This is a genomic window from Streptomyces sp. NPDC057287 (assembly GCF_042667905.1).
GTDB lineage: Bacteria > Actinomycetota > Actinomycetes > Streptomycetales > Streptomycetaceae > Streptomyces.
This window is the reverse complement of record NZ_JBHUYV010000003.1, coordinates 168,761-225,460: the sequence shown is the minus strand read 5'-3', so window position 1 is coordinate 225,460 and position 56,700 is coordinate 168,761. Positions and strand designations below refer to the sequence as shown.

The following is a 56,700-nucleotide window of genomic DNA, read 5'->3' as shown; positions in this document are numbered from 1 at the left end:
CTGCACATGGCCGAGGATGACCGGCCGGGCCTCCTTGCCGAGGCGCAGCTCCAGCTCGGCGGCCAGGCGGTTGCCGATGCCCTTGAACCGCTCGTGGCCGAACTGGTCGATCTCGCCCTTGGCGTACGGCATGGAGCCCTCGGCCGGGTGCGCGCCCTCGGCGACGCAGATGACGGCGAACTTCTTGCCGCGTGCGAAACGTTCCTCGACCATCTTGACCAGGTCGTCGACCTGGAAGGGCCGCTCCGGCAGGCAGATGCCGTGGGCACCGCCGGCCATGCCGGACTCCAGCGCGATCCAGCCCGCGTGGCGGCCCATGACCTCGACGACCATGACCCGCTGGTGCGATTCGGCCGTGGTCTTGAGCCGGTCTATGGCCTCGGTCGCGACGCCCACGGCCGTGTCGAAGCCGAAGGTCCGGTCGGTGGCGGAGATGTCGTTGTCGATGGTCTTCGGCACGCCGACGACGGGCATCCCCGCCTCGGCCAGCATGCGGGCCGCGGTGAGCGTGCCCTCGCCGCCGATAGGGATCAGCGCGTCGATGCCGTAACGGAGGGAGAGCTCCGCGCAGTTCTCGGCGGCCTCGCGCAGCCGGTCGCGCTCCAGCCGTGCCGAGCCGAGGATCGTGCCGCCGCGGGCCAGGATGCCGCTGACCGCGTTCAGGTCGAGGGGCCGGAAGTGGCCGTCGAGCAGCCCCTTGAAGCCGTCCTCGAAGCCGATGACCTCATCGCCGTGCCCCACGACGGCGCGGTGCACGACCGACCGGATCACAGCGTTCAGGCCTGGGCAGTCGCCGCCTGCGGTGAGAATTCCGATGCGCATCCTGCTCTGTCTCCTGCTCGCTAGTGCCATGCATTCCGGGGACCCGTCGAGAAACCCCCGTACCGTGAGCCACGACGATTGTCCCACGCCCGGCCGGGCACCCGCGCTTCCGGCTCCGTCGGCGGGGACCGTCCGGGGCCCGGGAGCGCCCTTTCCGGGCAGGGTGCCCGGGGGGCGGGCCACCTGCCCCGGTAGGTATCGTCAAAGGGACAATGCCAGCCAAAGAGGACGGGAGACCACGCGTGGCGCGCAGCGTGTACGTGACCGGGATCGACCGGGGGGACGGCCGTCAGGTCGTCGATCTGGGAGTCATGGAGCTACTGACGCGTCAGGTGGACCGGGTCGGCGTCTTCCGCCCCCTGGTCCATGACGGCCCCGACCGGCTGTTCGAGCTGCTGCGGGCCCGCTACCGGCTCTCACAGAGCGCCGAGACCGTCTTCGGACTGGACTACCACGAGGCCTCGGCGGTCCAGGCGGAAAAGGGCACCGACGAGCTGGTCTCCCTGCTCGTCGAGCGCTTCCACCGGGTCGCCCGCGACTACGAGGTGGTACTGGTCCTCGGCAGCGACTTCGCCGCCACCCAGCTCCCCGACGAACTGGCCCTGAACGCCCGCCTCGCCAACGAGTTCGGTGCCTCGGTGATCGCCGTGGTCGGCGGCAAGGGCCAGGACGCCGGTTCCGTGCGGGCCGAGACGCGCAACGCCTACCGGGCGTACGCGGGCCTCGGCTGCGACGTCCTGGCGATGATCGTGAACCGGGTGGCGTCCGAGGACCGCTCGGACATCGCCGAGCGGCTGAGGGCGCAGCTCCCGGTCCCCTGTTCGGTGCTGCCGGACGACCCCGCGCTCTCCGCGCCCACCGTCGCCCAGATCACCACCGCACTGGACGGAACGGTTCTGCTCGGTGACGACTCGGGCCTGGCCAGGGACGCACTGGACTTCGTGTTCGGCGGTGCCATGCTGCCGAACCTCCTGAAGGCACTGACCCCGGGCTGCATGGTCGTCACCCCCGGCGACCGTGCGGACCTCGTCATCGGTTCGCTCGCGGCGCACAGCGCGGGCACACCGCCCATCGCGGGTGTCCTGCTGACCCTGAACGAGCGCCCCGGCGAGGAGATTCTCCGGCTGGCGACCCGCCTGGCGCCGGGCACCCCGGTCGTCGCGGTGGCCGGCGGCTCATTCCCCACGGCTGGGGAACTCTTCGCCCTCGAAGGCAAGTTGAACGCCGCCACGCCCCGCAAGGCGGAGACCGCCCTCGGTCTGTTCGAACGCCACGTGGACACCGCCGCCCTGCTGGAGCGGATCTCGGTGGCCCGCAGCGGCCGGGTCACCCCGATGATGTTCGAGCACGAACTGCTGGAACAGGCCCGCTCCGACCGCCGCCGGGTCGTCCTGCCGGAGGGCACCGAGGAACGCGTCCTGCGCGCCGCCGACGTGCTGCTGCGCCGCGACGTCTGCGACCTCACCCTCCTCGGAGACGCCGACGTCATCCGCAAGAAGGCCGCCGACCTGGGGATCGACCTCGCCGGGACCCAGATCGTCGACCCTCGGACCTCCGAGCTGCGCCAGGGCTTCGCCGAGCGGTACGCCGAGCTGCGCGCGCACCGCGGGGTGACGGTGGAGCTGGCGTACGACGTCGTCTCGGACGTCAACTACTTCGGCACACTGATGGTCCAGGAGGGCCTGGCCGACGGCATGGTCTCCGGCTCGGTGCACTCCACGGCGGCGACGATCCGGCCGGCCTTCGAGATCATCAAGACGAAGCCCGAGGCCTCGATCGTCTCCTCGGTGTTCTTCATGTGCCTCGCCGACCGGGTCCTGGTCTACGGCGACTGCGCGGTCAACCCGGATCCCGACGCGGAACAGCTCGCGGACATCGCGGTGCAGTCCGCGGTCACGGCGTCCCGCTTCGGCGTGGACCCCAGGATCGCGATGCTCTCGTACTCGACGGGCACCTCGGGCACGGGCGCGGACGTCGACAAGGTGCGGGAGGCCACGGAGCGGGTACGCGCCTCACGGCCGGACCTGAGGATCGAGGGCCCGATCCAGTACGACGCGGCGGTCGAGCCGACCGTCGCCGCGACCAAGCTGCCGGCGTCGGAGGTGGCGGGCCGGGCGACCGTGCTGATCTTCCCGGACCTCAACACCGGCAACAACACCTACAAGGCGGTCCAGCGCTCGGCGGGCGCGGTCGCGGTCGGCCCGGTCCTGCAGGGGCTGCGCAAGCCGGTCAACGACCTGTCCCGCGGCGCACTGGTCCAGGACATCGTCAACACGGTGGCCATCACGGCGATCCAGGCGCAGGGCGAGGAATGACCGCGATGACCACCGTCCCGAGCAGTGAAGGTTCCCGCTCCATGAATGACGCCCACCGCGTACTCGTGCTCAACTCCGGCTCCTCGTCCGTGAAGTACCAGCTGCTGGACATGCGTGACCGCTCGCGGCTGGCCACCGGCCTGGTCGAGCGGATCGGCGAGTCCTCCTCCCGGATGGTGCATACGCCGCTGACCGGCGGCGAGCCCCGCGAGCGCACGGGCGGGATCGCCGACCACGAGGAGGCCCTGAAGGCCGCGGCCGCCGAGCTGGCGGCCGACGGGCTCGGGCTGGACTCCCCCGAGCTGGCGGCGATCGGCCACCGGGTGGTGCACGGCGGGCTGAGGTTCAGCGAGCCCACCGTGATCACCGACGAGGTGCTGGAGGAGATCGAGCGGCTCGTCCCGGTGGCCCCGCTCCACAACCCGGCGAACATCACCGGCATCCGCACCGCGCAGGCGCTGCGCCCGGACCTGCCGCAGGTGGCGGTCTTCGACACGGCCTTCCACACGACGATGCCGGAGTCCGCGGCGCGGTACGCGATCGACGTCGAGACCGCCGACGCCCACCGCATCCGCCGCTACGGCTTCCACGGCACCTCGCACGCCTATGTCTCGCGCAGGACGGCCGAGCTGCTGGGGCGGCCGGTGGCCGACGTGAACGTGATCGTGCTGCACCTGGGCAACGGCGCCTCTGCCTCCGCGGTGGCGGGCGGGAAGTGCGTGGAGACGTCCATGGGACTGACGCCCCTGGAGGGGCTGGTCATGGGCACGCGTTCGGGAGACATCGACCCCGCCGTGACCTTCCACCTGAAGCGGGTGGCGGGGATGTCGGCGGACGAGATCGACGTCCTGCTGAACAAGAGGAGCGGACTGGTCGGCCTCTGCGGCGACAACGACATGCGGGAGATCCGGCGCAGGGTGGACGAGGGCGACGAGCGTGCCACGCTCGCGTTCGACATCTACATCCACCGTCTGAAGAAGTACATCGGCGCCTATTCGGCGGTCCTCGGCCGGGTGGACGCCGTGGTGTTCACGGCGGGGGTCGGGGAGAACTCGGCGCCGGTGCGGGAGGCTGCGCTCGCGGGACTGGAGGGATTCGGCCTGGTCGTGGACGCGGACCGCAACGCCGTACGGTCCGGCGAGCCGCGGCTGATCTCGCCCGACGGCGCACGGGTCGCGGTCGCCGTCGTGCCCACGGACGAGGAGCTGGAGATCGCCGGACAGACCTTCGCGCTGGTCCACAACTGAGCGGCCCCGCGCCCCTTTGTATCTTCCACCAGACGGAATATTCCGCAGTGAAACAAACCGATAGGATCCGCCTCATGCGCCGTTCCAAAATCGTCTGCACCCTCGGTCCCGCCGTCGACTCCCATGAGCAGCTCGTCGCTCTGATCGAGGCCGGCATGAGCGTGGCCCGTTTCAATTTCAGTCACGGTTCCCACGAGGAGCACCAAGGCCGTTACGACCGCGTCCGCAAGGCCGCCGCCGAGACCGGCCGCGCGGTCGGTGTCCTCGCCGACCTGCAGGGCCCCAAGATCCGCCTCGCGAAGTTCGCCGAGGGTCCCGTCGAGCTGGTCCGCGGGGACGAGTTCGTCATCACCTCCGAGGACGTCGCCGGCGACAAGTCGATCTGCGGCACCACCTACAAGGGACTGCCCGGCGACGTCACCAAGGGCGACCCGATCCTGATCAACGACGGCAACGTCGAGCTGAAGGTCGTCTCGGTCGACGGCCCCCGGGTCACCACCATCGTCATCGAGGGCGGTGTCATCTCCGACCACAAGGGGATCAACCTCCCCGGTGCGGCGGTCAACGTCCCCGCCCTGTCCGAGAAGGACGTCGAGGACCTCCGGTTCGCCCTGCGGATGGGCTGCGACATGGTCGCGCTGTCCTTCGTCCGGGACGCCGAGGACGTCAAGGACGTGCACAAGGTGATGGACGAGGAGGGCCGCCGGGTCCCCGTCATCGCCAAGGTCGAGAAGCCGCAGGCCGTCGAGCACATGGAGGGCGTCGTCGCCGCCTTCGACGCCGTGATGGTCGCCCGTGGCGACCTCGCCGTCGAGTATCCGCTCGAGAAGGTCCCGATGGTGCAGAAGCGCCTCATCGAGCTGTGCCGCCGCAACGCCAAGCCGGTGATCGTGGCGACCCAGATGATGGAGTCGATGATCACCAACTCGCGGCCGACCCGCGCCGAGGCGTCCGACGTCGCCAACGCGATCCTGGACGGCGCGGACGCGGTCATGCTGTCGGCGGAGTCCTCCGTCGGCGCGTACCCGATCGAGACGGTCAAGACGATGTCGAAGATCGTCGTCGCCGCCGAGGAGGAGCTCCTGTCCAAGGGCCTCCAGCCGCTGGTGCCGGGCAAGAAGCCCCGTACCCAGGGCGGTTCGGTGGCGCGCGCCGCCTGCGAGATCGCGGACTTCCTGGACGGCAAGGCACTGGTGGCCTTCACCAAGTCCGGTGACACGGCCCGCCGCCTCTCCCGCTACCGCGTGGCACAGCCGATCCTGGCCTTCACCACGGAGGAGGCGACCCGCAACCAGCTCGCGCTGAGCTGGGGCGTCGAGTCCTACGTCGTGCCGCACGTGGACAACACGGACGCCATGGTCGACCTGGTCGACGCCGAGCTGCTGAAGCTGAACCGCTACAGCGACGGCGACACGATGGTCATCACCGCCGGCTCGCCCCCCGGCGTCCCCGGCACCACCAACATGGTCCGGGTGCACCACCTGAGCGGCGACCGCGCCTGACGCGCCCCGCGGAGGACACGACTGTGGCCCGCACCCCCGGCAACGGGGGTGCGGGCCACAGTCGTCGTGCGGCTCCCGGACGGGTCCGGATCACCGGTCAGCCGTTGCCGCCGGTGAAGTAGTTCTGCAGGCCGGGGACCTTGAGCGATCCGCCGAACTGGCCCGCCTGCTTCACCGTCGCGTTGGTGAAGAAGGCGAAGGGCACGTTCAGCGGCGGCGGGGTCTCCGGGCTGAAGGTGACGGGGATGATGCCGAAGAGGTTGCCCTTCAGCTCCTCCGTGTACATCGTCACCGTGCCGTTGCGGATGGTGGAGGTCGAGCCCTCCTCCGCCTTGACGTGGCCGGTGGTGCCGACCGGACCCTTCGTCAGCTGGTGCAGGTCCTTGATGTCGACGGTGTCGGCGGTGAACTTCAGCACCTTCTTGATGCTGCCGTTGTACGTCCTCACCTCGACGATGCCCGCGTAGTCGAGCCCGGTGAGCGTGAGCTTCGAGGTCTCCAGCGTCCACGGGTCGTCCGGGAGCAGCGGGATGCCCTGCTCCAGGTCGGCCGCTGCCAGCGCCTCGGGGTCGGCGGTGGGGCAGGGGAAGCGCTCCTTGGCGCCGTCCGGGATGTCCTCGTCCTTCACCGGGTCGAGGCCCTTGACGTCGTCGTCGAGCTCCTCGACGTCCTCGCCCGCCTTCTCGGCCGCGTCACGGATGGCCTCGGTGGTCTTGTCGACCGTGTCCTTCGCCGTCTCCGTGGCCTTCTCCACCGGCTTGGTGGCGGCCGCGCTCTCCGACGGCTCCGGGCTCTCGGCGGTGGCGTCGGACGACGGCTCGGCCGTCTCCTTGTCCGGTCCGTCGAAGAGGTCCTTGAGCGCGTCACCGACACCCAGCGGGTCGAGGGGGTTCTTCGACTCGGTGGGCGTGGGAGTGGCCGAGGTGGCGGCCTTGTCCCCGGAGGTCTCCGCGGGCTCGTCCTCCTCGGACGCGCTCGCACTGGCGGAGGGCTTCGGTGCCGGGCTCCCGCCGCTCTCGTCGTCCTTGTCCGTGCCGCCCTTGTCCGCGTCGTCCTTGCCGGCGTCGTCGGAGGCCGTCGCGCTCGGGGTCGGCTCCGCCTCGGGCTCCTGCGACTCGGACGGTTCGTCGGACCGGGTCACACAGGGACCGGGCGCGAACGGGATGTCCGAGCTGTCGTCGGCCATGGCCAGCTTGGGGGTGAGCCCCATCCCCACGAAGACGGCCGTCGGCATCGCGGCGAGCGCGAACGCCTTCTTGCCCGCGGGCATGTGCAGCTTCGTCAGGAGCGACTTCCTCGGCGCCGCGTGGCGGGGCCCTCTCCGCTCCGGAAAGTCCTCCGGACCGAAGTCGTTCGTCTGCCCGTCGTCACCCCGCACGATGCCTCCCACCGTCGGCCTCCGCCGCGGCCTTGAACAGCATGGGCTTCCGCGGGGCCTCAGCCGTGCCGTAGGACTCCTGAGCCCGCTCCGGGGCCTCGGGGGCCTCAGGGGCCTCGCCCAGGTACACCTGCTCCTCCGGGCGGCTCTCGGGCGCCGGGGCGCCCTTCGCGTCGGCCGGGGCCCAGGCGATGGAGAGGGCTCCGCCGAGGAGCGAGAACGCGAAGCCGACGATGAAGCCGCCGATGTTGGCGACGGGTATGGAGATCAGCGCGAGCAGGATCGCGGCGACACCGGCGAACACCCGCACGATGCTGTGGAACCACATCGTGAGGCCCAGCGTGATGAGCAGGACCCCGATGATCAGCGACCCCGCACCCGCGGTGGTGGACATCGCGATCGTCATGTTGCCGAGGTGCATGTTGGCGTACGGGAAGTACGCGATGGGTAGACCACCCAAGATGGTGAACAGGCCCGCCCAGAACGGCCGGTTACCCCGCCAGGTGCGGAATCCCCGCCGGTAGACGGTGAGGTAGTGCTCGTTCTGCCCTGTGGACTCGGGGCTCATGGAAAACAGCTCCCTGGAACCGGTACTGCTGTGAGAAGTGAAGGGGTGGGTGGCCGGAGACCCTCACGGGGCTCCGGCCACCCGGGCGAGTGCTAGAAGCACTCCTTGACGCCCTTGTGCAGCTTCAGGCTCAGGTTGCTGAGCTTGAAGGTGCCGGCAGTGGTCGCCCACGCCGTCTGCTCCACGTTGGACAGCGTGGCCTTCTTGGCCCGCTGGGCGAAGCCGTTCGGGTTGACGGCCTTCTCGGTACCGGTCTGGATGCCGGGCTTGCCCATCGAACCGGCCGCGACGCCGATGTCTATCTGCTCGAAGTACGCGTCAGCGTCGAGCTGGGCGACGTCGAGGTAGAGGTTCGTCGCCTCGACCGGCTTCTTCGGGTCGGTGCCCGCGTTCAGCTCGAGGCTGACGCTGCCGAGACCGAAGGGCAGGTCGGGCGTGACCACCGACTGGCACATGTTGGTGATCGTGGCCTTGCTGAAGCCCGACACCGCCACCGGGTGCGCCGCGTCGTTGCCCTTGAGGTCCTTGCCGACAGCGACGCTGCCGTACTGGACGAAGTCCTCACCGACGAGCTTGTCGGTGGAGACCTTGAAGCTCTGGCCGGAGACGCTGAACGACGCTGCGAGCGCGCCCTGCGCCAGACCGACGCCGACAGCGGCGGTCGCGACGACGCTCGGCACCATGACCAGAGCGAAACGCTTCCATCTGGTACCACCGCGAACCTGCGAACTCATAAATTTCCTCCTTCTCGGACGTACATCTCCGGTACGGGCATCGTGCCCGCCCTGGGATGGGAGAAGTGCTACGTCCTCGGGAAGGAGAGCGCCCGGACCGGAGGCGCGTACCGCATCCGAATCACCGGCGATCACCCCCGAGCGACAACCACTGGCCGCGCGTGTGCGCAACCGGTTTCGGACAGGCCCTGCCCAGGGGCAGGAACCCCCCTGTCCGCGATCGGCGCCACTGCCGCCGACCACCCGGTGGGGACCCAACGGACCCACCTGCGCCGACTGGCCGTCGGGCTGGCGGGTATTGGACCGAGCGTGGCCGATCGTGGTGCATTCGCGGCTGTGACACAAGGGGGGTCGTTACTCGCTAGTAACGGCCCGATAACCGGGATACGACAAAGCGGTACCGACCGGCCACACAGGGTGGCCCCGGGGGGACGCGCGAATGGCGGGATTCATGACCGAATACGGACAGATCCCTGGAGGTGATTTACTGCCAGTAACAGTGCGTACTTTTATCAAGTTTTGGTAAAGCGGACGGGTTCCTTGTCGTTCGCCCGCGAAAACGGCCGTGGTGCCCCCGGGGGCTCCACGGCCGTGTTGTCACATCAGAACAAGACGCGCGCGAGGGCGGTCCGTGCGGCGGTGACCCTGGGGTCGTCCGGCCCGATCACCTCGAAGAGCTCCAGGAGCCGCACCCGTACGGCGTCCCGGTCGTCGCCGAAATTGCGGCGGACCGTCTCGACGAGGCGGCCGAAGGCGTCCTCCACGTGACCACCGACGAGGTCCAGGTCGGCAGCGGCCATCTGCGCCGCCGGCGCGGCCGGATTCTCCGCGGCCTCCTTGCGCACCTGCTGCGGGTCCAAGCCCGCGACCCGGCCCAGCAGTTCGGCCTGGGCGAGGCCCAGCTTCGCCTCGGTGTTGACCGGGTCGTCCGCGAGGACACCCTTGTACGCCTGGACCGCGCCGTCGAAGTCGTTGTCGTCCAGCGCCTGCGCGGCGGACTCCAGCTGCGCGTCGTGCGGTCCCGCGGGGACCTCGGCGGGGGCGGCCTCGTCGGCATCCGCCCCGGCGCCCTGGTCGACCACGATCCCGGTGAGGCCGAACCGCTCCTCGCCGACCTGGATCAGCTGGTCCAGGGTCTCGCGGATCTGGCTCTCCGGGGCCGCGCCCTGGAAGAGCGGGAGGGCCTGCCCGGCCACCACCGCGAAGACGGCCGGGATGCCCTGGATCCCGAACTGCTGCATCAGCATCTGGTTGGCGTCGACATCGACCTTGGCCAGCACGAAGCGGCCGTTGTACTCGGCGGCGAGACGCTCGAGGAGCGGGCCGAGCTGCTTGCACGGCTCGCACCACTCGGCCCAGAAGTCGATGACGACGGGCACTTCGGTGGAGCGCTGGAGGACGTCGGTCTCGAATCCCGCCTCATCGACGTCGATCACCAGGGAGGCGGGGGCCACGGCACCGCCGCCACCCTGTCGGGCGGACTCCGCGCGGGCCTGCTCCGCCTTCGCCTTGGCGTCGCCGGCCGCCTTCACAGCGGCGAGGTCGACGACGCCGCTCATGGACATGTTCCTAGGCTGCATACGTACATCCTCCCCCCTGGGCGCACCGTTCCGGAAAGCGATCCGTGAACCGCCTCCGTCCACGGCCACGCCGGTGTGCGCGGCGCGCGGACGGAAACGGTCCCGGGGCCCTGAAAAACCCCGTGTTCGGTGCCGGGTCCCCACCCGGCGCCTGTGGCTGTCGATCAGTCGTGGCGCAACGAAGGACAGACCGTCGCTTCTTACGCTACGACCCGTAGCGTAACTGTCCGCACCCCCTGCTGGGCAAGAGGGCGCGGTGATCTGTCTCACGGGCTCCGGGGCCGGTCAGTGGTACTTACCGGCCGGTATGGTCACCCGCATGCTGAGCCGCAGCCCCACCGAACCCACCCGATCCGGGCGTCCCCGCAGCGCCGAGGCCGACGCCGCGATCCTGGAGGCGACCCGTGCGTCGCTGGTCGACCTCGGCTGGTCGAAGCTGACGATGGGCGATGTGGCGACGCGGGCCGGGGTCGCCAAGACGACTCTCTACCGGCGGTGGGCCGGCAAGAACGAGCTGGTCGTGGACGCGGTCGCGGTCCTCTTCGACGAACTGGAGCTGCCCGACCTCGGCAGCCTCGCGGCCGATGTGGAGGCCGTGGTCCTCCAGTTCGCGGCCCTGCTGGAGCGGCCGGAGACCAAGACGGCGCTGATGGCCGTGGTCGCGGAGTCGACACGCGACGAGGCGCTGCGGGACCGGATAAGGAATTCGATCGTCGCCCGGCAGAAGCGGCTCGTCCTCCAGGGGCGCGAGCGGGCGCAGGACCGCGGGGAGCTCCCGCTGGAGCCGGACCCGGCCGTGGCGGCCCGTACCGTCGACCTGATCTTCGACGTGATCGCCGGCGCGGTGGTGCACCGCGCGCTGGTGAGCGCCGAGCCCGTCGATGCCGACTGGGCCCAGCGCTTCACCCTCCTGCTGCTCTCCGGACTGGGAGCGGCGGCCTCGCAGGGGGACTGACGTCCTCTCAGAACCCCGGCGGCTCCGTGTAGGTGCCCCACTCGTCGCGCAGCACGCCGCAGATCTCGCCGAGGGTCGCCTCGGCCCGCACGGCGTCCAGCATCGGCCCGATCATGTTCGAGCCGTCGCGCGCCGCGGCCAGCATCGCGTCCAGCGCGCCGCGCACCTTCGTCTCCTCGCGGCTCCCCTTGCGCCCGCCGAGCTCGCGGACCTGCTCGCGCTCGACCTCGTGGCTGACCCGCAGGATCTCCAGGTCACCGGTGACGGACCCGTGGTGGACGTTGACCCCGACGACGCGCTTCTCCCCCTTCTCCAGCGACTGCTGGTAGCGGAAGGCCGATTCGGCGGTCTCGCCGGTGAACCAGCCGTCCTCGATGCCGCGCAGGATCCCGGAGGTCATCGGCCCGATCGGGTGCTTGCCGTCCGGATGTGCCCGGGTCCCCCGCTCCCTGATCTGCTCGAAGATCTTCTCCGCGTCCGCCTCGATGCGGTCGGTGAGCTGCTCGACGTACCACGAACCGCCCAGCGGGTCCGCGACGTTGGCGACGCCGGTCTCCTCCATGAGCACCTGCTGGGTGCGCAGCGCGATCTCGGCCGCCTGCTCGGAGGGGAGGGCGAGCGTCTCGTCCAGGGCGTTGGTGTGCAGGGAGTTGGTCCCGCCGAGCACGGCGGAGAGCGCCTCCACCGCGGTGCGCACGACGTTGTTGTACGGCTGCTGGGCGGTGAGCGAGACGCCGGCGGTCTGGGTGTGGAAGCGGAGCCACTGCGCCTTGTCGGTCTTCGCGCCGTAGGTCTCCTTCATCCAGCGGGCCCAGATCCGTCGGGCGGCCCGGAACTTGGCGATCTCCTCGAAGAAGTCGAGGTGCGCGTCGAAGAAGAAGGAGAGCCCGGGGGCGAAGGTGTCGACGTCCAGGCCGCGGGAGAGGCCGAGCTCCACGTACCCGAAGCCGTCGGCGAGGGTGTACGCGAGCTCCTGCGCGGCCGTGGCCCCGGCCTCCCGGATGTGGTACCCGGAGACGGAGAGCGGCTTGTAGGCGGGGATGTCGCGGGTGCAGTGCTCCATCAGGTCGCCGATGAGGCGCAGGTGCGGCTCGGGCTGGAAGAGCCACTCCTTCTGCGCGATGTACTCCTTGAAGATGTCGGTCTGGAGCGTGCCGTTGAGCACCGCCGGGTCGACACCCTGCCGCTCCGCGGCGACCAGGTACATGCAGAAGACCGGGACGGCGGGTCCGCTGATCGTCATGGAGGTGGTGACGTCGCCGAGCGGGATGTCCTGGAACAGGACCTCCATGTCGGCGGCGGAGTCGATGGCGACGCCGCAGTGGCCGACCTCGCCGAGCGCGCGGGGGTCGTCGGAGTCGCGGCCCATCAGGGTCGGCATGTCGAAGGCGACGCTGAGTCCGCCGCCGCCGTTGGCGAGGATGGACTTGTACCGCTCGTTGGTCTGCTGCGCGTTGCCGAAGCCTGCGAACTGCCGGATGGTCCAGGTGCGGCCCCGGTAGCCGGTGGCGTGCAGCCCCCGGGTGAAGGGGTACTCGCCGGGCCAGCCGATCCGCTCGAACCCCTCGTACGTGTCGCCGGGGCGTGGCCCGTACACGGGCTCCACCGGGTCCCCGGAGAGCGTGGTGAAGTCCGCGTCGCGCTTGCGGGCCTTGTCGTAACGGGCCTGCCAGCGGCGGCGGCCTTCCTCGATCGCATGAGCGTCCATGGATCAAATTTACTAGGACGTCCTAGTAAATGTCGACGGCAAACCGCCCGGCGCTTCGCGCGGGGCGGTTCGGGTGGTGCGGATCAGGCCTTGACGGCCTGCGGGGAGGCGTCGGCGACCAGCGGCTCGATCTCCCGGACGACCTTCCGCTCCACGAAGAACGCGGCGGTCGGGATCGTGCCGGAGACCAGCACCCAGAGCAGCTTGCCGACCGGCCACTTCGCCTTGGAACCGAGGTCGAAGGCGAAGACCAGGTAGATGATGAACAGGACACCGTGGAGCTGCGACACCACGAGGGTCAGGCCCTCACCGGTGTCGAATCCGTACTTGAAGACCATGCACACGCAGAGGATCATCAACATGACGGCGGTGACGTAGGCCATCACCCGATAGCGGGTCAGCACACTGCGTTTCATGGAATCGAGCGTAGCCGGGACGCCGGGGCGATCTTCAGGCGCCCCGCCCCTCACTCCCGCTTGTCGTCGAAGTCCTGCGCGGCCACCCGGAGCGGGCGCAGCATCGCGAAGATCTCGGCGCACTCCTCCGCGTCGTACACCCCGAGCCCGAAGTCCATCTCCATCAGGTCCTGGCTGGCGGCCTCGACGACCTCGCGCCCCTTGTCCGTGATGGAGGCCAGGGTTCCGCGCCCGTCGTTGGGGTTGGGGCGCTTGTCCACCAGACCTGAGCGCACCAGCCGGTCGACGGTGTTCGTCACCGAGGTGGGGTGGACCATCAGACGCTCGCCGATCTTGGACATCGGCAGCTCACCGGCCTGCGAGAAGGTGAGCAGGACGAGCGCCTCGTACCGGGCGAAGGTCAGACCGTACGGCTTGACCACCGCGTCCACCTCCGCCAGCAGGATCTGCTGGGCACGCATGATCGACGTGATCGCACCCATGGAGGGCACCGGCCCCCATCGCCGGTGCCAGAGTTCCTCGGCGCGGGCGATGGGATCGAAGGGGAGGCTGAGCGGCTTCGGCACGGCACGACCTTACCCACTGGTCACATGGCGGTCAGCCCTGTCTCGCACTTCGGTACCGGACACGTGTTCTACGCACCTCCACGACGAGCAGGAGCGTGCAGACGGTACCGATCGCGCCCGAGTACGCGACCACCTGGTGCACCGGGAGGAATTCGGCCGCCAGACCAGCGAGCGCCATGCCGAGACCCTGGACCGTCATCAGACCCGCGGTGAGAATCGTCATGGCCCGGCCCCGCAGCTCCTCCGGGACCGCCTCGACGAACCACTGGTCGAGTCCGATGACGTACGCGGCACCGGCTCCGGCGAGCACGAGGGCCGCCAGGGCCAGGGCCGCGCCCGGGCGGAACGCGTACAGCACGAGGGGCAGCAGGCCGAGGGCGGCGACCGGCAGGACGAGCCGGGAGCGGGCGGCCGGGCCCAGGGCCGTGCCCACGTACAGCTCGGCACCGATGTGGCCGACGGCCATCGCGCACATCAGCAGCCCCACTCCGGCGGGACCGACGTCGATCACGTCCGCGTACGGCGCCGCGAGCGCCTCCGGGGCGACCACGAAGAAGGCCGGGACCCAGAAGAGCAGGAGGAGGCCCCGGGTCCCCCGGTCGCCGAGGACGGCCCGCGCCCCGGCGAGGGACTCCTTGAGCAGCGCCCCGCCGGCACCCTCCGCCGTGCGCGCGGGCCGGTCCGCGGTGCCCAGGCGCAGCAGGGCGGCCGAGCAGAGGAACGTGAGCACGGTGACGGTGATCGCCCCGCGCGGCGACAGCGCGGTGAGCAGCACCCCGCCCGCGCCGAAGCCGACGAGCATGGCGCTCTGCGAGACGAGGCGCAGCAGCGAGCGCCCCAGGACGTAGAGGTCGCCCTCGCCCAGGATGTCGGTGAGGGCCGCCGTGCGCGTCCCCGTGAAGACGGGCGCCACCGCGGCCACCACGCAGCGCAGCGCGAGCAGCCCCGCGACGGGGGTGCCGGGCAGGACCATCACGGCGACGCAGCCGGCGCAGATCAGGTCGCAGGTGACGAGGACGCGGCGGGCGGGGTAGCGGTCCGCGACCCCGGCGAAGAGCGTGCCGCCGACGACGTACGGGAGGAAGCCGAGCGCGAAGGTGAGGGCGGAGAGCAGCGGTGAGCCGGTGAGGTCGTAGACGAGCACGGTGAGCGCCAGCTCGCTGACGACCACACCGAGGAGGGAGAGCAGGTGCGCGGCGAAGACCGCCCGGAACTCCCGCACGGCGAACACGGCCCGGTATCCGGCGGCCGGGGCGCCCTCCGGGGGCGGTACCGGGGAGAGCACCTGGGCGGCGGGCTCTTCGCGAGGTGCGCTCGCGGCGGTGGTGGTGTCGTTCGGCATGGACGCAGCCTGGAGGAACGCCCCCGCGTCCCCGTAGACTTTCGGCTCACACCGAATCCTGGGTGCCTCATGCCGTTCCATCTGCACTTCGACGAGAGCGACCTGCTCCGCTGCCGCTTCGCGCTCTCACCGCTCTGGGAGACGCAGGAAGCGGTGCGCACCCTGCACCGCCCCGGCCGGCACGGCTACCACCTGCCCTGGCTGCGGCGGATCGCGCAGGGTGCCGCCGGGCTGGACCTCGGACCGCTGTGGGCGTTGATGCCGGACGGCGGCCACAACCCCGACTTCATCTGTCCGCCGCCGCTCGGACCGCTCGCCGGCTTCGCCGAGGAGATCGCGGCCGTCCGGGCCACGGATCCGGCCACCGCCCGCGCCGACATGGCGCTCGCGCTCGCCGACACCCCCGGCGGCCCGCACTCCCCCGTCGGACAGCGGCTGCTGGCCGACCCCGCACGGGCGGTACAGGAGCTGACGGACCTGCTGGAGCGCGCCTGGCAGGTGATGGTCGAGCCGCACTGGCCGCGCCTGCGCGCCCTGCTGGAGGCGGACATCGCCTTCCACTCGCGCCGCCTCGCCGAGGTCGGTTTCGAGCGGCTGCTCGGCGAGATCAGCCCGCAGCTGCGCTGGGCGGACTCGACCCTGACCGTGGCCGGCACCAGGGGGAACCACAGCCGGGCCCTGGGCGGGCAGGGGCTCGTCCTGATGCCCAGTGTCTTCGTGTGGCCGGATGTGGTCGGCGGCTACGAAGCGCCCTGGCAGCCGGCCGTGATCTACCCCGCGCGCGGCATCGGAGGGCTGTGGACGGAGTCCGCCGACCGTACGCCGGAGACGCTCGCCCGGCTGCTGGGGAGGGCACGCGCCGACGTGCTGTGCGCCCTGGGGGAGCCCGCCGGGACGAGCGCGCTGGCACACCGGCTCTCGCTCGCCCCGTCCTCCGTGTCGGCACACCTGTCGGCGCTGCGCGCGGCGGGCCTGCTCACCTCACGGCGCTACGGCCACCAGGTGCTGTACGAGCGCACCCCGCTGGGCATCGCTCTGGCGGCGCAGGAGTCCTGAGCCCGGGGGCCGCCGCGCACGCGCGGATCAGCTCCCGCCCGCCGGAGTGGCGGCCAGTGCGGGCTCCGCCTCCTGGACGGGACGTTTCGTGCGGGACCGGTCCTCGACGAGGCGGCTGCCCCGCTCACGCAGCACCGTGACGACCAGCACCACGCCCGGCACGAGGGCGGTCACCACGGGAAGCGCCGCCCGGACACCCATCGCCGCATGGGTGCAGGCGAGCAGGAGGCTCAGCGGGCCCAGCAGACACGTGACCACGGCCACGGGACGGTGGAGCAGCATCAGGGTGTAGCTGAGCAGCCGTCCCGGCTCCACGCGGAACAGCGCCTTCCCGTACTCCCGCGGGAGCACCCCGCCCGCCCACGGGGAGCGGTCCGGCCGGCGGGCGGCGGAGACCGTTCCCTCCCCGTCGGCCGGCACGTCCGGGGTCCGGAGGGAGCGCCAGGGGTGTCCGGTCAGCGGGTTGCGCAGGCGGTGGATCCCGAAACCGGTGGTCAGCTCCACCGAGGCCGAGTCGTGGAAGCCTCCGGCCTGACGCAGCGCCGCGACGCGGACGACGGCCCCGGTACCGGCCAGCACGGGCGTGCCGTGCCGGTTGCCCGCGCGCTGGACCAGCCCGTCGAAACCGGACCGCCGGACCCCGGCGAGGGCCCCTGCACCACTTCCGCGGGCCCCCCGGCCCACGACGAAGGCGACGTCGGGGTCGCGGAAGTGGCCCGCCACCCGTTCCAGGAAGTCCGGTCTCGGGACGTGACCGGTGTCCACCGGGAAGAAGATCTCGTAGTCGCCACCGTGCTTGGCCAGCCAGGCGTTGTGGTTGCCGTGGACCGCCCCGGCCCGGTGCGGGCCCTGCTCACGATTCCACTCCGGCACTCCGAGGCGGGTGAAGTGGTGCACGCCCAGCTCGGCGCAGAGCATCCTGGCCTCCGGGTCGTCGCCCTCGTCGAGCAGCCACACGTCGAGCGGTCCGGAGCGGCGCATCCGTACGGCACCCTCCAGGGTCGCCCGCACCGCGGAGAGGGGCTCCCTGCCCGGTACGTACGTGGTGAGGAAGGCGGCCGCGGCGCCGGGACCGGGCGCGACCGGGGGCGGGTCCTCGGCCACCGACACCGCGTACGCGACGGCGACCGCGTTGACCAGCAGGAACAGCTCGATCAGGCCGACGGACACCAGCGTCGCGGAGTCGGCGAGCACCAGCCATCTCCGGCCTTCTCCGCGCGCGGCCCAGTGCGTGGGCCACAGCAGGTGGAGCAGCAGCAGTCCGGTGAGCGCGGGAGCGAGCGCCATCGGCAGCACCGCTCCTATTCGGTGCGCCCCGGTGCCCAGGAGGGCGCGACACCTCACCGGGCGCCCTGTCGCGGGCGGTTCCGCGAGACCGCTGTCGTGGTCGTAACCCTGCGACGGCATCACGCCTCCCATGGTCGAATATGCCGATAGGCCCACAGAAGGGGAGATGAGGCACGGTGTCGACCCGGCAGGTCCGAGTGAGGGGATTTCTTCGCCCGAACGGGAGGAGCCCCCGTCGCCGGGGGCCCCTCATGTCCGCGCGCGGCGGGGAGTACGGACGGTGCGTCAGCCCGCCAGGTGCCGTTCCACCGTCTCCACCTTGGAGGTCAGGCCGTCGGTGACGCCGGGCCGGATGTCGGCCTTCAGCACCAGCGAGACACGGCCCGCACGCGCCTCGACGGCGGCGACGGCGCGCTTGACGACGTCCATGACCTCGTCCCACTCACCCTCGACGGAGGTGAACATCGCGTCCGTGCGGTTGGGCAGGCCCGACTCGCGGACGACGCGGACGGCGTCGGCGACGTACTCACCGACGTCCTCGCCCACGCCCAGCGGGCTGACGGAGAAGGCGACGATCATGCGCTGACCGTCCCCTCGGCGCGGGCGCGCGCGGCGATGACGCCGTCGGCCTCGTACTTCTTGAGCAGCTTCTCGCCGTAGAGGCCCCCGAACGGCACGACCGCGAGGAGGAAGAACAGGCCGACGCGCTTGAGGGGCCACTTGGCCTTGACCCAGACGTCCACCAGGAAGATCACGTAGATCGTGAAGAGGATGCCGTGGAGCGCGCCGAGGGGCGGCATCAGGAAGTCGATGTCCGAGACCCGCATGAGCAGCGAGCCGAAGATGAGCAGCGCCGGGAAGGACAGCGCCTCGGGAAGCGAGATGAGGCGCAGCCGGTGCAGGGCGGAAGCGGTCTTGATGTCCACGAGGGCACCTTCGGTGGGAGGGGCGTGTCGGCTTGTGAACGCAGGCACAAGCACAGCCATTGTGGCATCGGCCGCACCCCTCCACGGCAGGGGGTCCACACCCGGCGCCCGCGGCGCGTATCGGCGCATATCAGGGTAGTGCCGGGGTCGGGAGCGGCGCCCTGGCTCTGTCCGCCGGACTCTCCTGCGGCTACCGTCGCACTGTGGCGATGTTCCGACTCCAAGGCAGCAAGACGCTCGCCGTCGACCTGACAGGCGATGCCGTCAAGGCGAAGAACGGCTCGATGGTCGCGTACGGCGGCCAGATGGCTTTCAAGAAGATGTCCGGGGGCGGTGAGGGGCTCCGCTCCATGGTGACCCGCAGGCTCACCGGCGAGCAGATGGTGATGATGGAGGTGAAGGGGCAGGGCACCTGCTATTTCGCCGACCGGGCGAGCGAGATCAACCTCGTCTCGCTGCACGGCGAGACGCTGTACGTCGAGGCGAGCAATCTGCTGGCCACCGACGCGGCACTGCGCACCGGAACCTCCTTCACGGGCCTGCGCGGCGGGGCGAGCGGGAACGGCCTGTTCACCACGACCGTCGAGGGCACCGGGCAGGCGGCGATCATGTCGGACGGCTCGGCCGTGGTGCTGCGGGTGACGCCCCAGTACCCGCTGAACGTCGACCCCGGCGCCTACATCGCCCACCAGGGCAGGCTCCAGCAGCACTTCCAGTCCGGGGTGAACTTCCGGACCCTCATGGGCGAGGGCTCCGGCGAGTCCTTCCAGATCCGCTTCGAGGGCGAGGGGCTCGTCTACGTCCAGCCCAGCGAGCGGAACACCGTCGGGGGCGATGTCTGATGCCGTTCCGTGAGATCAACTCGAAGATGGTCGAGGCCGCGGTGGGGCCCGGCCAGAAGATGTACAGCCAACGCGGCGCGATGATCGCGTACCGGGGCGACGTCTCGTTCACGCCCAACGTCCAGGGCGGACAGGGCGGCCTGGGGTCGATGATCGGCCGGCGCATGGCGAACGAGGCGACCCCGTTGATGACGGTCGAGGGCAGCGGGACGGTGATGTTCGGCCACGGCGGCCACCACATCCAGGTGATCAGCCTGGCCGGCGACACCCTCTACGTGGAGGCCGACCGGCTGCTCGCCTTCGACGGGACACTCACCCAGGGCACGATGTTCATGGGCTCGCAGGGCGGGGTGATGGGCATGGTGCGCGGCCAGGTGACCGGGCAGGGCCTCTTCACGACCACGCTCAAGGGCCACGGCGCGGTCGCGGTGATGGCGCACGGCGGGGTGATCGAGCTGCCGATCGCACAGGGAAGGCCGGTGCACGTGGACCCCCAGGCGTACGTCGCCCACCACGGGGACGTGACCAACAAGCTGTCCACGGCGCTCGGCTGGCGCGACATGGTGGGGCGCGGTTCCGGTGAGGCGTTCCAGCTGGAGCTCAGCGGCAACGGAGCGGTGTACGTCCAGGCGTCGGAGGAGAAGCTGTGAGCACGCCGGTGATCTTCGACCCGATGACGCTTCCGTCGGACGACAACGTCAACGCCTACACCTTCTGCGTGGAGCTCAAGGGGAGCCAGTGGTTCCTGCAGAAGGGCAAGATGATCGCCTACTACGGGCGGATCGACTTCAACGGCATCGGGCACGGGCGCTTCGAGCGGCTGATCCGCACGAGCTTCCACTCCCCGTTGCACGCGAGCGACTGGGTGGTGGCCGAGGGCAGCGGCAAGATGCTGCTCGCCGACCGGGCCTTCGACGTGAACTCCTTCGACCTGGAGAACGGCAACCTCACGATCCGGTCGGGCAACCTGCTGGCGTACCAGCCGACGCTGGCGCTGAAGCAGTCCATCGTGCCGGGGTTCCTGACCCTGATCGGGACGGGGAAGTTCGTCGCCGCGTCCAACGGTCCGGTGGTCTTCATGGAGCCGCCGCTGCGGGTGGACCCGCAGGCGCTGGTGGGGTGGGCGGACTGCCCCTCGCCATGCCACCACTACGATCACGGCTACATGACCGGCGTCATGGGCGGGCTCCGCTCCCTCACCGGAATCGGCGGCACCTCGGGCGAGGAGCACCAGTTCGAGTTCGTCGGGGCGGGCACGGTACTGCTCCAGTCGACCGAGGTGCTCATGCCCGAACAAGCCACCGGTGCCGTCCCGCACGAGCCGGGGGTGCCGGGGGGCGGCCCGGGAGCCGGTCAACACGGCTCCACACCCCGCATGCCCGGTCAGCTGGGGGACCTCCAGCGTCGCTTCGGGCTGTGAACGGTAGTCTGCGGAGTGTGACGTCCGGCAGTGCGTGCGAGGCGTCACACTCCCAGACTTCGTCCGTCTTTCAACATCTTAGGTAGAATCCATACATGGAGACCGAGACGGCCACCCGCTGGCTGACCGATGCGGAGCAGTGCGCATGGCGCACCCACCTGGACGTCAGCAGGCTGCTGACGCATCAGCTGGAGAAGGACCTCCAGCCGTTCGGCCTGACCATGAACGACTACGAGATCCTGGTCAACCTCTCGGAGTCGGAAGAGCAGCGGATGCGGATGAGCGACCTCGCCGCCGCCACCCTTCAGTCCAAGAGCAGGCTCTCGCACCAGATCACCCGCATGGAGAACGCCGGCATGGTGCGGCGCCAGCACTGCGAGTCGGACCGGCGCGGGCTCTTCGCGGTCCTCACCGACCTCGGCGCGGAGACCATGAAGAAGGTCGCGCCGCACCACGTCGAGTCCGTGCGCAGGCACTTCATGGACCTGCTCTCCCCCGAGGAGCTCGGCGCACTGCACGCGGCCCTGACCCCGATCGCGGACCATCTGCGCGGGCGGCGCGGCAAGCCGTAGCGGCGTCCGCTCTCAGCCGTCGGCCGTACGTTCCCGCTCCGTGCCGGACCGCCCCGGCAGCCGCAGGGTGAACCGTGCCCCGCCGCCCGGTGCCGTCCCCACCGTCAGCGTCCCTCCGTGGCGGGAGGCGACGTCGCGGGCGATGGCCAGACCAAGGCCGGCTCCGCCGTCGTCACGGCTGCGGGCGTCGTCCAGGCGCACGAAGCGCTCGAAGACGCGCTCCCGTTCGGCCTCGGGGACGCCTGCGCCGTCGTCGGTGACCTCCACGAGCACGTCGCCCCGCTCCGCCCGCACCGAGAGGCCGACCGAACGCTCCGCGTGACGCTCGGCGTTGTCCAGCAGATTGCCCACCACCCGGGCCAGCTGCCCGCGGGAACCGGTGACTTCGAGCGGCCCCGCGCCCTCCACCGACACCTCGGGCGGGACGCGGTCCGCCGCGCGCTGCGAGGTCTCCTCCCGGACCAGAGCGCCCAGGTCGACCGCCGTGCGCCCCGGCCGCTCCCCCGCGTCCAGACGGGCGAGCAGCAGCAGATCGGCGGCCAGCACCTGCAGCCGTACGGTGTCGGCGACCGCTCCCGGCACGTCGAGCAGCTCCGGGTGGGCGGCTCCCACCTCCAACTGCGTGCGCAGCGAGGCGATCGGGCTGCGCAGCTCGTGCGAGGCGTCGGCCACGAAGCGCCGCTGCCGGTCGACCGACCCCTCCAGCACGGTCAGGGTCTCGTTGGTGGTGCGGGCCAGCCGCGCGATCTCGTCCCGCGAGTCCGGCTCGGGCACACGGCGGCCGAGGTCCTCGGACGCGGTGATCGCGGCCAGCTCCCGCCGGATGCCCTCGACCGGTCGCAGTGCGCGCCGGGTGACCAGCCAGGTCACCCCGGCGACGACGAGCAGCATGACGGGCAGCCCCGTCAGCATCGCGTTCCGTACGGTGTCGACGGCCTCCTGCTCGGCCGCGAGCGGGGCGCCCGCGTGGACGGTGAGGGTGACGTCCTGCTTCGTGGTCGCCTCGACGGTGGCGAAGCGGTAGTCCGCCTCCTCGCCGTCGACGGTGGCGGTGCCGTTGGTGAAGTGCGGCTGGTCGGAGGAGACCTCACCGCGGGCCGGATCGCCCCCGTCGTCGTCATCGTCATCGTCGTCGTCGTCGCCCGGGGCAGGCCCCGGGGGAGCCGGTGCGACCCGGGACGATCCCGTCCCCGAGATCGCCTCCAGGTCCTTGGACACGGCCACCACGCGCCCAGACCCGTCGGTCACCTGGACCGGATGGGTCTCCTCGTCGCCCAGCTCCAGCTCCGCGTAGGCCACACCCAGGGCCAGCTGTCCGGCCGCCTCGCGCGCGGCCACCTCCGCCTCCAGGCCGGCCCGGTCCGTCAGGTTGCCTCGCAGCACCGCCAGCACGGCGAGCCCGGCGGCGATCAGGGCGACGGCGACGACCAGGGTGGCGCCCAGGGCCGCCCGGGCGCGTACGGACCTCACGGCGTCTCCAGCCGGTAGCCCGCGCCCCGTACCGTACGGATCGACGCGGCGCCGAGTTTGCGGCGCAGGGTGCTGACGTAGACCTCGACGATGTTCGGGTCGCCGTCGTAGGCGAAGTCCCAGACGTGCTCCAGGATGTCCGCCTTGCTGACCACCTCGCCCGCCCGCAGCACGAGCTGCTCCATGACGGCGAACTCCTTCGCGGTCAGGACGACTTCGTCCTCGCCCAGGTGCACCCGCCGGGCAGCGGTGTCCATCCGCAGCGCGCCGGCGGTCAGCACCGGCGAGGCGGAGCCGCCACGACGGCGCAGCAGGGCCCGGATCCGGGCGACGAGCACGACGTAGGAGAACGGCTTGGTCAGGTAGTCGTCGGCGCCCGTGTCGAGGCCCTCCGCCTCGTCGTACTCCCCGTCCTTCGCGGTCAGCATCAGGATCGGCGTCTCGTGCCCCGCGGCACGCAGGGCGGCGCAGATCCGGTAGCCGTTCATCCCGGGCAGCATGATGTCCAGGACCACGAGGTCGTGGACGCCCTGGCCGGCCACGTGCAGGCCCTCCAGGCCGTCGTGCACGACGTCGACGGCGAAGCCCTCGGCGGTGAGTCCCTTCGCGAGGGACGTCGCGAGACGCTTCTCGTCCTCCACGATCAACAGGCGCATGGGGACAGCTTCGCAAACCGAACCTGAAGACGCCTTCAGGTGGCTTCAGGCTGCGTTCAGCATCGCCGGGCCAGTGTGGGTCCCGTCGCTCAGCACAGCCCATCCCCTCGGGAGGAACCCACCATGAAGCGCAACATCGCCGTCGCCGCCTTCACCGCGGCCGTACTGGTCGGCGGCGGACTCGCCACGACCGCGGCCTTCGCCGACTCCGGCAGCAGTGGCCAGGACGACCGGACGGCCACCGCGGACCGGTCGGCCGGGAACACCGGGGCCGCCCGGAACGCCACGACCGGACGCGTCGCCGTCGACGAGGCCGTCGGCGTCGCGCTGAAGGCCGTCCCCGGCACGGTCACCGAGGCCGAGCGGGACGATGACGACGACGACCGCGCCGGTACCGTCTGGGAGCTCGATGTGTACGGCTCCGACAAGGTCTGGCACGACGTGACGGTGGACGCCGCGAGCGGCAAGGTGCTCTCGGACCGCGAGGACGACGACAACGACGACCGCGACCGCCACGCACCCCGGTCCGCGGCGGTCTCCCTGGACGCGGCGGTGAAGGCGGCGCTCGGCGCGCAGCCGGGCACGGTGACGTCGGTGGACCTGGACGACGACGATGACGACCACACGAGCGGTGCGCTGCGCTGGGACGTCGATGTGACGGGCAAGGACGGCAAGCAGCACGAGCTGCACGTGGACGCGAAGAGCGGCAAGGTCACCGTGGACCACGACGACGACAACGACGGTGACGGTGACGACGACTGAACCGTCCCGTCGGGCCGACGATGCCCACTACGGTCCTGGCCGGTTCCGCCTCACGGCGCGAAGCCGGACAGGACCGTGCCGTTGTCCGGCGAGGAGAGGAACAGGGCCTCGTCCACGGCGATCAGGGCGGGCGTGGTCCCGCGAACGGGCAGCGAGAAGATCTTGCCCGGGCCGGGAGGGTTCTCGCCGTCGGCGTCCAGTTCGTAGGAGTCCACCGTGACGTCCGCGTGGACGAACGCACTGGAGCCGACGACCGAGACGTCCCCGGCCGCGTCGTCGATCAGCGTGTCGACGTAGTGCCACCGTTCCTCACCGTCGCTCAGCCGGAAGGCCCGCACCCGGCCGGGCGTCGAGACCACCACCGTGCCGTCCGTCGTCACGGCCGGCTTCATCGCGCCCTCCACGCCCTCGGCCAGGACACGGCGGCGGGCGGGATCGGACAGGTCCGTCACCGTGAGGTCGTCCCCGGCGACACAGATCAGCTCGCCGTGCTTGAGCACAGGGTGACCGCACCCCGCCGTCTCCTCTCCGCCACCCGGCAGGCGCTCACCCGTCCCGGCGTCGAAGACCCGGACGTCAGCGCCCACGGCCACCACCCGGCCGTCACCGGCGAGGAGCGTGAACTCGAACTGGTCGTAGTCCGCGGCCCACTTCTGGGGTTTCTTCGCGCCGGTGATCTGCTGGGCCACCAGGGTGCCGGCCGATCCGCCCTTCACCTGGGCGACGTAGTAGACGACCCCGTTCGCGTACACGGCCCCCGTCCCGAGGCGGCCGTCCGGAAGGGGCCGCCGCCACACCCGCTTGCCGTCGGTGAGGCGCAGCCCGACCAACTCGTCCTGTACGAAGGCGTAGACCGTGCCGTCCTCCACCGCGGCGACGGACCGGCCGGCCGTACCGGCCTCGGACCCCCGCTCGTCCGGGAGGTTCCAGCGCTCACGGCCGGTCGCGGCGTCCAGAGCGGTGACACCGTGCTCACCGGAGCAGACGAGGGTGCCGGCCGACAGCACGCAGCCGTACTCGCCCGTGCCCTCCTCGGACTGCCAGGGCTTCCAGCCGGCCGGCCGTGCGGAGAGCTTCCCACCGCGGGACCCGAAGTCGTCGGTGCGGCCGGCGTCCGCCCCGGGCACGACCGTGGGCCCGGAGGCGGACGTCGGCGCGGACGCCGGGGCCGACGCACCGGGCTGCCCTGCGGCCGGACCGCCGCCGCCACCGCCGTCGAGCAGGCCGGGCAGGTACACAGCCCCCAGAACGGCGCAGACCACAGCGATCGCGGCCAGGGCCACCAGCGGCCCCCGCCGCCGGGTGGACGCGGGTGGCGCGAATGGTGCGGGTGGCTCCTGCGGCGGTGCGGACGGCATCGGTGGGGCCACCCGCACCGACGCCGCGCGGCGCAGGGCCTGTTCGGTGTGGGCGGCGAACTGCTCCTGGAGCGCGTCGTGCCACGGGAAGGGACCGGTCACACCTCCCGGGCGGAGCAGCGCGGCGAGTTCGTCCGGGGTGGGCCGGTCCTCGGGCCGGATGGCGAGGCAGCGCTCGACCACCGGACGCAACCCGGCTGGTACGCGGTCGAGTTCGGGTTCCCCGTGCGCGATCCGGAAGATGACCGCCGCCATGTCCGGGTCGTCGAACGGACCGCGCCCGCAGGCGGCGAAGGCGAGCACCGCCCCCAGGCAGAACACGTCCGATGCCGGGACGAGGGCCCGAGAGCCGTTGACGTGCTCGGGCGAGATGTAGCCGGGGCTGCCGACCACCACCCCGGTCCGGGTCAGCTGGGTCGCCTCGAAGGCCTGGGCGATCCCGAAGTCGATGACCTTCGGCCCGTCGGCACCCAGCAGGACGTTGCCCGGCTTGAGGTCCCGGTGCAGCACCCGCACGGCGTGCATGTCGGCGAGTGCCAGCGCGAGGCGCGAACCGGCCGCACGGACCACGGACTCGGGCAGCGGGCCGGTGCGGGAGACCGCCTCGGCGAGCGACGGGCCGGGGACGTACTCCGTGGCGAGCCAGGGCGTCGCCCCGGTGGCGTCCCCCGCGACGAGGGCCGCCGAGTGCCGGCTGCGCACGGCACCGGCCGCCGCGATCTCCCTGCGGAAGCGGATCCGGAAGCCGTCGTCGAGGTCGAGCCCGGCGAGCACGGTCTTGAGGGCGACCAGTCCGGCGAGCGGGGCGCCGGGAACCACCGGGGCGTCGTCCGCCCGTGCCAGGTACACCTCGCCCATGCCGCCCGCGCCGAGCAGCCCCAGGAGCTGGTAGGAGCCGATGCGGGTGCGGCTTCCGGGGGGCAGGGGCCCGATCACGAGGCGTCCGGGCCGGGCATCGCGACGGAGACGGCGATGCCGTGGCGGTAGACGATGTGCACGACCCGGCCCGTCGGGAAGATCTCGGGGGGCCTGTTCTCCATGCCCAGCGCGATGCCGTAGCTGGGGTTGTACGGGTCCTCGATCTCGGGGACGGGTACGTCCTCGACGGGGGTCCGTCTCAGGGGCCCCGGGCCGCCCCCGTCGCCGAGCGCGACGCTGTACAGCGCGTCGGTGTCCGCCCAGAGGAGCGTGCCGTCGACGAGTGCCGGGGCGGAGGCCGGGTTCTCCTCGCGTGCCTCCGCGTCCTCTCCCAGGCCGTAGCGGCCCAGGACCTTGCCGTCGGCCCGCCCGACCAGGACGATCTCCGGTTCCTCGGTGTCCGCTGCCGCGTCATCGCCCACCGGCACCGGCGCCGACGCGCCCGTCCGGTAGACCGTCACCCGCTCGGTCTCCGCCACCACGGCCGCGTACGCGCCCACTGCGGCGGGCGGGTCCTCCCGGCCGGTGCCGTCCTGGGTCTCCGGGCAGTGGACGGCGAACTCGGACGGAGTCTCCTCGGGGCAGCCGGTGTCCCGCCGGGCACCGTCCTTGGTGCCGAAGGCCTGCAGGCCCTCCTCGTTGCTGGCGTACAGCACGCCGTCCTTGGCGCCCAGCGGCCAGAAATCGCGGCGCTGGGCCTGGGCCAGGTCCTGCCCGACGAGCGGCTTCCGCCACTTCTCCGACCCGTCCCGCACGTCGAAGGCGGCGATCTCGGATCCGTCGGGCAGGTCGCCGATGTCCGCGAAGACCATCCCGTCCGCCACCCGCGGTGAGCTCTCCGCCATGTGGGCTCCACCGGTCCGGGCCTCCCAGAGGGAAGTGCCCGTCTTCGCGTCGACGGCGAGCAGGCGGTTACCGGTCGCGAAATACACCGAGTCCGCGTCCGCCACCGGGACGGTGGAGCCTCCCGGCATGAAGAACTGCCCGGTGGGGCTGATCCGGGCGTCCCCGCCGTCCTGCTCCTCGACGGCGGTATACGTCCAGAGGCTCTTGCCGTCGGACGTGGAGAGCGCCTCGTACGATCCGTCGGCCGTACGGCAGACCACCGCGTCCTGGCCGGCCGTGCAGCCGAGCGGGGTGCCGGAGAAGGTCGCGTGCCATGCCTTCCAGCCGGCGGGACCGGAGGGCGTGGGGCTGCTGCCTTTTTTGGCGTCCCCGCCCCCACCCTCGTCCCCGTCCCGCAGCGCCAGCAGACCGCCCGTGGCCGCCCCCGCCAGAACGACGACGGCCAGCGCCGCGCCGAGGATACGACCACGGCGGCGGGCGGGACGGGCGGGGGCGGCGGGCGGCGGCAGCCCGGGCCCCTGGGTGGGGAGTCGGTCCGCCGGTGTCCGGCTGCCCGTCGCCGCCTGCGTCGGGGTGTACCCCGGCAGCAGCGGCCCGCCCAGCGCCCGTATGGAGGCCAGCTCCCGCTCGTACTCGGCGATGTGGGCCGCGACCGGGGCCGGCCACCGCACGGAGCCCTCCGGCGCGAGCCGTGCGGCGAGCACGGCGGGGGTGGGGCGGGCGGCGGGATCGGCCGCCAGGCAGTCCTGGAGCACCGCGCGCAGGGCGTCGGGCACCCCGTCGAGGTCGGCCTCGACGTACTTGACGCGGTACAGCACCGCGGCCACCGGACCGTCGCCGAACGGGTCGCGGCCGGTGGCCGCGAAGCACAGGACGGACGCGAGGCAGAAGACGTCGGAGGCGGGCACCACGCGTCCGCTGCCCGCGACGTGCTCCGGGGACATGAAGGCAGGGCTGCCGATCATGCGGCTGGTCGTCGTGAGCGGGGTGGCACCCGCGCCGCGGGCGATCCCGAAGTCGATCAGGCGCGGTCCGTCGGCGGCGAGCAGGATGTTGCCGGGCTTCACGTCCCGGTGCACGACGCCGGCCTCGTGGACGGTCTCCAGGGCCCGGGCGAGCTCCGCCCCGAGCATCCGGACCTCTTCCTCGTCCAGCGCACCCGACCTGCGTACCGCGGCCGTCAGGGTCGGGCCCGCGACGTAGCCGGTGGCCAGCCAGGGCACGTCCGCACCGGCGTCGGCGTCCAGGACCGGGGCGAGGGCGGGCCCGGTCACCGACCGGGCGACCTCGGTCTCGCGGTGGAAGCGCTGCCTGAATCCGGGGTCCTGCGCCACCTCGCGGCGGACCGTCTTGACCGCGACGGGAGCCGTGTGCCCGCCGGGACCCCCGGAGTCCTCACGGAGCCCGAGGAAGACCTCTCCCATTCCGCCCGCACCGAGCCTGGCCAGCACCGTGTAGGGCCCGATGTGTCTCGGTGAGTCCTCGCGCAACGGCCCCAGCATGCATCCCCCGATGTGCCCGGCTCCCGGTGCGCACCCCACGCACCCTTCCGCCGCATGTTCTCACGCCCCGTCAGCCGTGGAAGGGGAGACGGCCGCACGGAACGGCGCACCCCTCGCCCTCGGCCCGGAGGGGGCGGGGTACGCCGCGCACGGTTCCCGGACGGCCCGCACGCCGCCCGGGAACCGTCAGTTCCCGCCCGTGAGCCCCGCGACCAGCTCGTCCGCCGCCGCGTACGGGTCGAGGCCTCCGGCCACAATCCGTTCCGCGAGGGAGTCCAGCCGGCGGTCGCCGTGCAGGTCCGCGATCCGTTCGCGGAGCGCGGTGACGGCGATCGTCTCGACCTCGCGGGCCGCACGCGCCGTGCGCCGCCCGTCCAGGACGCCGTGCTCCTCCATCCACGCCCGGTGCTTCTCCAGGGCCTCGACGACCTCGTCGATGCCCTCGCCCCGGGCGGCGACCGTCTTCACGATCGGCGGCCGCCAGTCGCCGGGCCCCCGGGACTCCCCCAGGCCCAGCATGTGGTTGAGCTCGCGGGCGGTGGCGTCCGCACCGTCCCGGTCGGCCTTGTTCACGACGTACACGTCGCCGATCTCCAGGATTCCGGCCTTCGCCGCCTGGATGCCGTCGCCCATGCCGGGGGCGAGGAGGACGACGGAGGTGTCGGCCTGGGAGGCGATCTCCACCTCCGACTGGCCGACCCCCACCGTCTCCACGAGGACCACGTCGCAGCCCGCCGCGTCCAGCACCCGGATCGCCTGCGGTGCCGACCAGGCGAGCCCGCCCAGATGGCCGCGCGTGGCCATCGAGCGGATGTAGACGCCCGGGTCGGAGGCGTGCTCCGACATCCGGACCCGGTCACCGAGGAGCGCGCCCCCGGAGAACGGCGACGACGGGTCGACGGCGAGGACGCCGACCCGCTTGCCGGCCTTCCGGTAGGCGGAGACCAGTGCAGAGGTCGAGGTGGACTTGCCGACGCCCGGCGATCCGGTCAGGCCGACGACGTAGGCGTGGCCCGCCAGCGGGGCCAGGGCGGCCATCACCTCGCGCAGCTGCGGCGAGGCACCCTCCACCAGGGAGATGAGCCGGGCCACCGCACGCGGCCTGCCCTCCCGCGCCTGCTCGACCAGGGTGGGGACGTCCACCTTCACGCTCGGCCTCCTCGCTCGCTCGTACGGTGTACTACTTGCCCGGTACGCGGATGATCAACGCGTCGCCCTGACCGCCTCCGCCGCACAGGGCGGCCGCTCCGGTGCCACCGCCGCGCCGCTTCAGCTCCAGCGCCAGGTGCAGCACCACGCGGGCGCCGGACATGCCGATGGGGTGGCCGAGCGCGATCGCGCCGCCGTTCACGTTCACCTTGTCGGAGGTGACGCCGAGGTCCTTCATCGACTGGACCGCGACGGCGGCGAACGCCTCGTTGATCTCGATGAGGTCGAGGTCCTCGACGCCGATGCCCTCCTTCTTCAGGGCGTGCCGGATGGCGTTGGACGGCTGCGACTGGAGCGAGTTGTCCGGGCCCGCGACGTTGCCGTGGGCGCCGATCTCCGCGATCCACTCCAGGCCCAGCTCCTCGGCCTTGGCCCTGCTCATGACGACGACGGCGGCGGCACCGTCGGAGATCTGCGAGGAGGTGCCCGCCGTGATCGTCCCGTCCTTGGTGAAGGCGGGGCGCAGCCTGCCGAGGGACTCGGCGGTCGTCTCGGGGCGGATGCCCTCGTCCTTGGAGAAGAGGACCGGGTCGCCCTTGCGCTGCGGGATCTCGACCGGGGTGATCTCGGCCTCGAAGATGCCGTTCTTCTGCGCGGCGGCGGCGCGCTGGTGGGACAGGGCGCCGATCTCGTCCTGGTCGGCGCGGGCCAGGCCCAGGCGGGTGTTGTGCTTCTCGGTGGACTCGCCCATCGGGATGTTCTCGTAGGCGTCCGTCAGGCCGTCGTAGGCCATCGAGTCGATCATCTCGACCGCACCGTACTTGTATCCCTCACGGGACTTCGGGAGCAGATGGGGGGCGTTGGTCATGGACTCCTGGCCGCCGGCCACCACGACGTCGAACTCACCTGCGCGGATCAGCTGGTCGGCCAGGGCGATCGCGTCGAGCCCCGAGAGGCACACCTTGTTGACGGTGAGCGCGGGGACGTTCAGCGGGATTCCGGCCTTGACGGCCGCCTGGCGTGCCGGGATCTGTCCTGCGCCGGCCTGGAGCACCTGGCCCATGATCACGTACTCGACCTGGTCGCCGCCGATGCCCGCCCGCTCCAGCGCGGCCTTGATGGCGAAGCCTCCGAGGTCGGCTCCGGAGAAGCTCTTCAGCGAGCCGAGGAGACGGCCCATGGGCGTACGCGCGCCCGCGACGATCACTGAGGTGGTTCCGGTCGTTCCTGACATGAGGCGCAGCCCCTTGGATTGGTTGTGAACGAGGGTTTACCTGAATGTACTGAGCGGTACGGCGCCCGTCATCCGGCTGTCGGTGTGATCGCGCGCACGTTGCGTAACCATCACCGGGGCGCTGCACTGGTTCCATGCTGACGCGAATCGACCACATCGGAATCGCCTGCTTCGACCTCGACAGGACGGTGGAGTTCTACCGCGATACCTACGGCTTCGAGGTGCACCACTCCGAGATCAACGAGGAGCAGGGTGTCCGGGAAGCCATGCTGAAGATCAACGACACCTCTGACGGCGGGGCTTCCTACCTCCAGTTGCTGGAGCCGACCCGTGAGGACTCGGCCGTTGGCAAGTGGCTGGCAAAGAATGGTGAGGGAGTGCACCACATCGCCTTCGGGACCGCCGACGTCGACGGGGACGCCGCGGACATCCGCGGGAAGGGCGTCCGGGTGCTGTACGACGAGCCCAGGACCGGGTCCATGGGCTCCCGGATCACCTTCCTCCACCCCAAGGACTGCCACGGTGTGCTGACCGAACTGGTCACCTCGGCACCGGAGCACTGACCCGACCGATACCCGGCCCGGTAGAGTGGGTGGTTCCGGGTCGGGGCCGGATCGGGGCCGCGCCACGTCCTCGCCGTTGATCTGTCACCATTCCCCGGGGGGCCGCTCGCCGTACGAGTGGTGCTCGTACGGAGAATTGCGACCAGGGTTGGGGTCTCCCCCTGCTCAGTGGGGCATTCCCCGCTCGAACGAAGTTGAGAGCTCGGGGAAGAAGTCGAGAGCTCGGGGAAGGATGGGACCGCGCAGTGCGGGGCTACGAGAGCCAGCAGAGCCACCGAGCTGACGACGACCATCTCTCGAGGTTCGAAGCCGAGATGGACCGGCTGAAGACCGACCGGGAGAAGGCCGTCCAGCACGCCGAGGACCTCGGTTACCAGGTCGAGGTCTTGCGCGCCAAGCTGCACGAGGCGCGGCGCAATCTGGCGACCCGTCCCGCACACGACAGCGCGGACATCGGCTACCAGGCCGAACAGATGCTCCGTAATGCCCAGATCCAGGCCGACCAGTTGCGGACCGACGCCGAGCGCGAGCTGCGCGACGCCAGGGCGCAGACGCAGCGGATCCTGCAGGAGCACGCGGAGCACCAGGCCCGCCTGCAGGCGGAGTTGCACGCCGAGGCCGTGCAGCGGCGTCAGCGGCTCGACCAGGAGCTGGCGGAGCGCCGGCAGACCGTCGAGTCGCACGTCAACGAGAACGTCGCCTGGGCCGAGCAGTTGCGGGCCAGGACCGAGTCCCAGGCCCGCCGCCTCCTGGACGAGTCGCGCACGGAGGCCGAGCAGTCGCTGGCCGCCGCCCGTGCCGAGTCGGCCAGGCTCGCCGACGAGACCCGCCGGCGCCTCAACTCCGAGTCGGAATCGGCGCGTGCCGATGCCGAGTCCACGCTGCTGCGGGCCCGCAGGGACGCCGAGCGGCTGCTCGACGCCGCCTCCACGCAGGCCCAGGAGGCCACCAGCCACGCCGAGCAGCTGCGCTCGACGGCGACCGCCGAGACCGATCAGACCCGGCAGCAGACGGCGGAGCTGAACCGCACCGCCGAGCAGCGCATGCAGGAGGCCGAGACCCGGCTGCGCGAGGCCCGGCTGGAGGCCGAGAAGGTCCTCTCGGAGGCGAAGGAGGCCGCGGTCAAGCGGCTGGCCGGCGCCGAGTCGCAGAACGAGCAGCGCACGCGTACGGCCAGGTCCGAGATCGCCCGTCTGGTCGGCGAGGCCACGAAGCAGGCCGAGACGCTGAAGGAAGAGGCCGAGCAGGCCCTCGTCGACGCCCGGGCCGAGGCCGAGCGCGTCGTCGCCGAGGCCGCCGAGAAGGCCCGCACGCTGGCCGCCGAGGACGCCGCGGCCCAGCTCGCGAAGGCGGCCCGCGGCGCCGAGGAGGTCCTCACGAAGGCCTCCGAGGACGCCAGGTCCACCACCAGGGCCGCCGGCGAGGAGGCCGACAGGATCCGCCGCGAGGCCGAGGCCGAGGCCGACCGGCTGCGCGGCGAGGCCGCCGAGCAGGCCGACCAGCTGAAGGGCGCGGCCAAGGACGACACCAAGGAGTACCGGGCCAAGACCGTCGAGCTGCAGGAGGAGGCACGCCGGCTCCGCGGCGAGGCCGAGCAGCTGCGCTCCGAGGCCGTGGCCGAGGGCGAGCGGATCCGCGGCGAGGCCCGCCGCGAGGCCGTCCAGCAGCTGGAGGAGGGTGCCCGCACCGCCGAGGAGCTGCTCACCAAGGCCAAGTCCGACTCCGAGGAGCTGCGCACCTCCGCCGGCACCGAGAGCGAGCGGGTCAGGAGCGAGGCGGCCGAGCGCGCCGCCACCCTGCGCAAGCAGGCCGAGGAAGCGCTGGAACGCAGCCGCGCCGAGGCGGAGAAGCTGCGCGCCGAGGCCGAGGAGCAGGCCACCGCCCTGACCGCCGCGGCGGAGAAGGCGGCCGAGGAGCTGCGCGAGGGGACCGAGCGCGGGGTCGAGGCCCGCAAGGCCGAGGCGGCCGACGAGCTGACCCGGCTGCACACCGAGGCCGGGTCCCGGGTCACCGCGGCCGAGGAGGCGCTCGCCGAGGCGCGTACGGCGGCGGAGCGGATCCGCCGCGAGACGAACGAGGAGTCCGAGCGCCTGCGCGCGGAGGCGGCCGAACGGATCCGTACGCTCCAGGAGCAGGCCACGACGGAGGCCGAGCGGCTGCGCACCGAGGCCGCGGCGGACTCCGCGCGGTCCCGTGCCGAGGGCGAGTCCGTCGCCGTACGGCTGCGCAGCGAGGCCGCCACGGAGGCCGAGCGCCTGAAGAACGAGGCCCAGGAGAGCGCCGACCGGGTGCGCTCCGAGGCCGCGGCCGCCGCCGAGCGGGTCGGCACGGAGGCCGCCGAGGCCCTGGCCGCCGCGCAGGAGGAGGCCAACCGCCGCCGCCGCGCCGCCGAGGAGGTGCTCGACTCCGCGCGCGCCGAGGCGGAGCAGGAGCGCGAGCGTGCCCGCGAGCAGAGCGAGGAGCTCCTCGCCTCCGCCCGCAAGCGGGTCGAGGAGGCACAGGCCGAGGCCCAGCGACTGGTCGAGGAGGCGGAGAGCCGGGCCACCGAGCTGGTGTCCGCCGCCGAGCAGACCGCCCAGCAGGTGCGGGACTCCGTCGCCGGGCTGCAGGAACAGGCCGAGGAGGAGATCGCCGGTCTGCGTTCCGCCGCCGAGCACTCGGCGGAGCGGACGAGGACCGAGGCGCAGGAGGAGGCGGACCGGCTCAGGTCGGACGCCTACGCCGAGCGCGAGCGGGCCACCGAGGACGCCAACCGCATCCGCCAGGTCGCGCACGAGGAGTCGGAGGCCGCGAAGACCCTGGCCGAGCGGACCGTCTCCGAGGCCATCACCGAGTCGGAGAAGCTGCGCTCGGACACCTCGGAGTACAGCCAGCGGGTCCGTACGGAGGCCTCCGACGCCCTGGCGTCGGCGGAGCAGGACGCCTCGCGCGCCCGCGGCGAGGCACGGGAGGACGCCAACCGGATCCGTTCCGAGGCGGCGGCACAGGCCGACCGGCTCATGGCCGAGGCGACGAGCGAGAGCGAACGGGTCCGCGGCGAGGCCGCCGAACAGTCGGAGCGATTCGTCGGCGAGGCCACCGACGAGGCGGAGCGGCTGCGCGCGGAGGCGGCACAGACCGTCGGTTCGGCCCAGGAGCACGCGGCCCGCACCCGCGAGGAGTCGGAGCGGCTGCGCACCGACGCCGAGGCCGCGGCGGAGCAGGTGCGCGCGGAGGCCCGCCAGGAGGCGGACCGCCTGCTGGACGAGGCGCGCGAGGCAGCGGCGAAGCGCCGCGCCGACGCCGCCGAACAGGCCGACCAGCTCGTCAACAAGGCTCAGGAGGAGGCGCTGCGCGCCGCCACCGAGGCCGAGGAGCAGGCCGACAGGATGGTCGGCGCGGCGCGCAACGAGGCCGTGCGGATCACCTCCGAGGCCACGGTCGAGGGCAACTCCCTGGTGGAGCGGGCCCGTACGGACGCGGACGAGCTGCTCGTCGGTGCCCGCCGGGACGCCACCGCCACCCGGGAGCGGGCGGAGGAGCTCAGGTCCCGGATCGAGAGCGAGATCGAGTCGCTGCACGAGCGCGCGCGACGCGAGACCTCGGAGCAGATGAAGACGGCGGGCGAGCGCGTCGACAAGCTGATGAAGGCGGCGACGGACCAGCGGGCGGAGGCCGAGGCCAAGGCCAAGGAGCTTCTTTCGGACGCGAACTCCGAGGCGAGCAAGGTCCGTATCGCCGCCGTGAAGCGCGCCGAGTCGCTCCTCAAGGAGGCCGAGACCAAGAAGGCCGAACTGACCCGGGTGGCCGAGAAGCTGCGTGCCGACGCGGAGGCCGAGGCCAAGCAGACGGTGGACGAGGGACGCCGGGAGCTGGACCTGCTCGTCCGCAGGCGCGAGGACATCAATACGGAGATCTCCCGTGTCCAGGACGTCCTCGAGGCGTTGGAGTCTTTCGAGGCTCCGGGTGGAACGGGCAAGGCGTCGGGCGGTGGCGCCGGGGGCGTCAAGGCCGGCGCGTCGGCGGGTACCCGGTCGGGTGGCAAGGCGTCGGACGGGTAGCCGCTCGCACACTTCGCCATGAACATTCAAGCCTTCGGGTCGCAAGCGCTCCGGGGGTCAGCCACTCAAAAGGGGTGTCATTCTCCATACCAAAGCGGCATCTTCACGTTGACACGCCGCTCAGGCCCCTAGGATTCCCTCTAACACCTCACCGGTCTCATTCGACAGGAACCCCATGAGCGACCCTTCCTCCCCCTTCGGCTTCGAGCTCGTGCGACGTGGATACGACCGCGGTCAGGTGGACGACCGCATTACCAAACTCGTCGCCGACCGTGACAGTGCTCTCGCCCGTATCACCTCTCTGGAAAAGCGCATCGAGGAACTCCACCTCGAGACGCAGAACGCCCAGGCCCAGGTCAACGACGCCGAGCCGTCGTACGCCGGGCTCGGCGCCCGCGTCGAGAAGATCCTCCGTCTCGCCGAGGAGGAGGCGAAGGACCTGCGTGAGGAGGCCCGCCGCGCGGCCGAGCAGCACCGCGAGCTGGCCGAGTCGGCCGCCCAGCAGGTGCGCAACGACGCGGAGACCTTCGCCGCGGAGCGCAAGGCGAAGGCCGACGACGAGGGCGTTCGCATCGTCGAGAAGGCCAAGGGCGAGGCGAGCACGCTCCGCACGGACGCCCAGAAGGACGCCCAGCAGAAGCGCGAGGAGGCGGACGCCCTCTTCGAGGAGACCCGCGCCAAGGCCGCCCAGGCCGCCGCGGACTTCGAGACGAACCTCGCCAAGCGCCGCGAGCAGTCGGAGCGCGACCTCGCGTCCCGTCAGGCGAAGGCCGAGAAGCGTCTGGCCGAGATCGAGCACCGCGCGGAGCAGCTCCGCCTGGAGGCCGAGAAGCTCCGCACGGACGCCGAGCGCCGGGCCCGTCAGACGGTGGAGACGGCTCAGCGTCAGGCTGAGGACATCGTGGCGGACGCGAACGCCAAGGCCGACCGGATCCGCAGCGAATCGGAGCGCGAGCTGGCGGCGCTCACCAACCGCCGCGACTCGATCAACGCCCAGCTGACCAACGTCCGCGAGATGCTGGCGACGCTGACGGGTGCCGCGGTCGCCGCCGCCGGTTCCCCGGTCGAGGACGACTCGGCCACCCGTGGGGTCCCGGCCCAGCAGACCCGCTGATCCGAACGGGAGCCCCGGGGCACGTACATCAGAAGTACCCCTTTGCGCGCCCGGTTCCGCCTTTGTGGTGGCGCCGGGCGCGCGGCCGTTCTAGCGTGAGCGCATGATCGAGCTCGACGGCCTCACCAAACGCTTCGGCAACAAGGTTGCCGTCGACCATCTGTCATGCCGGGTCAGGCCGGGGATGGTGACGGGTTTCCTCGGCCCGAACGGGGCGGGCAAGTCCACGACGATGCGGATGATGCTGGACCTCGACAACCCGACCAGCGGCTCGGTGCGCATCGACGGCCGGCACTACCGCGAGCTCCAGGAGCCGCTCAAGCACATCGGGGCACTGCTCGACGCCAAGTCGATGCACGGCGGCCGCAGCGCGTACAACAACCTCCTCTGCCTCGCCCAGAGCAACCGCATCCCGGCGAGCCGGGTCTCCCACGTGCTCGACACGGTCGGCCTGAGCGCGGTGGCGAAGAAGAAGTCCAAGGGCTTCTCCCTCGGCATGGGCCAGCGGCTCGGCATCGCGGCCGCGCTGCTCGGCGACCCCGAGATCCTGATGTTCGACGAACCCGTCAACGGTCTGGACCCGGAGGGAATCCACTGGATCCGGAATCTGATGAAGGCCCTCGCCGCGGAAGGCCGGACGATCTTCGTCTCCTCCCACCTGATGAGTGAAATGGCTCTGACAGCAGATCATTTGATCGTCATCGGGCAGGGAAAGCTGCTCGCCGACACGTCGATGGCCGACTTCATCCGCGAGAATTCCCGGAGTTTCGTGCGGATGCGCTCCCCGGAACAGGAGCGCCTGCGGGATGTGCTGCACGCGGAGGGGGTCGCCGCCGTGGAGTCGGGCAACGGCACGCTGGAGATCGACGGCGAGGCCCCGGAGCGGCTCGGTGAGCTCGCCGGGCGGCACGGGATCGTGCTCCACGAGCTCAGCGCCCAGCGGGCCTCCCTGGAGGAGGCATTCATGCAGATGACCGCGGGCTCCGTGGAGTACCACGCCCACTCCGAACGCGACGGCGCCCCGCCACCGCCGGCGGGCCCGCACTGGGGCGACGGGTGGAACCCGCAGCAGGCGGCCGGCGCCCGCACGGCCGACGACGGCGCGAAGGGGGTGTGACGGCGATGGCATCGGTACCCGCGGTCCTGAATTCCGAGTGGACCAAGATCCGTACGGTCTCGTCGACCATCTGGACGCTGGTGTGCGCGTTCGTCGTCACCATCGCCATGGGCGCGGCGCTCAGCGCGCTGCTGAACAGCCAGTTCGACGATCTCTCCGCCGCCGAGCAGGCCACCTTCGACCCGACGTTCGTGAGCTTCTCCGGGATGGTCCTGGGCCAGCTGGCCATGGTCGTCTTCGGTGTGCTGGTGGTGGGTACGGAGTACAGCTCCGGAATGATCCGCACCTCGCTCGCGGCCGTGCCGCAGCGCGGGTCGTTCCTCTTCAGCAAGATCGCGGTGGCGGGCGCCCTGGCCCTGCTGGTCGGTCTCGCCACCAGCTTCGTGACCTTCTTCCTCAGCCAGACGCTGCTCGGCGACCGCGGCACCGACATCGGCGCGCAGAACGTGCTGCGCGCGGTCTTCGGCGGCGGCATCTACATGGGCCTGATCGCGGTCTTCTCCATGGGTGTGGCCACGATGCTGCGCAGCTCCATGCTGTCGCTCGGCATCCTGATGCCGTTCTTCTTCCTCGTCTCGCAGATCCTGTCGGCGGTCCCCGGCGCGAAGAGCGTGGCCCGCTACTTCCCCGACCAGGCCGGTTCCAAGATCATGCAGGTGGTGCCGGACGCCATGAACAGCGACCCGGCGCCCTACGGCCCCTGGGCCGGACTCGGAATCATGGTGCTGTGGGTGGTGGCGGCGCTGATCGGCGGCTACCTCGTACTGAAGAAGCGGGACGCCTGAGCGGCGTCCGGACGACGGCGCACCGGGCCACGGCTTGGCCGGAACCACATGCGGCTGGTTATCCTCCTAACTCTTACGGGGGCGTGCGGCCTGCGGCCTGGGCCCCGACGACAGATAAGTCGATGGGGCTGGAGAATGATCGAGGCAGTCGGCCTGACCAAGCGCTACGGCGCGAAGACGGCCGTGCACAACCTTTCCTTCCAGGTACGGCCCGGTGCCGTCACGGGATTCCTCGGTCCCAACGGGTCGGGGAAGTCCACCACCATGCGCATGATGCTCGGCCTGGACCGGCCGACGTCGGGACACGTGACGATCGGCGGCCACGCCTTCCGCAGCCTCCCCAACGCCCCGCGGCAGGTGGGGGCACTGCTCGACGCCAAGGCCGTGCACGGCGGGCGCAGCGCCCGCAACCACCTCCTGAGCCTGGCCCAGCTGGCCGGCATCCCCGCTCCACGGGTGGACGAGGTCCTCGGCGTCGTGGGGCTCCAGGACGTCGCGAAGAGGCGGTCCAAGGGCTTCTCCCTCGGCATGGGCCAGCGGCTCGGCATCGCGGCGGCGCTGCTCGGCGACCCTCAGGTGCTGCTCTTCGACGAGCCGGTCAACGGGCTCGACCCCGAGGGGATCCTCTGGGTCCGCAACCTGATGAAGCAGCTGGCCTCCGAGGGGCGCACGGTCTTCGTCTCCAGCCACCTGATGAGCGAGATGGCGCTCACCGCCGATCACCTGATCGTGATCGGCCGGGGGCAGCTGCTCTCCGACATGAGCGTCACCGACTTCATCTCGGCCAACTCCGCCGACTTCGCCCGCGTGCGCGTCGCGGCGGACGGCCCGGAGCTGCGGGAGAAGCTGACGTCCTCGCTGGCGGAGGCGGGCGGCCGGGTCATGCCGGAGCCCGACGGCGCCCTGCGCGTCACCGGACTCGCGCTGCCCCGGATCAGCGATCTGGCGCACGGGGCGGACGTCCGGCTGTGGGAGCTCTCGCCGCACCGGGCGTCGCTCGAGGAGGCGTACATGCGGATGACGCAGGGCGCGGTGGACTACCGCTCGACGGCGGACGCGAAGGCGGGGCTCCAGCTGCCTCCGCCCGGCTACGGACACCCCGGCTACGGGCCCTCCGGCCACGAGGCGGCCTACGGGCAGCCCGGTCACGCGCCGCAGCCCCCGGCCGAGGTCCCGCAGCAGAGCTGGTACGCCCCGCCGCCCCCGGGACAGAACCCGTACGCCGACGCACCCGCACCCGCCGTTCCCGCGGACCGGCCCGAGAGCAAGACCAGCGAGGACTCCCGATGACGATGCCTCCGCCGCCCGCGCAGACGCCCCCACAGGCGCACCAGGCCCCGCAGATGCCGTACCAGCAGCCGCAGCAGGGCTGGGGCGGCCAGGCGGGCCCGTACGCCTCACCGATCCCCGTGCGCACTCCGGGGCTCGGTGACGCGATCGCCTCCGAGTGGACGAAGATCCGCTCGGTGCGCTCCACGATGTGGACGCTCGGCGTGATGATCGTGCTGCTGGTCGGCATCGGGCTGCTCACCGCGCTCGTCGTGAACGTGTCGGACGCTCCCCTGGACGACACCCCCGTGCTCAGCCTGGGCTTCTTCGGCGTACTGCTCGGATCGATCTGTGTGATCACGCTCGGCGTGCTGACCATCGCGTCCGAGTACGGCACCGGGATGATCCGTACGACGCTGACCGCGTGCCCGAGCCGCGCCCGGATGCTGATCGCGAAGTCGGTGGTCTTCTTCCTGCTGGCCTTCACGATCACCACGGTGACCACCGGCATCGTCGGCGTCCTGCAGACGGCCGTCCTGGACGGCGCCACGCCCGACACCGGCCTGTGGGTGCGCTCCACGGTCGGGGTCGGCCTCTACGTCGCCGTGCTCGGGCTCCTCGCGCTCGCACTCGGTGCGATCATCCGGCACTCTGCGGGTGCCATCACGATCATGATCGCGGTGGTGCTGCTCCCGCTCGTGCTGGCGATGTTCATGTTCTCGTCGTCGCTGGCCCGTGTGCAGCAGGCGCTCTTCGAGTACTCGATCCCCAACCAGATCGGCACGCTGTACAACACGTCGATGACCTCGTCGGGGCCGAGCGGCTGGGATCCGCTGTGGATCATCGCCGGCGTGACGGCGGTGGCCATGGCCTGTGCCTTCGCGGCGCTGGACCGGCGGGACGTCTGACTCAGTACCGCGGAGCGTTCCTGGACCGCTGCACCCGTGTGGTGCGGCGGTCCTTCGCGTTCCAGCAGGCCTTGTGCCAGTGCCTGCGGTCGTCGATCCCGCCGAACTCGGGCCAGGCGACGAGGTGCGGGACGCCGGACGGGATCTCCTGGTCGCAGCCGGGGCAGCGGTAGCGCTTGCCCAGCGCGCTCGCGCCGCTCACCGGGCGCACCGACCACTCCTCGCCCTGCCAGCTCTCCGTGTCACCGCCCCCGCCGTACCGCTCCCCCGCCTCTCGTGCGTTGCCGGTAGGACTGTCGCCGCCTCGGGGGCGGTTGTGGCGCGGGGACACAGGACACCTCACGGGGTGGCGGTACGGGCAGATCGTCCCGTCCAGCCTAGAGGCATCGGCTGCGGGCAGGTGTCGGGAGTGACGCGTGAGCAGTGACGGGGCGGGTGGGTTACCGGAAAATCGCAACAACTTCGCCGTGGACCGTGCCTTTGGCACGTGTCAGACGTTGTTGCCGGTGGGGGACAGCCGCGTCGGCCGTAAGGAGGCAGAAGGCGATGCGCGTAGGAACGTTCGTACTGGCAGCTCAGTTTCCGGGCCAGGGACAGGGTGAGGCCCTGCACAGGGCCGTCCGCTCCGCAGAGGTGGCGGAGGAGTCCGGACTCGATTCCGTCTGGCTGGCGGAACACCACTTCGTGCCGTACGGGGTGTGCCCGTCCGCCACGACCCTGGCCGCCCTGCTGCTCGGCCGCACCCGCAGGATCCGCGTGGGCACGGCGGTGAGCGTGCTGCCGAGCCAGCATCCGGTCATGCTCGGCGAGCAGGCCGCGCTGCTGCATCTGACCAGCGGCGGCCGCTTCACCCTCGGGGTGGGGCGCGGCGGCCCCTGGGTCGATCTGGAGGTGTTCGGTGCCGGGCTCGAGGCCTACGAGAAGGGCTTCCCGGAGTCGCTGGACCTCCTGCTCGACTGGCTCGGCAAGCCGCGGGTGGCGGGGCGCGGGGAGCGCTTCGGCTTCCGCGAGGTGGCCGTCGTGCCCCGGGCCGACGAGCTCCTCGGGGACGGCCCGCCGGGCCCCGAGGTGATCGTCGCGTGCACCTCGCCGAAAAGCGTGGAACTCGCCGCTGGAAAGGGTTTGCCGATGCTCCTCGGGATGCACTGCGGCGACGAGGAGAAGGCCGACATGGTCGCTCTGTGGCGCTCGGCGGCCCGGGAGGCCGGTCAGCCCGCGGAGGTCGTGGAGCGGGTAGCACATGTGTCCGCGGGGGTGGCCCAGATCGCCGACCGCCCCGCCGACGCCGTGGAGACGCTCGTGAAGGCGATGCCGGGCTGGCTGCGCCAGGGGCTGGACGCCCATGTGACGGTCGACGGCCGGCACCGGGTGATGCGCGACCCCGTGGCGTACACGGAGTTCCTGTGCGGCCTGCACCCGGTGGGGCCGCCCCGGTTCGCCGCCGACCGGCTCGCGGCCACGGCGGAGCGCACGGGCATCACCCGCTTCGCCCTCATGGTCGAGGGGTCGGGCGATCTCGCGGCGACGGAGACGAACGTGCAGCGGCTGGGCACGGAAGTGCTGCCGTTGCTGGAGTGAGCCGTTCACGCTGGTGGTTCCTGATGGTGCGGTGGTACGGGGGCTGCCGCCCCGGAGCCAGTTGCACCTCCCGCGGCCCGGAGCGGCAGCAGAAGCGTTCAGCAGTCCCGTAGTTCGGGCGACTGGTTGAGCAACTGGCCCCTCACCGAGGTGAATCGGGCCAGCCTCTCGTCGACCGAGGCGTCCAGCGGGAACACCGCGACGCGGTGGCAGTTCTGGAATGCCAGGCGCACTCCGAAGTGCCGCTGCAGCGCGCCGCGTATCGCATCACTCGCGAGCGCACGCAGCAGCTGACCACGTGCCTGCTCGTCCGGCGGGGGCGTCTGGTTGTCGGCGAACTGTCCGCCGTCGACCTTCAGCTGGGCCACCAGGGAGCTGATCATCTCCCATGCGTAGGGCAGGGAGGTCCGGACGCAGTCGACGAAGTCGGCTTCGTCGACCTCGCCTCGCTCGGCCTGTTCCAACAGCGCCGGTGAGACGTCGAGCGACATGGGTTCTCCTCTCGCGGCCCCGACGGGTGGCCGGGGCCTTACGGGCAGGGCAGGACGGCGACGCTGCGTACACAGACGGCGACCTCCTGCTTCCACGGTAAGGGCGCAGTCCGGGCCGCACCAGGAGATTGGGAACACAACCGGCCAATAACGAACGGTCGCAAAGAGGGGCAAGCCCGATGGGCACGCGTCAAGGGCTGTGGCGCGTGAGGGGGCCGGGAATCGCGTGGACCACGGGTCGTCGAGTAGCGTTGCCGACCATGCGTCTCGTCATCGCCCGTTGCTCCGTCGACTATGCGGGCCGGCTCACCGCCCACCTGCCCTCCGCCCCCCGTCTGATCCTGGTCAAGGCGGACGGCAGCGTCTCGATCCACGCCGACGACCGGGCGTACAAACCTCTCAACTGGATGTCCCCGCCGTGCACCCTGAAGGAGGGCGCCGACGACAACGAGGGCGTCTGGACCGTGGTGAACAAGGCGGGCGAGAAACTGATCATCACGATGGAGGAGATCCTCCACGACTCGTCCCACGAGCTCGGTGTCGACCCGGGGCTGATCAAGGACGGCGTGGAGGCGCACCTCCAGGAGCTGCTCGCCGACCGCATCGAGACGATCGGCGAGGGCTACACCCTGATCCGCCGTGAGTACCCGACCGCGATCGGCCCGGTCGACATCCTGTGCCGGGACGCGGACGGTGCGACGGTGGCCGTGGAGCTGAAGCGTCGGGGCGACATCGACGGCGTGGAGCAGCTGACCCGTTACCTGGAGCTGCTCAACCGCGACCCGCATCTGGCGCCGGTGCGGGGCGTGTTCGCGGCGCAGGAGATCAAGCCGCAGGCGCGGGTGCTGGCGACGGACCGCGGGATCGGGTGCCTGGTCCTCGACTACAACGCGATGCGCGGCATCGAGGACGACAAGCTGCGCCTGTTCTGACCCTGCCGGGGGCTGCCGCCTCCGTAACGCCGTACGGGCCCGGATTCCGGGCCCGTACGGCGTTCGTGCGTTCAGGCCGTCGTGGGTGAGGCGGGTCCGTCCTGCGACGCCGACGCGGTGGCGGTCTCCGCCGGGCCGCTCGCGGAGTTGGACGTCTCCGGCTCCGTCGGGGTCTCGGTCGAGGGCGTCTCCGTGGGAGTCGGCTCGGTGGTGGGCGTGGTCGGATCGGTGGTCGGGGGCTTCGTCGGCGTGGTGGTCGGCGTCTTCGTGGGCTTCTTCGTCGCCGAAGGGCTGTTGTCCGTGGGCCGGTCGCTCGGGCCGGCGCTCGACGGGGTTCCCGACGGGCTCGTGCCGGGGCCCGAGGTGCCCGGGGACGGCGTGCCGCTCGTGGACGGACCGGTGGTGCCGGACGGACCGGGTGACTCGGCGTCTCCGCCTGCCGTGCCCTCGCCGCCGGCCGGGTCGTCGGTCGGCTCGTCCGCCGAGAGGCCGCTCTCGCCGTCGTCCTCGCTCGCCGACTGCTCGGTCGTGACGTTCTGCCCCTCCGGTTCCTCGCCGCTGCCCGAGGTGGCGCCCAGGGTCACCACCGTGCCGAGCACCGCCGCCAGCAGCGCACCCGCGCCCACGGCGACGAGATTGCGCCGGGCGCCCCGGAGCACCCCCGCACGCCCGCCGGGCGCACCCGCCCGCGGAGGTCCCTGACGGGCGATCAGGGTCGCCGACGTCTCGGTCCGCCGGGGGAAGAGCGGTGCGGCCGCCGGGATGCCGCCGGGGGGCGAGGCCGACTCGTCGTGACGCGGGGCCGGCACCTCCTCGCCCGCAGGAGTGCCGTGCACCGGTTCGCCCGAGCGGTCCGCGACGAGCGCCAGAGCCCGGCGCCCGGCCACTGCGCCGGACTTGTCGGCGAGCGCCCCGCGCATGCCGATGGAGGCCTCCAGCTCGGCCCTGGCCCGGTCCAGGTGGCCGGTGCAGAGCGCGAGGACACCCAGCTCGTGGTGGAAGTAGGCCTCTTCCGCCACCTCGCCGGCGATCCGCGCGGCCTCCTGGCCGGTCCTCAGGCTCTTCTCCCAGGCGCCCCACTGCATGCCCGCGGCGAAGGCCGGAGCGGCGCTGCGGGCCAGCAGGACGGCCACACTGGCCTGTCCGGGGGCCTCGCCGGGGACGAGGCGCGTCATCGAGGCGAGGACGGCGTCCGCCTCCGCGACCGCGCGTTCCGGGGTGACGGAGGGGTGCCCCGCCCACCAGGCGAAGTGCTGGGCTGCGCTGCGGGCGTGGGCGTCCGCGCTCTCGCCGTATCCGCTCGCCTCCAGCTGGGTCAGGACCCCGGCCGCCAGCCGGTAGCGGGGGCCCGCCGGGGAGAGCAGACCGCTGCCGGCCAGCTCGCCCAGTGCGGCATCGGCGTGGGTGTCTCCCACGAGGGCCGGCAGGTGCGCCTGGTGCGGCACCTCGCCGCCGAGCGCCACGGCGAAGCGCAGGGTCTCCCGTGCGGCCTCGCTCAGCCGGGAGGCGAGCAGGGCGGCGGGAGCCGCGCCCTCGCCGAGGGAGGGCAGCGCGAGGTCGGCCGGCTCCGCCCTGCCGAACGGGGCGTCGGCGGGGTCGTCGTCGTATCCGTCGACCGCCTCCTGGCCGGCGCGCCGGTCGTCGCGCTGGCGCAGCAGGGCGCCGGCCTGGACGAAGCGCAGCGGCAGCCCTTCGGACTCGAACCAGAGGTCTCCCGCCCAGTTCGCCTCCTCGTCGGTGAGCGTGCGCTCCACGACGTGTTCCATGAGCTCGATCGAGGCGCTGCGGCCGAGGCCGGCGAGGACGACCTCCTCGAGGTCGGCCTCGGCGGCCGGCACGTCCGGGGTCGTGGCGAGGAGGAACGCGCACTCGGGGGTGGCGTCGAGCAGTTCCTGGAGCGCGGCGCCGCCGAGCTCCAGGTCGTCGACGAGGACCACGGCGCCGATCCCGTGGACGAGGGTGAGCAGCCCTTCGCGGTCCGGGCGGTACAGCGGGGCGCGGTAGACGGCCTCGAACAGCGCGTACAGCAGCTCGGTGGCGGTCCGCTTGTACCCGGAGAGCCGCAGGACCCCGTCCGGGGCCAGGTCCGCGCAGTCGCCGGCGACGGCGTCCAGGAGGGCCGTGCGGCCGGACCCCGCAGGACCGGTGAGGCACACCGAACGCCCTCGCGCCAGCAGCCGTACCAGCCGCTCACGCTCGTCCTGGCGCTCGAGGAGGGGCGTCTGCGGGGCGGGTGGCCCCGCGGGGACGGGCGGTGCGGCGGCGCGCTCGCGCTCCACGCGCTGGGCGGCGGTGTGCCGGACGGGGGCGTCGGGGCGCTCCCCCGGCCTGCAGGGCTCGATCTCACTGCCGTCGACCGGGTTGACGGTGAGCAGGAAGTCGCCCGATATCAGCTGCACGGTGCGCGACTGCTGTGGTGTCTGGTGCCCGAAGTCGGGCGTCAGCGGGTCGCGGGACTGCCGTCGGCGCCCGCTGTCGTCACCGGACCGGTCGGTGCCATGACCGTACTCTTCCGGTCCCTGGTTGGACGGGTCCATCGTCAAAGCCCCCCAGACGCGCAGCGCGCAATTGCCCCCTCCGGCCTCGCACACTCCGCTGTCGCTTCCGGTCCGGTGTCCGCCAGTGGGTCCTCGTCGATCGGCAGACGGCCGAACCCTAAACCTTCGCACAGTATCTACGAACCGGCGGGGGGCCGCGCCGCCCGCGACATCACATTCTCGTGAGGATTGTGCGTGTATGGCCGCCGGCCGCCCTCAGACGCGTGGCAGGGAGTCCGCGGCGATCCCGCCCTCGATGGCCAGGATCCTGTGAAGGCGTGTGGCCACCAGCAGGCGCTGCATCTGCGGCGGCACACCGCGCAGCACCAGCCGCCGGCCGGCCCGGCCGGCTCTGCGGTGCGCGCCCATGATGACGCCCAGGCCGGTGGCGTCCCAGGAGTCCAGCTCGGTCAGGTTCAGCACGAGGTCGCCGGCTCCGTCGTCGACGGCCGAATGCAGAACCGTACGGGCGTCCGCCGCGCTTCGGACGTCGAGGCGGCCCCCGACGACCAGCTCGGCGTGGTCGCCCCTGATGTGCATATGCGCTCCCCTGGAGTACCCCGTAGCAAGGTCGGTCTGTCTGTTTCTCTTTCTTCCTCTGCCACAACTGACTGCCGCGGCGACAGGGAAGTTGCCGTCTGTAAGCGAACCGATACCGAATTCACCCCGAGGGGTGAAGGAGCTCCGGTGCCGCCCGCCGGATCCGTGCGCCTGGCGGCGCCGGATCCCGGTTTCCCCGGTCCGCCCGACGGCAGATCGGGCAGCCCGGGGACCCGGTCGTGATCAGTAGGTGTAGAAGCCCTGCCCGCTCTTGCGGCCGATGTCACCTGCATCGACCATCCGGCGCATCAGCTCCGGGGCGGCGAACTTCTCGTCCTGGGACTCGGTGTAGATGTTGCTCGTGGCGTGCAGGAGGATGTCCACCCCGGTCATGTCGGCCGTGGCGAGCGGGCCCATGGCGTGGCCGAAGCCCAGCTTGCAGGCCGTGTCGATGTCCTCGGCGGAGGCGACGCCCGACTCGTACAGCTTGGCCGCCTCGACGACCAGCGCCGAGATCAGGCGGGTGGTGACAAAGCCCGCGACGTCGCGGTTGACGACGATGCAGGTCTTGCCCACGGACTCGGCGAACTCCCGCGCCGTGGCGAGGGTTTCGTCGCTGGTCTTGTAGCCGCGCACCAGCTCGCAGAGCTGCATCATGGGGACCGGTGAGAAGAAGTGCACGCCGACGACCCGCTCCGGGCGCTCCGTCACGGCCGCGATCTTGGTGATCGGGATGGCGGAGGTGTTGGAGGCGAGGACGGCGTCCTTCCGTACGACCTTGTCGAGCGCACGGAAGATCTCGTGCTTGACCTCGAGCTTCTCGAAGACGGCCTCGACGACGACATCCGCGTCGGCCACGGCGTCCAGGTCAGTGGTCGTGGTGATCCGGGCGAGCGCTGCCTCGGCGTCGGACGCCTCCAGCTTGCCCTTGGAGACGAACTTGCCGTAACTGGCCTCGATACCGCCGCGCCCGCGGGCCAGGGCCTCGTCGGTGACATCGCGCAGCACGACGTCCCAGCCCGCCTGGGCGGAGACCTGCGCGATACCGGACCCCATGAGTCCGGCGCCGATGACGGCGAGCTTCCTGGCCACGATTCGCACCCCTATGCATTCTCGGTAGTTCGCATGCTCTCCGGCGGAGATTAATACCCGTGAGGGGCGCTGAGGCCGCGAAGAGATGCGCGTCACGTCTCACATGACGGACATCACACCGTCCGGTGTCACGCGGCGGCGCGTCGCGCGTAGTTGAGCACCTTCTCGCCGAGGAGGTCCTCCACGCCGTCGAGCAGGGCGAGCGCGTCGCGGGAGACCTCGTCCGGCCTGCGGCCCGCCACCATCTCGCCGCCGATGTACGCCATCAGGGTGCTGTGCACCCAGGAGAGCTGACCGGCCACCAGTTCCGGAGCCGGGTCGCCCGGTTCCGCTCCGGACTGCTCCCGCATGGTCGCCTCCAGGTGGAGCTGGGCCTCCTGCTGGATGTGCCAGAGGCGGGCCTTGAGGCCGTCGGCGCCCTCGATGACCCTCATGAAGGCCGCGTACCCCTCCATGAGGCCGACCGTGGGCGAGACGCCCTCCACCTGGACGCGCAGCTCACGCAGCACGGCGTCGGCTGCGGACTCCCCCGCGTCGCGGCCCCGGACGTAGCGCGAGAGCCGGTCGACGATGCCGCTGCCGCGGTCGAGGAAGAGGTCCTCCTTGGCCGGGAAGTAGTTGTACACCGTGTTCACCGAGACGTCCGCGGCCTGGGCGATCTCGGCGATCGTGACCGCGTCGAAGCCCCGCTCCACGAAGAGCCCGGTGGCCACGTCCGACAGATGCTGCCGGGTCTGACGCTTCTTCCGCTCCCTGAGCCCCTCAGCCATGGGGCCATCGTACGCAAGCGGTGGGGTTCGTGAAATTTTGGAGGCATTGCAATTTTTAAGTGACTCTGTTTTTGTGGTCGCCATGCCAATCATCAGCACCGCCGGGCTCGCCCGGACCTTCACGACCAAGGCGGGGCCCGTCCACGCCGTGCGCTCGGTCGACCTGACCGTCATGCCCGGCGAGATCGTCGGCCTCCTCGGACCCAACGGCGCGGGCAAGACCACCACGCTGCGGATGCTCACCACGCTGCTGGCCCCCACCGGCGGCGCGGCCACCGTGGCCGGCTGCGACCTGACCGGGGACCCGGCGGGCGTCCGCGCGAAGTGCGGTTACGTCGCCCAGTCGGGCGGGGTGGATCCGCACGTCACCGTGCGGGAGGAGCTCGTCACGCAGGGGCGGCTGTACCGGCTGAGCAAGGCGGACGCCGTCGCGCGGGCGGACGGACTCGCCGCGCACCTGGGCCTCGGCGAGCTGCTCGACCGCAGGACGGCCGCGCTCTCCGGCGGCCAGCGGCGGCGCCTCGACATCGCCATGGGCCTCACCCACCGGCCGGCCGTGCTCTTCCTCGACGAGCCGACCACCGGACTCGACCCGGGCAGCCGGGAGGACCTGTGGGACCTGGTCCGCGGGCTGCGGGACGACTTCGGGACGACGGTCGTGCTCACCACCCACTACCTCGACGAGGCCGACGCCCTCGCGGACCGGCTGGTCGTCGTCGACGGCGGCCTGGTCGTCGCCGATGGCGCGCCCGCCGCGCTGAAGACCGAACACGCCGGCTCCCCCGACGCCTCGCTCCACGAGACCTTCCTCGCGATCACCGGGCGCACCCCGGCCGCCGCCGAGGCCGCCCCCGTCGCCGTATAGGACCCCCATGCTGATCCACGACACCTCGCTGATCTTCGCCCGGTACGTCCGGCAGACCCTGCGCTCCCGGTTCCAGATCTTCTTCGGGATCCTGATGCCGCTGCTCCACCTGCTCTTCTTCGGCCCGCTCCTCACGCGTCTCCCGCTCGGCTCCACCGGTGACTCCTGGCAGGTCCTGGTGCCCGGGCTGCTGCTCCAACTGGGCCTCTTCGGAGCTTCGTTCGCGGGCTTCTCGATCATCATCGAGAAGTCGACGGGGGTCGTCGAGCGCATGCGCGTGACCCCCGTCAGCCGCCTGGCCCTCCTGCTGGGGCGGGTCCTGCGGGACGCCCTGCTGTTCATGTTCCAGGCCGTGCTGTTCGTGCTCGCGGCCCTGGTCATGGGATTGCGCGCACCGCTGGCCGGGGTGCTCATCGGCTTCGCGTTCGTAGGCCTGCTGACCGTCTCGCTGGCCTCGCTGTCGTACGCCCTCGCCATGAAGGTGCGTACGCCTCAGGAGTTCGGGCCGGTGATCAACTCGCTCACCATGCCGGCCATGCTGCTCTCCGGCCTGATGCTGCCGATGACGCTCGGCCCCGCCTGGCTGGACGTGCTGTCGCACTTCACGCCGCTCCGCTACCTGGTGGACGCGGTGCGGGACGCGTACGTCGGCTCGTACGCCACGGCGCACATGCTGTACGGGGTCCTGGTGGCCCTCGCGTTCGCCGCCCTCGCTGTGACGGCCGGCACGCGTGTCTTCCGCAGGGCCGGAGCGTAACTACGCTGGCCCCATGGTCAATCTGACGCGCATCTACACCCGTACCGGCGACAAGGGCACCACCGCCCTCGGCGACATGAGCCGGACCGCCAAGACCGATCTGCGGATCTCGGCCTACGCCGACGCCAACGAGGCCAACGCCGTCATCGGCACGGCCGTCGCGCTGGGGAACCTCCCCGAGGACGTCGTGAAGGTCCTCGTCCGTGTCCAGAACGACCTGTTCGACGTGGGCGCGGACCTGTCCACACCAGTGGTGGAGAACCCGGAGTACCCGCCGCTGCGGGTGGAGCAGTCGTACATCGACAAGCTGGAGGCGGACTGCGACACCTTCCTGGAGGAGCTGGAGAAGCTCCGCAGCTTCATCCTTCCGGGCGGAACCCCGGGGGCGGCCCTGCTGCACCAGGCCTGCACGGTCGTCCGCCGTGCCGAACGGTCCACCTGGGCTGCGCTGGAGGTGCACGGCGACGTGATGAACGCCCTCACGGCGACCTACCTCAACCGCCTCTCCGACCTCCTGTTCATCCTCGCCAGGACGGCGAACAAGGAGGTCGGCGACGTGCTGTGGGTGCCGGGCGGCGAGCGCTGATCAGCGGCCCGCCCCGACCCGGCCCCTGGGCTCCTGCTTGGGGAAGAGCGTGTAGCCGCCGGCGATGACCAGGTTGATCCCGATCACCCAGAGCATCTTCTGCTGCCACATCCGCAGGGAGCCGATGTCCCCGTCCCCGCCGACGTACCAGACCGCCGCCTGGAGCAGGGCCATGGCGGTCACGGCCGCCAGGACCCACCGGGCCGCGGTGCGCCACTCGTGGACGGCCCGCGCCATCCCGTACTTCGGGGGTTTCACCGGCGGCGGGCCGCCCGCGAAGCGGTGGGAGACCCTCGCGTCGACCCACCTGATGGTCGAGTGGCCGAGTCCCACGGTGAAGCCGATGTAGACGGCCGCCAGCCCGTGCTTCCAGTCCGGCGCGGCGCCGTTCTTCAGGTCGATGGCCGTCACCACCAGCAGCACGACCTCCAGCAGGGGCTCGCACAGCAGCACGGCCGCGCCCAGCCGGGGCTTCTTCGCGACGTACCGCAGGGCGAGTCCGGCGGCCAGCAGGACCCAGAAGCCGACCTCGCAGAGCACGATCAGTGTGACGATCACGGTCCTTCTCCTTCCGGTCCCCTCCAGACTCCCCTCCGTACGGCGCCGATTCGTCGTCGGCAGTGACGAACCGTGACTGCATCCTTCGATGTAGCCGGGCCTCACCCCGCACGGGGACGCCGGGCGGCACGGCGCCGTGTTGGATGGGAGGGTGTTCTCCCTCGCGCGCCCCCACCGCGACGACGTGATCCTCGCGTCCGTCGGGCTGTCCGGCGGACTGCTCCTCTGGGGCGTCGGCATCCACATCCAGAACGGGCGGCTCCTCGACGCCCCCTGGGCCTCGCTGCTCCCGCTCGCGGTGATGTCGGCGCTGGAGCTGATGCGGCGCAGCGCCCCGCAGACCGCCCTGGTCACCGGCACCCTCGCCCTGATCGCCGACCAGTTCACCGTGGGCAGCCTGGCGACCCTGCTGATGTTCACCGACCTCGTCTACGCCGCCGTGCTGTACGGGACCCCGGCCGCCGCACGCCGCATCCCGGTGACGACCCTGCTCGTCACGGTGGCCGTGACGGCCGGCTTCATCGCCTGGATCCCGTCCTCGGACGCCCTGCTCATCGGCATCGTCACGGGCATGGTCTCCTTCGGGCCCGCGCTCACCGGCGCCAGTGTGCGCAACCACCGCGAGGCCGCCGTGGCCGCCCGGCTGCGCGCCGACCAGACCGTGCTGCTGGCCGAGATGGACCGGGTCCAGGCGGTGACCGCCGAGCGGTCACGCATGGCGCGCGAGCTGCACGACATGGTCGCCAACCACCTCTCCGCGATCGCCATCCACTCCACGGCGGCGCTCTCGATCGACGACCCGGGCACCTCGCGCGACGCCCTCGGGGTGATCCGGCGGAACAGTGTCGACGGGCTGGCCGAGATGCGGCGGCTGATCGGGATCCTGCGGGAGAGCGGAGCGGACGGGCCCCCGAGCGCGGCGCCCACCCTCGCGGCCCTGGACGCCCTCGTCGGACAGGCGGGCGCGAACTCCGCCTCCAGCGGCCTCACCGTCACCCTGGACGACGGCCGTGAGGAGACCGGGCCGCTGCCGGCACCGGTGGAGCTGGCGGCGTACCGCATCGTCCAGGAGTCGCTGACCAACGCGCTGAAGCACGCGGCGCCGGGCGCGGTGAACGTCCGGCTGAGGCGGACGCGCGAGGTGCTCGCCGTCGAGGTGAGCAGTGTGCTGGGTGACCGCCCGGGACCGCGCGCACCTGGTTCGGGCGCCGGCCTGGTGGGGATGCGGGAGCGGGTGGCGCTGCTCGGCGGGACGATCGGGGCGGGTCCTGGGGCCCGGCCGGACGGTGTGAGGATCTGGTTGGTGCGGGCCGAACTGCCCGTCGAGGAAAGGACGTACGGGACATGACGATCCGGGTGCTGGTCGCGGAGGACCAGTCGGCCGTCCGCGCGGGACTGGTGCTGATCCTGGGCAGTGCGCGGGACATCGAGGTCGTGGGCGAGGCCGCCGACGGGGAGGAGGCGGTGCGCCTGGCCCGTGAGCTGCGGCCGGATCTGGTGCTGATGGACGTGCAGATGCCCCGGCTCGACGGTGTCTCCGCGACGCGGCAGGTCGTGGCGGAGCGGCTGGCGGACGTGCTGGTCCTGACGACCTTCGATCTGGACGAGTACGTCTTCGGCGCGCTGCGCGCGGGCGCGTCGGGTTTCCTGCTGAAGAACGCCGACGCCAAGGACCTGATCGAGGGGGTACGGACGGTGGCGCGCGGCGAGGGCCTGATCGCCTCCGCGGTGACACGTCGGCTGATCCAGGAGTTCGCCGCCACCTCCTCCGCGCGCGGGACGGGCGGACGCGGCCCCGAGGCGCTCGACAGCCTGACCCGCCGGGAGCGCGAGGTGCTGGGCTGTCTCGGTCTGGGGCTGTCCAACGCGGAGATCGCGGTACGGCTCTCGATGGCCGAGGCGACGGTGAAGACGCACGTCAGCAGGCTGCTCGGGAAGCTGGAGCTGCGCAGCAGGGTCCAAGCGGCGGTTCTTGCGCAGGAGTTGGGACTCTGAACTCCGGCACAGATCTTTGGTCTGGACCTCTTGACGATTGGTCCAGACCTTCCTAATCTCACCGGACACGCTGCGGTGAGTACGCCATGACAAAGCGGGCTCAGGGCGACGCAGGGTCTGCAGGTTACGGACCATCCCCGTTTGCCGGACCTCACCCGAGGAGCACCGTTGAGCACTGACAATCCCGTACGCCTCACCCGCCTCAGATGGAAGCGCGGCGCCGGCACAGCCACCAGGTCGAAGGCGGTCGCGGGCCTCACCGCACTGCTGCTCCCCCTCGCCGCGATGGTCGGCCTGGCCTCCCCCGCCGAGGCCGCCACCTCCGCGACCGCCACCTACACCAAGAAGTCCGACTGGGGCACCGGCTTCGAGGGCCAGTGGACGGTCAAGAACACCGGCACCACCTCCCTCGCCTCCTGGACCGTCGAGTGGGACTTCCCCTCCGGCACCGCGGTCGGCTCCGCCTGGGACGCCTCCGTCACCAGCTCCGGAACCCACTGGACCGCCAAGAACCTCAGCTGGAACGGGACGGTCGCCCCGGGCGCCAGCATCAGCTTCGGCTTCAACGGCACGGGCACCGGCTCCCCCTCCGGCTGCAAGCTGAACGGCGCCTCCTGTGACGGCGGCCCCACCGTCCCCGGTGACACCGCCCCGTCCAAGCCCGGCACCCCCACCGCGAGCAATGTGACGGACACCTCGGCGAAGCTCAGCTGGAGCGCCGCCACGGACGACAAGGGCATCAAGAACTACGACGTCCTGCGCGACGGCACCAAGGTCGCCACGGTCACCACGACGACGTACACGGACAGCGGCCTCACCAAGGGCACCGACTACTCCTACACGGTGCAGGCCCGCGACACCGCCGACCAGACCGGTCCGGTCAGCGGCTCGGTGGCCGTGCGCACCACCGGGACCACCGACCCGGGCAACCCGGGCACCGGCGACAAGATCAACCTCGGCTACTTCACCGAGTGGGGCGTCTACGGACGCAACTACCACGTCAAGAACCTCGTGACCTCCGGCTCCGCAGCGAAGATCACGCACATCAACTACGCCTTCGGCAACGTCCAGAACGGCAAGTGCACCATCGGTGACTCCTACGCCGACTACGACAAGGCCTACACCGCCGACCAGTCGGTGGACGGCGTCGCCGACACGTGGGACCAGCCGCTGCGCGGCAACTTCAACCAGCTGCGCAAGCTGAAGGCCAAGTACCCCCACATCAAGGTCCTCTGGTCCTTCGGCGGCTGGACCTGGTCCGGCGGCTTCCCGCAGGCGGCCCAGAACCCGGCGGCCTTCGCCCAGTCCTGCTACGACCTGGTCGAGGACCCGCGCTGGGCCGATGTCTTCGACGGCATCGACATCGACTGGGAGTACCCCAACGCCTGCGGTCTCACCTGTGACACCAGCGGCCCGGCGGCACTGAAGAACGTCGCCTCCGCACTGCGGTCGAAGTTCGGCACCGGCAACCTGGTCACCGCGGCGATCACCGCGGACGGCTCGACGGGCGGCAAGATCGACGCGGCCGACTACGCCGGAGCCGCGCAGTCCATGAACTGGTACAACGTGATGACGTACGACTTCTTCGGTGCCTTCGCGCCGAAGGGCCCGACGGCTCCGCACTCGCCGCTGACCTCGTACTCCGGCATCCCGCAGGAGGGCTTCAACTCCGCCGCGGCGATCGCCAAGCTGAAGGCCCAGGGCGTCCCGGCGTCGAAGCTGCTCCTCGGCATCGGCTTCTACGGCCGCGGTTGGACCGGCGTGACCCAGTCCGCCCCCGGCGGCACGGCGACCGGCGCGGCCCCGGGGACGTACGAGGCGGGCAACGAGGACTACAAGGTCCTCAAGAACACCTGCCCGCCCACCGGCACGATCGCCGGCACCGCCTACGCCCACTGCGGCACCAACTGGTGGAGCTACGACACCCCGGCGACGATCACCTCCAAGATGGCCTGGGCGAACAGCCAGGGCCTGGGCGGGGCGTTCTTCTGGGAGTTCAGCGGTGACACCGCGAACGGCGAGCTCGTGACCGCGATGGACAACGGCCTCAACTAGCTCCGGAACCGCCTCGGCGCGCCACCCCCCACGAGGCACCACCAGCTCCGGACAATGCGCCGGGGAGACAGGACCGCCCCCTGTCTCCCCGGTTTTCGCATGCCCGCCCCGGCCGGGCCGCACCGCCGGGGCCGGTACCTCCCTGCGCAGCTGAACGGCCGTACGACGCGCCCCGTCCGCAACCGACGGCCTCCACGACGATGGGCCCCGTCCGGGACCGGAGTCCGGGACGGGGCCCATCGGGCGGTACACCCGCCTCTAGGCCACGTTGACCCTCTGGCCGGGCGGTGCCGCCTCCAGCCAGGCGAGGAAGCCGGTCAGGGCGTCCTCGCTCATCGCCAGCTCCAGGCGGGTCCCCCTGTGGAGACAGCCGAGCACGACGGAGTCGGAGAGCAGCGCCAGCTCCTCCTCGCCCTCGGGCAGCCGGCGTGCGACGACCTCGATGGCGGAGCGCTCCAGGCCGCGGCGCGGGCGGGGCGAGTAGGAGAAGACACGGAACCAGTCGACGCGGTCACCGCTGTAGCGGGCGACCCCGTACACCCAGCCCTTGCCGGAGGGATCCGGCTCCTCGGAGACGTCCCACCGCAGGCTGCAGTCGAAGGTACCGCCGGAACGCTGGATCAGCCGCCTGCGGAGGCCGAAGACGAACAGACCCACCGCGACCAGTACGACGACCAGACCGCCCACCCACAACGCGAGGACCATCTCCACCGACCTCCTCGCATCGTCGAGTAACGGATACCGAACCGTGCCGAACCGGACTGCACCTGCATTGCCTCAGCCGCGACACGGTCTGGATCTCTCCAGCTCGGGCCGCGGCTGAGTTAAAAACTCCTCGTGGGGACGCTCAGTGCGCCGCCACCGCACGCAGTCGCACGTCCGCGCGGCGCTCGGCGCCCGCATCCGTGTCCGACTTCGCACGCTCCAGCGCACGCTCGGCGCGCTGGACGTCGATCTCGTCCGCCAGCTCGGCGATCTCCGCCAGCAGCGAGAGCTTGTTGTCCGCGAACGAGATGA

51 protein-coding genes and 1 pseudogene (2 of these 52 only partly in view) are annotated in these 56,700 nt (G+C 71.5%); 25 read left to right on the top strand and 27 right to left on the bottom strand.

The genetic code is table 11. The features are described 5' to 3' along the window. A protein-coding gene (locus ACFUNE_RS07565) for an ATP-dependent 6-phosphofructokinase (protein ID WP_329232981.1) crosses the window boundary here: on the bottom strand, positions 1–822 show its 5' portion. It extends 204 nt beyond the left edge of the window; the window shows 822 of its 1,026 coding nt (coding positions 1–822); the start codon lies at positions 820–822; its stop codon lies beyond the left edge, outside the window. Positions 823–1,064: 242 nt separating this feature from the next. On the opposite strand from ACFUNE_RS07565, the gene pta reads away from it, so the two are divergent. From pta to pyk, 3 genes are all read left to right on the top strand, one after another. Beyond that, positions 1,065–3,137, top strand: a complete 2,073-nt coding sequence (gene pta / locus ACFUNE_RS07560; protein ID WP_383563614.1) for a phosphate acetyltransferase — start codon at positions 1,065–1,067, stop codon at positions 3,135–3,137. Positions 3,138–3,178: 41 nt separating this feature from the next. After that, positions 3,179–4,384, top strand: coding sequence for an acetate kinase (locus tag ACFUNE_RS07555; RefSeq protein ID WP_383563611.1), 1,206 nt, complete (start codon positions 3,179–3,181; stop codon positions 4,382–4,384). 74 nt (positions 4,385–4,458) lie between these two features. Further along, positions 4,459–5,886, top strand: a complete 1,428-nt coding sequence (pyk, locus tag ACFUNE_RS07550; RefSeq protein WP_383563608.1) for a pyruvate kinase — start codon at positions 4,459–4,461, stop codon at positions 5,884–5,886. A 97-nt stretch (positions 5,887–5,983) separates the two neighbouring features. Here pyk and ACFUNE_RS07545 read toward each other — a convergent pair whose 3' ends face one another. The 4 genes from ACFUNE_RS07545 to ACFUNE_RS07530 form a co-directional block, all read right to left on the bottom strand. Then, positions 5,984–7,264 carry a hypothetical protein gene (locus ACFUNE_RS07545; RefSeq protein ID WP_383564155.1) on the bottom strand — a complete coding sequence of 427 codons (1,281 nt, stop codon included), beginning with the start codon at positions 7,262–7,264 and terminating at the stop codon, positions 5,984–5,986. Next, positions 7,254–7,832: a DUF6114 domain-containing protein gene (locus tag ACFUNE_RS07540; protein WP_383563605.1), complete on the bottom strand. Its 579-nt coding sequence runs from the start codon at positions 7,830–7,832 to the stop codon at positions 7,254–7,256. Before ACFUNE_RS07540 ends, ACFUNE_RS07545 begins: the two co-directional genes overlap by 11 nt. Positions 7,833–7,924: 92 nt before the next feature. Then, a complete protein-coding gene (locus ACFUNE_RS07535) occupies positions 7,925–8,566 on the bottom strand; it encodes a DUF6230 family protein (RefSeq protein ID WP_329232972.1) in 642 nt (213 codons plus the stop codon). 602 nt (positions 8,567–9,168) lie between these two features. Next, on the bottom strand, positions 9,169–10,146 hold the full coding sequence (locus tag ACFUNE_RS07530; RefSeq protein ID WP_383563602.1) for a tetratricopeptide repeat protein: 978 nt from the start codon (positions 10,144–10,146) through the stop codon (positions 9,169–9,171). Between the two features lie 319 nt (positions 10,147–10,465). Here ACFUNE_RS07530 and ACFUNE_RS07525 point away from each other — a divergent pair, with 319 nt between their 5' ends. Continuing rightward, positions 10,466–11,101: a TetR/AcrR family transcriptional regulator gene (locus ACFUNE_RS07525; RefSeq protein WP_383563599.1), complete on the top strand. Its 636-nt coding sequence runs from the start codon at positions 10,466–10,468 to the stop codon at positions 11,099–11,101. A gap of 7 nt (positions 11,102–11,108) precedes the next feature. On the opposite strand, the gene ACFUNE_RS07520 is transcribed toward ACFUNE_RS07525, so the two are convergent. From ACFUNE_RS07520 to ACFUNE_RS07505, 4 genes and pseudogenes are all read right to left on the bottom strand, one after another. Next, a complete protein-coding gene (locus ACFUNE_RS07520) occupies positions 11,109–12,809 on the bottom strand; it encodes a methylmalonyl-CoA mutase (protein ID WP_383563596.1) in 1,701 nt (566 codons plus the stop codon). 83 nt (positions 12,810–12,892) lie between these two features. Beyond that, positions 12,893–13,225: a DUF3817 domain-containing protein gene (locus ACFUNE_RS07515; protein WP_383563593.1), complete on the bottom strand. Its 333-nt coding sequence runs from the start codon at positions 13,223–13,225 to the stop codon at positions 12,893–12,895. A gap of 50 nt (positions 13,226–13,275) precedes the next feature. Continuing rightward, positions 13,276–13,791 carry a MarR family winged helix-turn-helix transcriptional regulator gene (locus ACFUNE_RS07510; protein ID WP_383563590.1) on the bottom strand — a complete coding sequence of 172 codons (516 nt, stop codon included), beginning with the start codon at positions 13,789–13,791 and terminating at the stop codon, positions 13,276–13,278. 9 nt (positions 13,792–13,800) lie between these two features. Next, positions 13,801–15,133 (bottom strand): annotated as a pseudogene (locus ACFUNE_RS07505) (MFS transporter). A 69-nt stretch (positions 15,134–15,202) separates the two neighbouring features. On the opposite strand from ACFUNE_RS07505, the gene ACFUNE_RS07500 reads away from it, so the two are divergent. Next, entirely contained in the window at positions 15,203–16,189 is a 987-nt protein-coding gene (locus tag ACFUNE_RS07500; protein WP_383563587.1) for a DUF5937 family protein, read from the top strand. A 27-nt stretch (positions 16,190–16,216) separates the two neighbouring features. Here the strand turns inward: ACFUNE_RS07500 and ACFUNE_RS07495 are convergent, their stop codons facing one another. From ACFUNE_RS07495 to ACFUNE_RS07485, 3 genes are all read right to left on the bottom strand, one after another. Continuing rightward, entirely contained in the window at positions 16,217–17,596 is a 1,380-nt protein-coding gene (locus tag ACFUNE_RS07495) for a glycosyl transferase (protein ID WP_383564153.1), read from the bottom strand. A 165-nt stretch (positions 17,597–17,761) separates the two neighbouring features. Further along, entirely contained in the window at positions 17,762–18,055 is a 294-nt protein-coding gene (locus ACFUNE_RS07490) for an MTH1187 family thiamine-binding protein (protein ID WP_031091528.1), read from the bottom strand. After that, positions 18,052–18,402, bottom strand: coding sequence for a DUF3817 domain-containing protein (locus ACFUNE_RS07485; protein ID WP_383563585.1), 351 nt, complete (start codon positions 18,400–18,402; stop codon positions 18,052–18,054). The genes ACFUNE_RS07490 and ACFUNE_RS07485 overlap by 4 nt, the downstream gene beginning before the upstream one ends. A gap of 209 nt (positions 18,403–18,611) precedes the next feature. On the opposite strand from ACFUNE_RS07485, the gene ACFUNE_RS07480 reads away from it, so the two are divergent. From ACFUNE_RS07480 to ACFUNE_RS07465, 4 genes are all read left to right on the top strand, one after another. Beyond that, a complete protein-coding gene (locus ACFUNE_RS07480; RefSeq protein ID WP_383564151.1) occupies positions 18,612–19,244 on the top strand; it encodes an AIM24 family protein in 633 nt (210 codons plus the stop codon). Next, complete coding sequence (locus tag ACFUNE_RS07475; protein ID WP_383563583.1) at positions 19,244–19,894, top strand: AIM24 family protein; 651 nt, start codon at positions 19,244–19,246, stop codon at positions 19,892–19,894. Before ACFUNE_RS07480 ends, ACFUNE_RS07475 begins: the two co-directional genes overlap by 1 nt. Then, positions 19,891–20,664, top strand: coding sequence for an AIM24 family protein (locus ACFUNE_RS07470; protein ID WP_383563580.1), 774 nt, complete (start codon positions 19,891–19,893; stop codon positions 20,662–20,664). Before ACFUNE_RS07475 ends, ACFUNE_RS07470 begins: the two co-directional genes overlap by 4 nt. Positions 20,665–20,759: 95 nt before the next feature. Beyond that, positions 20,760–21,236, top strand: coding sequence for a MarR family winged helix-turn-helix transcriptional regulator (locus tag ACFUNE_RS07465; protein WP_383563577.1), 477 nt, complete (start codon positions 20,760–20,762; stop codon positions 21,234–21,236). A gap of 12 nt (positions 21,237–21,248) precedes the next feature. On the opposite strand, the gene ACFUNE_RS07460 is transcribed toward ACFUNE_RS07465, so the two are convergent. Next, positions 21,249–22,706 (bottom strand): ATP-binding protein, encoded by a 1,458-nt coding sequence (locus ACFUNE_RS07460; protein WP_383563574.1) that lies wholly within the window; start codon positions 22,704–22,706, stop codon positions 21,249–21,251. Then, positions 22,703–23,362, bottom strand: a complete 660-nt coding sequence (locus ACFUNE_RS07455; protein ID WP_383563571.1) for a response regulator transcription factor — start codon at positions 23,360–23,362, stop codon at positions 22,703–22,705. The genes ACFUNE_RS07460 and ACFUNE_RS07455 overlap by 4 nt, the downstream gene beginning before the upstream one ends. 123 nt (positions 23,363–23,485) lie before the next feature. Between ACFUNE_RS07455 and ACFUNE_RS07450 the strand changes: the two genes are divergently transcribed. Further along, entirely contained in the window at positions 23,486–24,124 is a 639-nt protein-coding gene (locus tag ACFUNE_RS07450; RefSeq protein WP_383563568.1) for a PepSY domain-containing protein, read from the top strand. Positions 24,125–24,174: 50 nt separating this feature from the next. On the opposite strand, the gene ACFUNE_RS07445 is transcribed toward ACFUNE_RS07450, so the two are convergent. From ACFUNE_RS07445 to ACFUNE_RS07430, 4 genes are all read right to left on the bottom strand, one after another. Further along, on the bottom strand, positions 24,175–26,418 hold the full coding sequence (locus ACFUNE_RS07445; protein WP_383563565.1) for a protein kinase: 2,244 nt from the start codon (positions 26,416–26,418) through the stop codon (positions 24,175–24,177). Beyond that, positions 26,415–28,736, bottom strand: coding sequence for a protein kinase (locus ACFUNE_RS07440; RefSeq protein ID WP_383563562.1), 2,322 nt, complete (start codon positions 28,734–28,736; stop codon positions 26,415–26,417). The genes ACFUNE_RS07445 and ACFUNE_RS07440 overlap by 4 nt, the downstream gene beginning before the upstream one ends. Positions 28,737–28,934: 198 nt before the next feature. Beyond that, positions 28,935–29,897 (bottom strand): methylmalonyl Co-A mutase-associated GTPase MeaB, encoded by a 963-nt coding sequence (gene meaB / locus ACFUNE_RS07435; RefSeq protein WP_383563560.1) that lies wholly within the window; start codon positions 29,895–29,897, stop codon positions 28,935–28,937. A 31-nt stretch (positions 29,898–29,928) separates the two neighbouring features. Further along, the gene (locus tag ACFUNE_RS07430; RefSeq protein ID WP_383563557.1) at positions 29,929–31,131 is read right to left on the bottom strand and encodes an acetyl-CoA C-acetyltransferase; all 1,203 of its coding nucleotides are present in this window, start codon (positions 31,129–31,131) and stop codon (positions 29,929–29,931) included. 134 nt (positions 31,132–31,265) lie between these two features. On the opposite strand from ACFUNE_RS07430, the gene mce reads away from it, so the two are divergent. From mce to ACFUNE_RS07395, 7 genes are all read left to right on the top strand, one after another. Beyond that, entirely contained in the window at positions 31,266–31,694 is a 429-nt protein-coding gene (mce, locus tag ACFUNE_RS07425; RefSeq protein WP_383563554.1) for a methylmalonyl-CoA epimerase, read from the top strand. Between the two features lie 245 nt (positions 31,695–31,939). Next, positions 31,940–35,734 (top strand): polarized growth protein Scy, encoded by a 3,795-nt coding sequence (gene scy / locus ACFUNE_RS07420; protein ID WP_383563551.1) that lies wholly within the window; start codon positions 31,940–31,942, stop codon positions 35,732–35,734. A gap of 175 nt (positions 35,735–35,909) precedes the next feature. After that, a complete protein-coding gene (locus tag ACFUNE_RS07415) occupies positions 35,910–36,848 on the top strand; it encodes a cellulose-binding protein (RefSeq protein ID WP_383563548.1) in 939 nt (312 codons plus the stop codon). 103 nt (positions 36,849–36,951) lie between these two features. Next, positions 36,952–37,965, top strand: coding sequence for an ATP-binding cassette domain-containing protein (locus tag ACFUNE_RS07410; protein WP_383563546.1), 1,014 nt, complete (start codon positions 36,952–36,954; stop codon positions 37,963–37,965). Positions 37,966–37,970: 5 nt separating this feature from the next. Beyond that, on the top strand, positions 37,971–38,750 hold the full coding sequence (locus tag ACFUNE_RS07405; protein WP_383563543.1) for an ABC transporter permease subunit: 780 nt from the start codon (positions 37,971–37,973) through the stop codon (positions 38,748–38,750). A 135-nt stretch (positions 38,751–38,885) separates the two neighbouring features. Next, entirely contained in the window at positions 38,886–40,040 is a 1,155-nt protein-coding gene (locus tag ACFUNE_RS07400) for an ABC transporter ATP-binding protein (RefSeq protein ID WP_383563540.1), read from the top strand. Further along, complete coding sequence (locus ACFUNE_RS07395; RefSeq protein WP_383563537.1) at positions 40,037–40,927, top strand: ABC transporter permease subunit; 891 nt, start codon at positions 40,037–40,039, stop codon at positions 40,925–40,927. The genes ACFUNE_RS07400 and ACFUNE_RS07395 overlap by 4 nt, the downstream gene beginning before the upstream one ends. Position 40,928: 1 nt before the next feature. Here ACFUNE_RS07395 and ACFUNE_RS07390 read toward each other — a convergent pair whose 3' ends face one another. Then, positions 40,929–41,258, bottom strand: coding sequence for an ATP/GTP-binding protein (locus tag ACFUNE_RS07390; RefSeq protein ID WP_383563534.1), 330 nt, complete (start codon positions 41,256–41,258; stop codon positions 40,929–40,931). Between the two features lie 215 nt (positions 41,259–41,473). On the opposite strand from ACFUNE_RS07390, the gene ACFUNE_RS07385 reads away from it, so the two are divergent. Beyond that, positions 41,474–42,505: an LLM class flavin-dependent oxidoreductase gene (locus ACFUNE_RS07385; protein ID WP_383563531.1), complete on the top strand. Its 1,032-nt coding sequence runs from the start codon at positions 41,474–41,476 to the stop codon at positions 42,503–42,505. Between the two features lie 98 nt (positions 42,506–42,603). Here ACFUNE_RS07385 and ACFUNE_RS07380 read toward each other — a convergent pair whose 3' ends face one another. Beyond that, positions 42,604–42,996 carry an SCO5389 family protein gene (locus ACFUNE_RS07380; protein WP_014154035.1) on the bottom strand — a complete coding sequence of 131 codons (393 nt, stop codon included), beginning with the start codon at positions 42,994–42,996 and terminating at the stop codon, positions 42,604–42,606. A 260-nt stretch (positions 42,997–43,256) separates the two neighbouring features. On the opposite strand from ACFUNE_RS07380, the gene nucS reads away from it, so the two are divergent. Beyond that, complete coding sequence (gene nucS / locus ACFUNE_RS07375) at positions 43,257–43,928, top strand: endonuclease NucS (protein WP_383563528.1); 672 nt, start codon at positions 43,257–43,259, stop codon at positions 43,926–43,928. 71 nt (positions 43,929–43,999) lie between these two features. Here nucS and ACFUNE_RS07370 read toward each other — a convergent pair whose 3' ends face one another. The 4 genes from ACFUNE_RS07370 to ACFUNE_RS07355 form a co-directional block, all read right to left on the bottom strand. Beyond that, a complete protein-coding gene (locus ACFUNE_RS07370; protein WP_383563525.1) occupies positions 44,000–46,465 on the bottom strand; it encodes an ATP-binding protein in 2,466 nt (821 codons plus the stop codon). A 216-nt stretch (positions 46,466–46,681) separates the two neighbouring features. Then, positions 46,682–47,005 (bottom strand): STAS domain-containing protein, encoded by a 324-nt coding sequence (locus ACFUNE_RS07365; RefSeq protein WP_073745281.1) that lies wholly within the window; start codon positions 47,003–47,005, stop codon positions 46,682–46,684. A 243-nt stretch (positions 47,006–47,248) separates the two neighbouring features. Beyond that, positions 47,249–48,097: a 3-hydroxyacyl-CoA dehydrogenase family protein gene (locus tag ACFUNE_RS07360; RefSeq protein WP_383563522.1), complete on the bottom strand. Its 849-nt coding sequence runs from the start codon at positions 48,095–48,097 to the stop codon at positions 47,249–47,251. A gap of 128 nt (positions 48,098–48,225) precedes the next feature. Next, the gene (locus ACFUNE_RS07355; protein WP_383563519.1) at positions 48,226–48,867 is read right to left on the bottom strand and encodes a TetR/AcrR family transcriptional regulator; all 642 of its coding nucleotides are present in this window, start codon (positions 48,865–48,867) and stop codon (positions 48,226–48,228) included. Between the two features lie 82 nt (positions 48,868–48,949). Here ACFUNE_RS07355 and ACFUNE_RS07350 point away from each other — a divergent pair, with 82 nt between their 5' ends. Genes ACFUNE_RS07350 through ACFUNE_RS07340 form a run of 3 tightly spaced genes read left to right on the top strand, consistent with a single transcriptional unit; the run spans position 48,950 to position 51,075 of the window. After that, the gene (locus tag ACFUNE_RS07350) at positions 48,950–49,732 is read left to right on the top strand and encodes an ABC transporter ATP-binding protein (RefSeq protein ID WP_383563516.1); all 783 of its coding nucleotides are present in this window, start codon (positions 48,950–48,952) and stop codon (positions 49,730–49,732) included. 7 nt (positions 49,733–49,739) lie between these two features. Further along, positions 49,740–50,489 carry an ABC transporter permease gene (locus tag ACFUNE_RS07345; RefSeq protein ID WP_383563513.1) on the top strand — a complete coding sequence of 250 codons (750 nt, stop codon included), beginning with the start codon at positions 49,740–49,742 and terminating at the stop codon, positions 50,487–50,489. Between the two features lie 13 nt (positions 50,490–50,502). Then, positions 50,503–51,075 carry a cob(I)yrinic acid a,c-diamide adenosyltransferase gene (locus tag ACFUNE_RS07340; RefSeq protein ID WP_383563510.1) on the top strand — a complete coding sequence of 191 codons (573 nt, stop codon included), beginning with the start codon at positions 50,503–50,505 and terminating at the stop codon, positions 51,073–51,075. Here the strand turns inward: ACFUNE_RS07340 and ACFUNE_RS07335 are convergent, their stop codons facing one another. Beyond that, entirely contained in the window at positions 51,076–51,633 is a 558-nt protein-coding gene (locus ACFUNE_RS07335) for a hypothetical protein (RefSeq protein ID WP_383563507.1), read from the bottom strand. Positions 51,634–51,784: 151 nt separating this feature from the next. Between ACFUNE_RS07335 and ACFUNE_RS07330 the strand changes: the two genes are divergently transcribed. The 3 genes from ACFUNE_RS07330 (at position 51,785) to ACFUNE_RS07320 (ending at position 55,683) form a co-directional block, all read left to right on the top strand. Further along, a complete protein-coding gene (locus tag ACFUNE_RS07330; protein WP_383563504.1) occupies positions 51,785–52,981 on the top strand; it encodes a sensor histidine kinase in 1,197 nt (398 codons plus the stop codon). Continuing rightward, positions 52,978–53,628: a response regulator gene (locus tag ACFUNE_RS07325; protein ID WP_383563500.1), complete on the top strand. Its 651-nt coding sequence runs from the start codon at positions 52,978–52,980 to the stop codon at positions 53,626–53,628. The genes ACFUNE_RS07330 and ACFUNE_RS07325 overlap by 4 nt, the downstream gene beginning before the upstream one ends. Positions 53,629–53,796: 168 nt before the next feature. Beyond that, positions 53,797–55,683, top strand: a complete 1,887-nt coding sequence (locus ACFUNE_RS07320) for a glycosyl hydrolase family 18 protein (RefSeq protein ID WP_383563497.1) — start codon at positions 53,797–53,799, stop codon at positions 55,681–55,683. 258 nt (positions 55,684–55,941) lie between these two features. Here ACFUNE_RS07320 and ACFUNE_RS07315 read toward each other — a convergent pair whose 3' ends face one another. Together ACFUNE_RS07315 and ACFUNE_RS07310 are read right to left on the bottom strand one after the other, a co-directional pair. Further along, the gene (locus ACFUNE_RS07315; protein WP_014154045.1) at positions 55,942–56,388 is read right to left on the bottom strand and encodes a DUF2550 domain-containing protein; all 447 of its coding nucleotides are present in this window, start codon (positions 56,386–56,388) and stop codon (positions 55,942–55,944) included. 142 nt (positions 56,389–56,530) lie between these two features. Continuing rightward, positions 56,531–56,700, bottom strand: the 3' end of a protein-coding gene (locus ACFUNE_RS07310; RefSeq protein WP_014154046.1) for a F0F1 ATP synthase subunit epsilon. It continues 205 nt past the right edge of the window; only the last 170 of its 375 coding nucleotides appear in the window; its start codon lies off the right edge, out of view; the stop codon is at positions 56,531–56,533.

Coding starts and splice junctions, on each gene's coding strand:
- ACFUNE_RS07515 (WP_383563593.1), bottom strand. CDS start 13,225: ATGAAACGCAGTGTGCTGACCCGCTATCGGGTGATGGCCTACGTCACC.
- ACFUNE_RS07365 (WP_073745281.1), bottom strand. CDS start 47,005: ATGCACATCAGGGGCGACCACGCCGAGCTGGTCGTCGGGGGCCGCCTC.
- ACFUNE_RS07415 (WP_383563548.1), top strand. CDS start 35,910: ATGAGCGACCCTTCCTCCCCCTTCGGCTTCGAGCTCGTGCGACGTGGA.
- ACFUNE_RS07410 (WP_383563546.1), top strand. CDS start 36,952: ATGATCGAGCTCGACGGCCTCACCAAACGCTTCGGCAACAAGGTTGCC.
- ACFUNE_RS07525 (WP_383563599.1), top strand. CDS start 10,466: ATGCTGAGCCGCAGCCCCACCGAACCCACCCGATCCGGGCGTCCCCGC.
- ACFUNE_RS07385 (WP_383563531.1), top strand. CDS start 41,474: ATGCGCGTAGGAACGTTCGTACTGGCAGCTCAGTTTCCGGGCCAGGGA.
- ACFUNE_RS07315 (WP_014154045.1), bottom strand. CDS start 56,388: ATGGTCCTCGCGTTGTGGGTGGGCGGTCTGGTCGTCGTACTGGTCGCG.
- ACFUNE_RS07520 (WP_383563596.1), bottom strand. CDS start 12,809: ATGGACGCTCATGCGATCGAGGAAGGCCGCCGCCGCTGGCAGGCCCGT.
- pyk (WP_383563608.1), top strand. CDS start 4,459: ATGCGCCGTTCCAAAATCGTCTGCACCCTCGGTCCCGCCGTCGACTCC.
- ACFUNE_RS07455 (WP_383563571.1), bottom strand. CDS start 23,362: ATGCGCCTGTTGATCGTGGAGGACGAGAAGCGTCTCGCGACGTCCCTC.
- ACFUNE_RS07380 (WP_014154035.1), bottom strand. CDS start 42,996: ATGTCGCTCGACGTCTCACCGGCGCTGTTGGAACAGGCCGAGCGAGGC.
- ACFUNE_RS07395 (WP_383563537.1), top strand. CDS start 40,037: ATGACGATGCCTCCGCCGCCCGCGCAGACGCCCCCACAGGCGCACCAG.
- ACFUNE_RS07475 (WP_383563583.1), top strand. CDS start 19,244: ATGCCGTTCCGTGAGATCAACTCGAAGATGGTCGAGGCCGCGGTGGGG.
- ACFUNE_RS07495 (WP_383564153.1), bottom strand. CDS start 17,596: ATGCCGTCGCAGGGTTACGACCACGACAGCGGTCTCGCGGAACCGCCC.
- ACFUNE_RS07465 (WP_383563577.1), top strand. CDS start 20,760: ATGGAGACCGAGACGGCCACCCGCTGGCTGACCGATGCGGAGCAGTGC.
- ACFUNE_RS07400 (WP_383563540.1), top strand. CDS start 38,886: ATGATCGAGGCAGTCGGCCTGACCAAGCGCTACGGCGCGAAGACGGCC.
- ACFUNE_RS07480 (WP_383564151.1), top strand. CDS start 18,612: ATGTTCCGACTCCAAGGCAGCAAGACGCTCGCCGTCGACCTGACAGGC.
- ACFUNE_RS07530 (WP_383563602.1), bottom strand. CDS start 10,146: ATGCAGCCTAGGAACATGTCCATGAGCGGCGTCGTCGACCTCGCCGCT.
- ACFUNE_RS07500 (WP_383563587.1), top strand. CDS start 15,203: ATGCCGTTCCATCTGCACTTCGACGAGAGCGACCTGCTCCGCTGCCGC.
- ACFUNE_RS07450 (WP_383563568.1), top strand. CDS start 23,486: ATGAAGCGCAACATCGCCGTCGCCGCCTTCACCGCGGCCGTACTGGTC.
- nucS (WP_383563528.1), top strand. CDS start 43,257: ATGCGTCTCGTCATCGCCCGTTGCTCCGTCGACTATGCGGGCCGGCTC.
- ACFUNE_RS07325 (WP_383563500.1), top strand. CDS start 52,978: ATGACGATCCGGGTGCTGGTCGCGGAGGACCAGTCGGCCGTCCGCGCG.
- ACFUNE_RS07405 (WP_383563543.1), top strand. CDS start 37,971: ATGGCATCGGTACCCGCGGTCCTGAATTCCGAGTGGACCAAGATCCGT.
- mce (WP_383563554.1), top strand. CDS start 31,266: ATGCTGACGCGAATCGACCACATCGGAATCGCCTGCTTCGACCTCGAC.
- ACFUNE_RS07490 (WP_031091528.1), bottom strand. CDS start 18,055: ATGATCGTCGCCTTCTCCGTCAGCCCGCTGGGCGTGGGCGAGGACGTC.
- ACFUNE_RS07345 (WP_383563513.1), top strand. CDS start 49,740: ATGCTGATCCACGACACCTCGCTGATCTTCGCCCGGTACGTCCGGCAG.
- ACFUNE_RS07370 (WP_383563525.1), bottom strand. CDS start 46,465: ATGGACCCGTCCAACCAGGGACCGGAAGAGTACGGTCATGGCACCGAC.
- ACFUNE_RS07430 (WP_383563557.1), bottom strand. CDS start 31,131: ATGTCAGGAACGACCGGAACCACCTCAGTGATCGTCGCGGGCGCGCGT.
- ACFUNE_RS07540 (WP_383563605.1), bottom strand. CDS start 7,832: ATGAGCCCCGAGTCCACAGGGCAGAACGAGCACTACCTCACCGTCTAC.
- ACFUNE_RS07535 (WP_329232972.1), bottom strand. CDS start 8,566: ATGAGTTCGCAGGTTCGCGGTGGTACCAGATGGAAGCGTTTCGCTCTG.
- ACFUNE_RS07355 (WP_383563519.1), bottom strand. CDS start 48,867: ATGGCTGAGGGGCTCAGGGAGCGGAAGAAGCGTCAGACCCGGCAGCAT.
- ACFUNE_RS07350 (WP_383563516.1), top strand. CDS start 48,950: ATGCCAATCATCAGCACCGCCGGGCTCGCCCGGACCTTCACGACCAAG.
- ACFUNE_RS07340 (WP_383563510.1), top strand. CDS start 50,503: ATGGTCAATCTGACGCGCATCTACACCCGTACCGGCGACAAGGGCACC.
- ACFUNE_RS07555 (WP_383563611.1), top strand. CDS start 3,179: ATGAATGACGCCCACCGCGTACTCGTGCTCAACTCCGGCTCCTCGTCC.